This window comes from Rouxiella sp. Mn2063 (genome assembly GCF_049319665.1).
GTDB lineage: Bacteria > Pseudomonadota > Gammaproteobacteria > Enterobacterales > Enterobacteriaceae > JBMOUD01.
In genome coordinates, this window is sequence record NZ_JBMOUD010000002.1 from 230,686 (window position 1) to 287,531 (window position 56,846).

Below are 56,846 nucleotides of genomic sequence, written 5' to 3' on the forward strand. Positions count from 1 at the left end.
ACCAGCGCCTTGCGGCGTTGCTTAAACGTCACGACGTCAAAACCTAGCACCTGCTGATAAAAACGTACGGTAGTATTGATATCGGCGACGGTTAATACCAAATGGTCCAAACGTTCTATTTTCATCTGTTATCCCCTTATACACGTTGATGACGCAGAGTGTGGACGGCGAAGAAAGCAATAGCGAGCAAGAGTAGACAAAACAGCACCACGCCTGACCAACTGTGGCTTTGCCACACGCTGCCGCCTGCTGAACCGAGCAGGCTGGAACCCAGATAATAGGCCAGCAGATAGAGCGCTGATGCATGGCCTTTATTACCAGCGGCCAATCGCCCGACCAGGCCGCTGGCGACGGAATGGGTCATAAAAAATCCAATGGTAATCAATATAATGCCGACAATAATGGCGAGTAATGGTGACAGTAATGTCAGTAATAACCCGACGAGTGATATGCTCAATCCACATAACAACACCCGATTGCGGCCAAAACGATCTGCAAGCCCACCGGCAAGAGAAGATGCAGCGATACCAAAGACATAGGCCATAAAAATCAGCCCAATTTTGGTCTGTGACAGCGCGTACGGCGACTGCATCAGGCGAAATCCGGCATAGTTATAGACGGTGACAAATGCACCAACGGCGACAAAGCCAATCAGAAAGACCCAAGGCAGGCGTTTATCTGCAAGATGTTGTTTCCAGGCACGCAGATGAAAGCGCAGATCAAATTTTTGATGGCTGAGTACGCGACGTGCCGGCGGCAATAGCAGGAAAAACACCAGCGCCGCCACTAAATCAATCACGCCGATGGTGATAAGAGCCGTTTGCCAAGAAAACTGTTCGTAAAGAAAGCTCATGCCGACGCGACCAATCATGCCGCCAAAGGCCGTGCCCCCCACGTAAATCCCCATCGATAGACCGAACCCGCTGGTGTCTATTTCTTCGGCCAAATAGGCCATTGCCACTGCCGGAACCCCGCCGAGTACAAAGCCTTCAGCGGCGCGCAAAACTAACAAACTGTGCCAGTTGGGAGCGTAGGCCACGGCGATATTGAGCGCGGCGGCTAGCAGCATCGAGACAAACATCAGCCCGCGTTTACCGAGGTTTTCTGATAGCGCCCCCGCCAGGAAAATAGATAACGCTAGGAACGCTGTACTTAACGACAACACCAAGGAGCTTTGCGCGGCACCGACCTGAAAATGTTGCGCAAATACCGGTAGCAGCGGTTGCACACAATAGAGCAGGGAGAAAGTAGAAAATCCTGCCATAAATAGTGCGACGCTAATGGCCCAATAAGGACGGGTGCCGGGAAAAATACCCTGTTTTTCAGGGATGGAAAGCGAAGACTCACTGATTTGCATAACCTTGACCTCGGCAAACAAAGTGTTGATTTAACACCGTTGCGGATATTGTCGGTAGACTCAGCTATGCTATCCAATATATATCACAGGCATCTATTATAGGTTTTGCGACTATCATGGAATTACGGCATCTACGTTACTTCCTTACCGTGGCTGAAGAACTCAATTTCTCTCGTGCCGCGCTGCGTTTGAATATCAGCCAGCCACCGCTGAGTCAGCAAATCAAAGCGTTGGAGGCCAGAATTGGCGCACCGCTGTTTCGTCGTTTATCGCACGGGGTGGAATTAACCTCGGCGGGGCTGGCATTTCAACAAGAGGCATATCGCGCAGTAGAAAGCGCAGAGAAAGCCGTATTGGCCGCCCAGCGCGCGGCGCGTGGTGTCACCGGTAATCTGCGTTTGGGATTCACCAGTTCGGCGGCATTTAATCCATTGTTGGCGGCACGTATCCGCGATTTTCAGCGTGAATGGCCCGAAGTTCGTCTGGATCTGGTAGAAAACAACACGTTATATCTGCTGGAAAGTCTGCTGGAGGATCGGCTGGATGTGATTTATATGCGTCCCGGAATTCATCAGCCAGACAATATCGAATTATACCGTTTGCCCGATGAAGCCATGAAAGTCGTGGTTCCAGCCACCCATCCGTTAGCGCAGCAAAAATCTGTCAATCTGCTGCAACTCAAAGATGAGCTATTTATTCTGTTTCCAGCCGCCGTCGGGCTGACACTTTTTGACGAGATAATGATTTGCTGTCGTGCGGCAGGGTTTGAACCGAAACGTACGCAAGTCGCGCCGCAAATGTCCTCGGTGGTCAATTTTGTTGCCGCTGAAATGGGGGTTTCTCTGGTACCTGCCTCGGTTTCACAAATTCAGGTTCATAACGTGCGTTATCTGGATATTGTCGGAATTTCGCCGCTAGCACGTCTGGCGGTTGCCACCCGTCGCCATGAGCCCTCGATTCTGGTGAAACATTTTGTGCAGGGCGTCAGCGGTAAAAAAGGGCGCGCATAGTGCGAATTCTACGAAGATTGTGTGAAGATACTCATGAGTGAAGATAGTGCCAGTAATAAGCATGCACCAGGTTTTTGATTGAACATCACCTCCCAGAGAAAAATAATATGAGCGAAAAAATCAGCCTCCCTACCCATGTTTCAACGCTACAAGAGTGGTTGTTGTATATCGATAGCCTACATTCACAAGTTATTGATATGAGCCTAAACAGAATTAAATCTGTGGCCAGCGATCTGGATATTTTAAAACCCGCGCCTTTTGTCTTTCTCGTTGGCGGCACCAATGGCAAAGGCACCACCTGCCATTCACTGGAAAAAATACTGCAACTTTCTGGGTACAAAGTGGGGGTGTTCAGTTCACCGCACATGATTAATTATACCGAAACCGTGCGTATTCAAGGTCAGGAGCTGGCTGATAGCGACCATATTGCCGCTTTTAGCGCCATTAATGATGCCCGGCAGGACACCACGTTAACGCCATTTGAGTTCAATACACTGGGCGCTTTCTGGTTAATGAAACAGGCGCAGGTTGACGTGGCGATTATTGAAGTGGGCATGGGCGGGCGAGATGACGCGACCAATATTATCGACCCGGATCTGTCGGTCATTACTAACGTGGCCCTCGACCACGAAGACTGGCTAGGCAAAGATATCGAAAGCATCGGTCAGGTTAAAGCCGGTATCTTCCGCGCAGGTAAACCGGCGGTGATTGGGCAGTCTCAGGCACCGGCTGCGCTGTTTGATTATGCCAACAGCATTGGTGCTAAGATTCATCACCGCGATGAGCAGTGGCACTTCACCGTTAACGACGATCGCTGGGCCTTTACGGATGCTACCGGCACGATTGCTGACTTAGCGATGCCGCTGATGCCATTGGAAAACGTTGCTACCGCGCTGGCCGCACTGCGTGTCAGTCAATTAAATGTCGATTTGGCGGCGGTTAAAGAGGTGATTCTGAGCGCTAATTTACCCGGCCGCTTCCAGATTATTGAAAATAAACCAACGGTAATTTTAGACGCGGCACACAATCCTCATGCTGCGGCGTATCTGGCACAAAGACTCAATCACTATGTTAAAACCCGCAACGGCGAGAAAAAGGGCAAGATCCGTTTCGTGATTGGTATGCTGATCAATAAAGATATCAAAAGCACGGTCGGGCATTTAACCCCGTTATCAGACAATTGGTACTGCTGTGCGATTAACGCCGGGCCAAGAAGCTCTAAAGCCGAAGATGTGGCGCAATATCTTGCGCAGGCCAGCACCTATCCAGATATCCTGGCCGGTTGGCAAGCGGCACAGCAGGATGCTGATGAAAACGACATTATTGTGGTCTGTGGGTCATTCTTCGCGGTAGCGCCAGTGTTAAAAGAGATTCGGGCGCAGCAAGCTTAATTTATTTAACGGCTATAACAGGTAAATCATATTTTACCGGTTATAGCCGTTAAACTTGCATTTACCTGTTAGGGGCGGTAAGGTCGTTTTCTGACCACTGTGCCAACTCCCCACCGAACCTGCACTTGTGCTGAAGAGGCAATATGAAAATAACATCTGCCAGGCAGCTAGCTATCTACCTAAAAGATCAGCGTAAATCTCAAAAAATGACCCAGTCTGCCACCGCGAGCCGAGTCGGTATTAGGCAAGATACAGTGTCCAAGTTTGAGCATCACCCTGATACCACGATGGTGGATACGTTATTTAAAATTATCTCGGCACTAAATTTAGAACTGCATGTTGAGCAAAAAGATAAAAATAAAAAACCGAGTGAATGGAAGGAAGAATGGTGATGAAGCGCCTTTCGGTCTATATGAATGGCTATCTTACCGGCACGCTGATTCAAGAGAATAACGGTGCGCATACTTTTATTTATGCGCAATCTTGGTTAGATATTGCCGATGCCCGGCCTATTTCTCTCTCTTTACCTCTTCGTAAAGAGAAGTATGAAGGAGCAGAAGTCTTTAATTTTTTTGACAATTTGCTGCCTGATAATCGCAACATTCGAGAAAGAATTGCCGCTAAATATCACGCAAAATCGATGCAACCTTTTGATTTGTTATCTGAGATTGGTCGAGATTGTGTCGGAGCATTGTTGCTGTTGCCGGAGGGACAAGCGGTACCCAATATCAAAGTGATCAATGGTCGGCCATTAAGTACTCAGCAATTGATTGATGTGTTAAACAGTTATCAAGCCGAGCCGACGAGTGATGAATTATCTGAGCTAGATTTCCGCATTTCCATTGCGGGCGCTCAAGAAAAAACCGCCCTATTAAAATATGACCACCAGTGGCAACTGCCTTTAGGGATTACGCCGACGACGCATATCTTCAAATTGCCAATTGGCACTATTCAAAGTCACAGCCACACTTTAGATCTCACCGACAGTGTTGAAAATGAATGGCTTTGTATGCGTTTGGCTAAGGCTTATGGTCTGGATGTTGCAGATTGCGAAATGCTGCACTTATCTGGGGTAAAAACGCTGGCTGTTGAACGATTCGACCGACGTTTGGCGCTTGATGGTTCGTGGATACTCCGATTACCGCAGGAAGATTTTTGTCAGATACAGGGTATTTCTTCAGCACAGAAATATGAAAGTGACGGCGGTCCGGGTATTGCCAATATTATGAAAATTCTCGTAGGTTCTGATCATGCAGAACAAGACCGGGAACACTTTATGAAAAGTCAGTTATTGTTCTGGCTACTTGCGGCGAGCGACGGGCATGCGAAGAATTTCTCCATTTTTATTCAGCCGAATGGCGGCTATCGACTTACGCCGCTGTATGACATCCTTTCCTGTTATCCAATGATCGGTGGGCGAGGATTGGCAGAAAAAGACATCAAATTAGCGATGAGCCTGGCATCGACCAGGAGCGGTAAAAAATATCTTTGGCAGCGCATCTTCCCACGGCACTTTCTCGCGACAGCCAGACACTGTGGTTTTGATGAACAGAGAATGCAGGAAATCATGACCGACTTTTTTGAAAAGACACCGGCAGTATTGGCGCAGATTAGGGCTGAATTGCCGGAAGACTTTCCGGAAAATATTAGCCAGGCTATTTTAGGCGGCATTGAGAAGTGTGTTACCAGGCTGGGTGCTACTCCGCAATAAAAACGGGTGGCAATCATCAAGATCTACTCTCTGTTTCGTATTGTCATTTCAATTGTTTCTGTCGGCTACTTTAGCTTTCACAACCGTCTTTTCTTCGAGTAAATACTATCGACTGAGTAAGGCAATCACCAAAACACCGCATATTAATGCGAAGAAACAAATGCCGCCGCCGCATGTTCTGGGGGAATGGCGAAGTTTGCTTTCATCCGTTTGACCTCTGCACTCGGGCTGCGGCCAAATAAACGTTTGAACTCACGGCTAAACTGGGAGGCGCTTTCATAACCGACTTGCAGCGAGGCCGTCACCGCCGTTATATCTTTGCGTACCATCAATAATCTGGCCTGATGCAGGCGCAACGATTTCAAATATTGCATTGGCGTGGTATGGGTGATGAGCTTGAAATGACTATGAAACGTGGCAACGCTCATATTGGCGTGTTCTGCCAGTTGGGCGACATCTATATTCTGCTTATAGTTGCTGTGAATATAACGGATCGCTTTATAAATTCGACCAAACTGCCCCTGTAAGATCAGTGCGCTGCGTATTGTTCCCCCTTGCTCGCTGGTTAACACCCGATAGTAAATCTCACGCACCAGCGCTGGGCCCAGGATTGCCGCTTCTTGCGAGTGACTCATTATTTGCAGAAAATGCAGCACAGTCTGGCTCAACGTCTCATCCATGGCCGTTGATAGCATACTTTGTGGTGCAGGTAATACCTGTGGCTGGTGGCTGTCTATTTTTAGGATAAGTTCGGCGGCGACGGCAAAGTCGAGATGCATATAAATTGCTAATAAGGGTTCATCCGTGCTGGCATCCGTTTCCATAGTAAAAGGCACGGGCAACGACACGGCAAGATAATGCTGAGCATCATAAACATAAACGCGATCGCCAAAATATCCTCGTTTGGTTCCCTGACAGACAATAACAATGCCGGGATCATATAAAACCGGCGTGCGCTTTAGCGGTCGGTTTGAACGCAGAAAACGCACATCCGGTAGGGCAGAAAGCGTATAACCTTCTTCCGGTGCCAGTTTTTCTAGCAAATCAATTATCTGTTTTTGTACTGTCTGACTCATGCGTTTTTCCTAGCGGTATGACTGGCAACACAGTATCAATAATCGATGCTAGAAAATACGCCGCCCAGAGTTTTAGGCAATACTCTCCGAGTAACAGGTCTCTTTATGACAGCGTGATACGGCTATTCTGAACGCCGTAAATGTCTGTCGGCATTACCCATTGTCATACTGGAGAAGGCTATGTCTACACTTAAAAACACAGTGTCTGAACTGAAAAATATTCTGATTACTGGTGTCAGCAGCGGTTTTGGTCGCGCATTAGCAATAGAAGCGTTGGCCGACGGCCATTGTGTTATCGGTACCGTACGCAATGCTCAAGCCGCCGCCAACTTCTCTGCCTTGCATACAACGCGAGCCATTGCCCGCATTCTGGATGTGACCCATTTTGCTGGTATTAACGAAACCATTGCTGAAATCGAAGATACCGTCGGTGCCATTGATGTATTGGTCAACAATGCGGGCTATGGACATGAAGGAGTGTTTGAAGAGTCGCCGCTTGAAGAAATGCGCCGTCAGTTTGACGTTAACGTCTTTGGGGCCGTCGCCGTAACTAAAGCGGTGCTACCTTTTATGCGTCGACGTCGCAGCGGCCATATTCTGAATATCACCTCGATGGGCGGATTTATTACCATGCCCGGCATTGCCTATTACTGTGGTAGTAAGTTTGCGCTGGAAGGGATCTCTGAAGTGCTCAGTAAGGAGCTAGCCCCTTTCAATATCTTTGTCACCGCCGTTGAGCCGGGCTCATTTCGCACCGACTGGGCGGGGCGCTCAATGGTTCGCAGCCCACGTACCTTGAGCGAATACGACGCACTGTTTGATCCCATCCGTCAAGCGCGTGAGGCCAAAAGCGGCAAGCAGTTAGGCAGCCCGCAGAAAGCTGCTCGAGTCATGCTAACGCTGATTGCCAGTACAAATCCTCCCGCTCATTTACTGTTGGGCAGCGACGCCTTGCAGCTGGTACGCCAAAAACTGGCGGACTGGAGTGAGGAAATCGATCGCTGGGAAGTATTAACCCGCTCGACGGACGGCGAGTAATTCGTGGGAGCCGGTTCGTACCTATCGGCTCTCACCAGACGTTAAATGAATAAACCCTACCTGTGCCGGTAGGGTTTATTCATAAAAACATAGCTATGCTCTACTGTTTAAGGGACGCATTGGCCACGCTGGTTTCTCTGATAAATCTCCCATCTTCATTTGGAGGTCGCCCAAATAAACGCCGATATTCACGGCTGAACTGAGATGGACTATCGTAACCTACTTCAAAACCAATCTCTGCCACACTTTTTAGAGATGATGCGATCAGTGTTCGAGCCATTTGTAATCGCACTTGTTTTTGAAATTGAATTGGGCTCAGAGATGTCACCGATAAAAAATGTCTATGGAAGGATGTGGCACTCATACTAGCTTCTTGCGCTAAGGTATCAATCCGGATGTTTTCTTTATAGTGGTTACGTATCCATCTGATTGCCCGAAAAATTTGCATCATGCGGCCATTTGATATGCCAAGCTGTTGGAGCATTGCTCCCTGTTCACCATTAATTAAGCGCCAGAGAATTTCACGCTCAATCGACGGGGCCAAAATTGGAATGTCTTTTGGATTATCCAATAATCTTAATAATCGGGTAAGTGGATCAAGCAGATCATCGCTCAGCTCGCTGACTGCAATACTGCCTTGATTGGTCATATTCTCTGGGGGGAATCCACTTTCGAGCAGAAGAGCAGCAACTCTTTCGGGCTTAATTGTCAATCCTAAGCCTAGTAACGGCTCATCTTCACTGGCCTCTATGACATTAGAACTGAGAGGCAGGTCAACGAGATAAATAAGATATTGCCCTGCAGAATAGCGGTATGTTTGTTGGCCAAGAGCAACTTGTTTTACTCCTTGAATCAGAAGAGCAAAGGTAGGTTCTGCTAAATACAATAGGGGTTGGAGTGGTGTAATTCGATAATGTCACATTTGGCAGCAGCTTCTGCGCTTCATGTGACCCTACATAGCGTTGAATGAGCGCCTTTAATTCTCCCCATAAATACGCTTTATTTGTATTCATCAATAACACCTCAATGAAGCTTAATAAGCTGAGAGAAAACTCATAATTGGTAGGATTGTGCATGAGGCGGGTAGTTTCTGTCTATCAACTACACTGAGTTTTATCGTTCAATAATGTTCTTGCAGATAGCCACTCGACAAGGCTCCACGATGTAGCCAGAAAAGAGGGCTAAGTGTGGAGCGTAGAACATTTATCAAATCTGTATTAATTGCATCATCCGTTTTTTACCTTTTAAGGATTGGCTTCAAACCAATTATCCCCCCAACTATTAGGGAAAATAAATATTAAAAAGCAATCTGTTACGTTTGAAAGTTCAGGGTTGTCACTCTCCGGCGATCTATACATCCCTGATGGCATTGGCGATGGAAAGTATCCTGCTATTGTTGTGAGCCACCCTGCCAGCGGTGTAAAAGAACAGACTGCTGGATTGTACGCACGCAATCTCGCAGAGCACGGGTTTATCACTCTTGCTTTTGACGCTACTTATAACGGTGAGAGTGCCGGAGAACCAAGAGGGCTTGAAGATCCTGGTCAACGTATTGAGGATATAAAAGCTGCCGTTTCGTTCATAAGCCTGCATGATAATGTTGATTCCGAAAAAATTGGATTGCTTGGGATTTGTGCTTCTGGTGGATATGCGATCCCCGCAACAGCGTCAGACCACCGAATTAAAGCCGTTGCAACAGTGAGTGGCATTAGCATCGGGGAATTTTTCCGTGTCGGTTATGACGGTAAACAACCGTCGTCAGTTCTTAATATGATGCTCGACAATGCTGGTAAAGCTCGTACGGATGAAGCACGAAACGAAGCAACGAAAACGTTTCCGATTTTCCCTGCCGACGAAGCCGCTGCCCGGGCGTTGGGGCAATATGTTTATGAAGGTTGGGAGTATTATTGTACCCCTCGCGGATACCATCCTCGTTCTGCGAAACAGATGCCGTGGATTAGTGTGGATAAGATGGTGACTTTTGACGGTTTTCGTTTTATCCATCTGATCGCACCACGCCCCGTGCTTACCATTGTCGGTACCAAAGCAGCAACTAAATGGATGGCTGAAGAGGCATTCCCCCGAGCTGGTGAGCCAAAAGAGCTATTTTGGATCGAAGGAGCCAGTCATGTTGACCTGTATGATAAAGAGCAGTTTGTCATACCTGCCGTTGCCAAATTATCAGATTTCTATCGTGACTCTCTGGGTGTTTGAGTCTTTTTAATATTATCTATTACCATCAAGGACGGAGATAGGTTCAGATATACATAACAAGGGCCTTTAAAAGGCCTTTGTTATGTCATGTTGAGGCTGGTTTAACCTAACAGGCATCTGCCCTTAATCATTATCAGGCTTTAGCAATAAACGCCGCGAACTTTTCACGCTCTTCTTCACGCAGCGTAAGCACGTCAAACCCGTCGGCGGTGACCAAAATAGTGTGCTCAAACTGGGCTGATAAACGGCGATCTTTGGTCGTCACTGTCCAACCATCGCTGTGCAATTTAACCTGCGCTTTGCCCTGATTAATCATTGGCTCGATAGTGAAGGTCATGCCTTCTTGCAACACGAAACCGCGACCCGGCTTACCGTAGTGCAACACCTGCGGATCTTCATGCATTGCCTGACCGATGCCATGGCCGCAATATTCTTCCACCACTGAGTAGTTATTCCCTTCAGCGTGTTGCTGGATGGCGTGGCCAATATCTCCAAGCGTTGCGCCGGGTTTTACCAGTGCGATAGCTTTGTATAAAGATTCTTGGGTGATATCAACCAGTCTTTGTGCATGTGATTCGATGTCGCCAACGGCAAAGGTCACGCAACTATCGCCATAATAACCGTCTTTTTTAACGGTCAGGTCGACTTTGACAATATCACCGTTTTTTAAGGGCTTATCAGACGGCCAACCATGACAAACAACATGATTGACGGAGGTATTCGCCGTATGAGGATAGCCATATTGACCTAAGCTGCCGGGAATAGCCTTGAGGGTATGGATAATATAATCGTGGCAGAAACTATCAATCTCTAGTGTGGTAATACCGGGTTGAATGATAGGGCGTACTGCTTGCAACACGTCAGCGGTTAAGCGCCCAGACTCGCGCATTTTTATTATCTCTTCCGTACTTTTGATTTTTACATCGCTGTTACGTTCAGGCATATGAAATCCTATTTCTCTTAAATATAACGCCTTGAATAATTTATTATTCAAGGCAGCTAGGCCGTTATGTTTTTGTTATTAGCGAGACTTTTATCATCTCATGGGCGGTTATTTGTACCATTGTAGCGATATTTTTGTCTGCTGTGGTATATCACCGATGTGCTTGAGATTTGCCACGCAATAAAAAAGGCCAGCAACCGAAGTTGCTGGCCTAATATCTTGATAGCCATTATTTGCAAGAGGCCTTGCCTCTTGCAAGGCACTTAGCGCATGGTCACAAACTCTTCTGCGCCAGTCGGGTGAATCGCGACGGTGTTATCGAAGTCTTTCTTGGTTGCGCCCATTTTGATGGCGACCGCGAAGCCTTGCAGGATTTCATCCATACCGAAGCCGATACCGTGCAGACCGACGATCTTCTCGTCTTTACCTGCACAAACCAGCTTCATACGGCAAGGCTGGCGGTGCTGGGTCACGGCGGTGTACATCGCTGTGAAGGACGATTTGTAGATTTTCACTTCCGCTTCGCCATATTTCTCTTTGGCTTCGGTCTCGGTCAGGCCGATGGTACCAATTGGCGGGTGGCTGAATACAACGGTTGGGATCAGGTTGTAATCCAAATGCTCGTCTGGTTTGTTGTTAAACAAACGTTCAGACAGGCGGCGACCTGCGGCAACGGCAACGGGAGTCAGTTCAACGGCACCGGTATTATCACCTACCGCGTAGATACCTTTCACGCTGGTGTTCTGGTACTTATCAACTTCGATATAGCCTTTAGCATTGGTTTTTACACCGGTCGCTTTCAGGTTGAAGTTGTCAGTTTCTGGCACACGGCCAATTGCCCATACCAGGCTATCAACTTCAAATTCTTTACCGTTTTCCAGTTTCAGCGTCAGGCTGCCGTCGGCATTTTTGACCACTTCTTTTGGAATTGACTCGGTGTGCAACGCTGGGCCTTCGGTGTTCATTACTTCAACCAGCGTTTCAACGATCATTGGGTCGAAAGTACGCAGCGGTGCATGTTTACGCACGAACAGATGTGTTTCAGCACCCAGTCCGTTCATTACACCGGCGATTTCTACTGCGATATAACCTGCGCCCACGACGGCAACGCGTTTTGGCATGTCGGTTAAATCGAAGAAACCGTCTGAATCGATACCGTATTCAGCCCCTGGAATATCAGGATGGCTTGGACGACCGCCGGTGGCGATCAGAATATGGTCAGCAGTGATGGTTTCGCCGTTCACTTCCACGGTATGCGCATCAACAAAACGCGCGAAGCCTTTGATCACATCAACTTTGTTTTTACCTAATACGTTGTCGTAAGAGGTATGAATACGGTCGATATAAGCGGTACGACTGGCAACCAGCGTTTTCCAGTTAAAACCGTTAACGGTGGTGTCGAAACCGTAATCCGGGCCGTAGTTACGGATAGCTTCGGAGATTTGAGCGGCGTGCCACATCACTTTTTTCGGAACACAACCGACGTTAACGCAGGTGCCACCCAGTTCTTTCGCTTCGATGATGGCACATTTCTGTCCATACATTGCCGCTCGGTTGATGGATGCAATACCGCCACTGCCACCGCCAATTGCCAGATAGTCGTAATGTTTGGTCATCTGAGTTTCCATAGGTTGTGAATTTAGAAAAATGAGATCCATTTAACGGATCTTTTAATGCCCAAGAGTTTAACGTCTGCCAGCCTATTGTCGCAAAGTTTGCATCAATGGCTGCGATAGGTTTGAGAATTCAATGCATATCTCAACCTGCAAAATAACGCTTATTACTCAGGTACGACCCATTTCACTAGCTGGTGGCCGTTGCCTTCTGGTGCTAGCGTTTTTAGCAACCAAGGTAGAACATTGTTCATCTGCTGTTCCAGCTTCCACGGCGGGTTGATCACAATCATGCCCGATGCAGTCATGCCTCGCTGATCGCTATCTGGACGAACGCCCAGCTCGATTTGCAGAATACGGCGAATGCCGGTCGCTTCCAAATCACGCAACATACGTTTGATCTGCTGGCGCATGACGACCGGATACCACAGCGCGTAAGTGCCGGTAGCAAAACGCTTGTAACCTTCCTGAATCGCTTTCACCACATCTTGATAATCGGTTTTCAGCTCGTATGGCGGGTCCATCAGGATCAGGCCACGACGTGAAGGGGGCGGCAACTGTGCTTTTAACTGCTGATAGCCATCGGCACGAGATACGCGTGCACGATCGTCTTTCTGGAACTCACTGCGCAGCAGCGGGAAATCGCTCGGGTGCAGTTCGGTCATCTGTAACTTGTCGTCTTCACGCAATAGCTGGCGAGCAATCAGCGGTGAACCTGGGTAATAACGCAGGCTTTCGTTGCGGTTGAAGTGGTTGATCACCGACATATAAGGAGCCAGCTCGGCAGGTAAATCGTCGCGTTGCCACAGACGAGCGATCCCTTCCAGATATTCCCCTGTACGCTCGGCGTGTTCGCCGCTCAGCTGATAGCGTCCTGCTCCGGCATGAGTGTCCAGATACAGGAACGGTTTCTCTTTTTCTTTCAAAGATTCAATGATCAGGCTCTGAACGGTATGTTTCAGCACGTCGGCATGGTTGCCTGCATGGAAGCTGTGGCGGTAACTTAGCATTGGGTTCTCTTGTGTTTGAAAATGTTAAATTTTCAATTTAAAACCATCGTGTTAAATGATTTTTGTGTGATGTATTTTGATATTCAGACACTTTTTTCGATAGGTAGTGAGCTATCAGAACAGAAAAAAGCGCAGGATGATGGCTAGTATAAACTGTTTAAACGATAAAAAGTTACCCGCGTCATTCTTCGATAAGTGGCAGAGTAGTTTTTCTGACGAAATACGTTGGGTGAGGAGCGTGATATGGCAAATCAGCAGATAACATTGAGGGGATGCCTGTGGGGGCGCTGACCGTTAGAGAAGCAAAAACGTCTGATGCCGCTGAGCTCGCACGTTTGCACGTTGCAGTGTGGCGTGAAACCTACCGCCAATTGGCTCCTGTAGGGGCTTTTGCTGCGTTAGATGAAACACGACGTTTGGCTTTCTGGCTGGATAAATTTGCCCACCCATCGGGTAGGCAGGTGATACTCCTGGCTGAACTTGATGGCAACCTGGTTGGTTTTACGTTGGCATCTGAATCAGTCAATCCGCAAATTGGTGCGATGGCTGAAATTAAATTGTTGTATATCGACAGGCGGTTTGCGCGGCAGGGTATTGGGCGTCATCTGTTGGCAGAGGTTGCCTTATGCCTCAAAAATAGCGGCTTTACTGGTGCGGCGCTCGGTGTAGTGGAAGGAAATACCCCAGCGATTCGTTTCTACTCGGCACTGGGGGGACAAGAGTTGGGGCGCTATACCGATTCTGGCCCGTTGTGGCTTTCGCCAAATATTATTTACGCCTGGCATGATATCGAACAATTGCTCCGACTCTAATCAATACTGTGCGCGCTGCCAAAGGCTTATTGGCAGCGCGAGAGAAGGCGTAGCATAACCCGCCGTCAAAGCTGACCGGCGCTACCACAAATATGGATTTTCTCTTCAACGACTTTTTGCATCGCGGCCTTGCCGGGGCCGAGGTATTTACGCGGATCGTTAGCTTTGGGATGAGTGGCGAAATAGCCTTTTATCGCGTCAGCAAAGGCGATTTTCAGATCTGTGGCGACATTAACTTTGCAAACGCCAAGCCCAATCGCTTGTTTAATCATGGCTTCTGGTATGCCAGATGCGCCATGCAGTACTAACGGAATATCAACCTGCTGGCGAATTTTGGCTAAGCGCTCAAAGTCCAGATTTGGCTCGCCCTGATATAAACCGTGCGCAGAACCGATGGCGACCGCCAGCGAGTCGATGCCAGTACGTTGTACAAACTCTTTGGCAGCAAGCGGATCGGTAAAGAAGCTGTCTGCGGCACTGACATCAAGATCGTCTTCTTGCCCACCGAGTCGGCCCAGCTCTGCTTCAACGCTGGCCGAAAATCGTCGGCACAGGCGCACCACCTGGCTCACTTTGTCGATGTTCTGCTCGAAGTTAAAATGCGAGGCATCAATCATCACCGATCGCACGCCAGTACGGACCTTATGTTCGATATCGGTCAGTTCTTCATGGTGATCCAGATGCAGGGCGAAAGGCAGGCGATAACGTCGCGCGGCCTCCTGACAAATCGACACTAAAAAATCGAGCCCTGCGTAGCTGAAGGTACCCGGCGTCCCCGCCATAATCACTGGTGAATTCAATTTCGCGGCAGTTTCCGCAACCACTTGCACAGTTTCAAGGTTATGCACATTAAAGGCGGGCACCGCGTAGCCCTCACGCTGCGCTTTATTTAGCATCTCGCGGTTTGAAATCAGATACATAGCTTAGCGCTCCGTCATGTTGAGTAGAATTTTACCCGCCATCGGTTTCCCGGCCAGCGCGTTAACGCTATCGGCGAAATGCTGCGCATTCCCCATGGTGGCAATCAGCGGTTCTAATTGCAGCTGCTCGCATAAATCAATCGCCTGCTGCCATTCGCTGCCCGGCCAAGGCGCGGAGTAATTCATCCAACTGCCCAGAATTTTCAGCTCTTTGCGCAAAATAAAGCCGAAGGTTTTTGCTGAAAGTTGCAGGTCTTTATGCAGGGTGCCGACCAGTGCAACCTGTGCATGAGGGCCGGCAATATCTAACGCCAGCGCAACGGTTTGCGGCGTACCGGCGGTTTCCAGAATTAACTGATCAAAGCGGCGTGGTGCTAGCTGAGTGGCAATGTCTTCTGCACTCATTTCGCTACTGTTATAAACAAATGAGGCGCCGGTCTGCTGTGCAAGTGCTAAGCGCTGTGGGTTGATATCGATAGCCGTTACCGCCTTGGCTCCCAGGGCTCTCGCGCACTGGATTGCGAGCTGGCCGATGGTCCCTGCACCAATCACAATCACCTCTTTACCCGCACATCCTCCGGCCAGCTTCAAAGCGTGCAGACCGACGGTAATAGGTTCTAGAAATGCCCCTTGTAATAGCGATGAGCCTGCTGGCAGTTTGAACAGATTGCTGCGCGGTACGACAAGGTATTCTGTATTGCCGCCGTCGCTGCGCGAGCCAATAAACTGATAATGCTTACATTGTGAGAAGGCATGGCGCTGGCACTCTTCACAGGCAAAACAGGGCTGTAACGGTACGCAAACTACCGCGTCTCCGGCGGTTAAATCTCGGACATTCTCACCATATTCGACGACTTCTGCGCTGAACTCATGGCCGAGAGTGATCGGATAAAAATGCGCGCCCTGAGCAAAAATGCGCGGGATATCTGAGCCACACAATCCTGAATAAGCAATCCGTACTAATACATCATCCGGGTGCTGCACGGTTGGTACTGGTCTTTCTTCGACCAACACTTTCCCGTCAGCGTGAACCACAACTGATTTCATTTTAAGCTCCATAACGGGGGCTTGTTATCCCCCGTTAGCTAGGTTAGATAGCGCTAGATTCGTTCGATGCGGCGGCGTGTTTTTCTGCCTGGATAAAGCCTTTTGCGCGGCGCCATGTCAGAAAGACACCGACGGCATAAACCACGCCAATGACGGCTAAACCGCTAAGGTTTTGCCAGGTACAAAGTTGAATCAGTAGATATGTGATAGGTGAGCCGCCCTGATCCATGGATGCAACCTGGCTGCCCGCTTTCAGCGCACCGGCATTGGCGGCCAGCTGGGTTTGTAATCCGATGGTCTGGGTCGCAATCCATAGCGTAATAGCCATGATGATGGCGCCAGAGATCAATGTGCGGAAGAGATTCCCTTGGTGTACGGCCACGGCGATGGCGACAAAGAAGCCGATCGTTGCCAGATCGCCAAAAGGCAGTACCTGGTTCCCCGGCACAATAACGGCGATAAGTATGGTTAGTGGGATAAAAATAAGGCTGGCAGAAACCACCGCAGTGTGGCCCAGCAGTAGCGCGGGGTCCAGACCAATCAAGAATTCTTGCCCGCCGAATTTTGCCTGTAAACGCGTTCTTGCATGGCGGGCAATCGGGGTCAATCCATCCATAATTGGTTTAATCACGCGTGGCATCAGTAACATCACCGCCGCTGTTTTCACTGCCAGTTGCAGCATATTTTTGGCGTCATAACCGGCGAGATAGCCGATGATTAAGCCCATAACAAACCCGACGGTCACCGGCTCGCCAAAAGGCCCGAAGCGTTTTTGTACGTCGTCAGCGCTGAAGTGGATGTTACGCAGGCCGGGGATTTTCTCAATGATGGTATCAACCAGCACGGCGATTGGCCCAAGATAGGCCGAGGTGCCGTGTGGAATGGCGATGCCTTCAAGATTGAAAAAGTCGCGGGTATCTTTGGCAAACCAGTCACCCAGCTTGTAAACAAAGGCGGCATGGACCACCACGCCCATAATACCCAGCCAGTAAGAACCAGTGGCGATATGTAACATGGCACCGGTGAACGTCATATGCCAGATGTTCCAAATATCGACATTCACCACGCGAGTCATGCGTGTCACCAACATCAGAATGTTGACCCCAATGGCGACCGGAATGGCCACCAAGGCGATTTGTGAAGCCCATGTCATTGGTGATGAGCCGGGCCAGCCAATATCGACCACCTGTAGACCGATTTTAAAATGTTCCGCCATTGCTTTGGCTGCCGGGCCAATCGACTCTAGCATCAGACCGATAACCAACCCGATCCCAACAAAACCGATGCCAATATGCAGGCCAGCTTTAAAGGAATCGCCAATTTTCATCCCCAGTATTACCGAGAAAATGATAATAACTAAGGGCAGCATGACAGTCGGACCGAGGTCCAGGATATAACGCATGATGTCGGTAAACATGGGATTACTCCTGCAACAACGCGAGTATTTTTTCTTTTAATGTGTCGATACCTACGCCTGAAACGAACGGCATACCGTGTACGACGGGAATATTGCCAAACTGACGATCGACGCGTGCGGTAGTACAAATTAAATCTGCGCCATCCATATAGGTTTCGATTTCGGTTACCCGACACTGAATGAGATCAAGCGTGATGCCATTGTCCGCACAGAGTTCTTTGATCTCTTCTGCGGCGAGAGTGGATGTCGCCACCGCGCCGCCACAGGCGACGATAATTTTTCTTTTCACAATAAGGCTCCTTGGTGTTGGGATGTTGTTGTTGTCATTTTTGTTGTGGGTGATGGCTCATTCGCCGAGGGAAAAACCTGCTGTTTAAAGATGTCTGCCAGCTGGTTTTCCTGTGCGCTAAGTAGCTGCTCAACGAAGGTTGGCTCTTGTAATTGGCCGAATAAATTACGCAGCAGCATCAGTTGTTCTGCAGGGTGAGTAACGATCAAAGCGATAATTAAGGATGCACCGACTTGGTTATCATCATCGGCTTGAGCAAAAGGCACCGGGCTATCGGGACGAATCAGGTAAATTGCCGGTTCAATGGCATGCTCAGCTTCGCAATGTGGGATCGCAATCGCATGATTTTCCAGCATGATCCCGGTTGGAAACTCGGCTTCCCGGTATAGCAAGGCTTGGGGATAGGAGCTTTTGACGACGCCTGCTTGCAACATCGTTTTGCCGATATGGGTTAATGCTTGTTCGGCATCGCGAAAAGCTATCCCCGTTTTGACGAAAATCTGGCAGCTATGCATGGCAGATTACCTCCGCATTGGCGGGGGCAGCAGTGCAACCATAGCGATAGGCACGCAACACATCCTGAATTTTATCGATGATAAGTTCATGTGGCGCTGCGCTGAGATCACCAGACATAACACGTTCGAACTGTATCGGCATAAACTGGCTTAGCAGGCCAAGCGGCAGAGTGATTGTCTGTAAATTATGCAGCATGGCTTCAACCGCATGGTTGATACGTGGATGCGGCCAGTAATAGCGAATACGGTCAGAAAGGCTGAAGTGCAGGTCAATTAATGAGCGGCTAAACGTCGCGTGATAATACTTTTTCCAGTAGTCCGGCTCATCGAGCATGACGCGGTCGATAACAGCCATGACTTGGCTCTGTTCATCTGGAGCGATTAATGCCTGTTCTATATTGGCCAGAGCAAAAATAGCTTCGCGTAGCGCGAATGTCAGCGCTGGACCCACTTTCAAAATAGCGAAATGATCTTCTACCAGCTGACGATAGGATTCACGAGTTTGGTAATCGGTGGAATGTGCTTCATAAACCAATGGTGTTGTTGCAATAAAGGCCGATAGCTCGTGGGCTAATCCGCGCTGATAATGGATCACGCTGCTGTGATCGAACTCCACGCCCGGTTGCACAACAATAGCAATAATACGTGGAATAGCGGCTTGTAGGTCCGCCTCAGTAAAGGCTTGGTGATGTAAGTCGATAGTGGCTTGCGCATCGTTGGCGTGCGTAATATGTACCTGCTCGATAGCGGCAGATTCGCCACCGGGAACTGGAACCTCGGTACCAATGACATAAGTGAGCCGTTGTTTTTGCTGTTCAGTTGCCGTTTGTTCAGCGACAGCGCACAGGCGAGCCGCTCTAGCAGCAACCACTGCCGGATCTAAAGGCACGGGATCGTCAGCGCATGACATCGAGGCATCAAGATGGATTTTGCTAAAACCTGCGGCAACATAGCTGGCAATTAACTCCTCTGCTTTCTCCATGGCACTTTGTGCATTTTCGTTTTGCCAGCAGTTTGGGCCTAAATGATCGCCGCCTAAGATCAAACGTTGCTGCGGGAAGCCAACCTGTTGTGCAATATTCCAAACAAACTCCCGGAAATCAGCAGGCTGCATACCGGTATAGCCGCCGAACTGGTTGACTTGATTCGATGTGGCTTCGATCAGCACCTGGCGATCTGAATCAAGATCCAGACGCAATGCAGCCTCGATCACTAGCGGATGCGCTGAGCAGACAGAACAGATACCGATGGATTGACCACTTTTGTGTAGTTTCAAAATATCTTTCATTTAATCCTCCGTTTATTTCCGAAAAGAATCGTATCATTTCGAAATGCACGCAATACCCTTTTGTATGATCCGTGACTAAGATCGAAGTATTCCGTTATCTTTCGACATGGCATTACTTTTTTTCTTCGAGATACCTTGAAGGGTTATAGTTTTGTTTTGTCTGTTGTTTTGATAACTGGATAAAAAATTAATGCAATATTTTCAATTGATTGCTGTTAATTTCACTAGCCGTTATTTTTTACCTCCCATTTTCGAAGTCTTTTGTTTAAACTGGATGTAATGTTTAGCAGCAGGCATGAAATGATGAATTCTTATGAAAGGCGTCAAAAAATAGTTGAGATGGCGAATGAGCAGGGCAGTGTTTTAGTTTCGGATCTTTCGTCTTTCTTCGAGGTTTCGGAAGTCACTATTCGCGCCGATTTACGTTTGATGGAACAAAAGGGGTTGTTGACGCGATTCCATGGAGGGGCTGGCAAAGGCGTGCCAAAAATTGAGCAGAGCAGTGCTGGTTCGCAGGGAGAGATGATATTAGAAGAGAGATATCGTCAGGCAGAAGACCCGAAAAAGCGTATTGCTATCGCGGCTGCAGCGATGGTGAAACCCGGTGATACGGTGATCCTCGATAGTGGGAGCACCACGATGTTGATTGCTGAAGAGCTCGTGAAAGCTGGCAATATCACCGTGATCACGAATAATTTGCCGGCGGCTTTTGTGTTATCAGAAAACCCCGACGTGACGCTGGTGGTATGCGGCGGAACGCTGCGGCATAAGACGCGTTCGCTGCACGGCAATATTACTGAGTTCGCGCTGCGCGGTATTGTGGCTAATTTGATGTTTGTTGGTGCGGATGGTTTAGATGCCAGCAGCGGCATCACGACATTCAATGAAGGCTACTCGATTAGCGCGATTATGGCGCAAGCGGCACGGCAGGTGGTGGTTGTGACCGATTCGAGCAAGTTTGGGCGTCGTGGCTTTAATCTGGTGTTACCGATGGACAAAATCGACACTATTATTACCGACAGTGGAATTAATGAAGAAGAATCACAGGCTTTGGCGAAGACCGCTGCAAATGTGATGATTGTTTAGTACTAGCCCAGCAATAATGGCAACAAAGAATACCTTTGTTGCCATATATTACTTGCTCATCAACCTATTTATTAACTATCGTGACACGCAAGGTCGAATAATAGGGTTAAACAGTCTATCCCCGTCATATTTGACGTTGCTTCTGTGTTAGCTATGTTCACTTATCGCCTTGAGGCAATTTCAATTATTTTTTGTATAGGTGATTATTACCACTCGAAATTCACTGCCGCATTATATGAGGTGCCTTTAAAATCCTCTGTATTGGTTGCTACACCCACTTTCGCGGCGACTTGCTCAGTTAAACGATAGCCAGAACCAAGAGCTAACGCATTGGTAGATTCATATCCACCTAGCGACATTGAAAGGTTAAATTTACCAACGCTGTATGGTTGGAATAAACCAGATAGCGCTGCTTGTGAAGCAAAACCTCTTTTCATAGTATGGTCGAGTCTATCAACACGGCCATTTAACCAGTTAACATCTCTATTTAATGTATTTAAATTTGCTCCGACTTTGGCATTGGTAGCAGCCTGCTTGGTATTCACATTCCGCTGCTGGTCGTTCAGACCCTCTTGATTAGAATTCCACGTTTTTTGCGTTGAATTTACTTCGACCTGCTGGTTATTCAGAATATCTTGATTATCATTTTTAGCTTTTTGTTTACTATTGATATCGTTTTGTTTTTCAACTGAGGAATCCAGAGTATTACTCAGGTTTGAAACGTTACTTTTTATTATATTAAGATTTGTATTAGTTTTTGGTGCGTCTGCATGATTGGTACTATCTGCAGTGACGTCTGAATTCCATTGATTCCAACTTGGGGCTGATACGGCAGAAGTACTAATGAGGAAGGCAGATATTGCTATGACGGATGTTTTTTTCATTTTCTTTCCATAGAATAATGAGGGTTAATTTCGCATTACAATACCACCGAGAATTTTTATTCATATACCCCTATTAAGGTAATTTTTGTCGTTATATTTACTTTTAAAGAAAACGACATTAATTAGTTTAATTGTACGATTGTTGTGTAGTACTTATTAATATTAATGCTTGATGTCATAATAAAAATAAATAAAAGGACGGTGAATGGAATATAAGAATGTGGATATATTATATGCAGCCCGGTAATCACAATAAAACTTGATGAATATCGGGCTGGTCTTTACAATTTTTCTCTCAGCTTACGGCTTGTTGTTCTTAAACACGTCGAAAGTGAAGTATTTTTTCTCTAGCAGTTGGTAAACGCCACTGGCATGAATACCTGCCAGCGCAGTGTTGATCACTTGCAACTGAGCTTGATCGTCTTTGCGCAGTGCGATCGCCGCACCACCGCCTAGATATTGCGGATCCAAAACCGTTTTGCCGACAAAACCGAAATCAGCGCCTGCTTTGGTTTTCAAGAAACCGATTTCTGCGGTAGCGGCATTAGTAAAAGTGGCGTCAATACGGCCGGAGGCCAGGTCTTGGTTAACCGCATCTTGATTCGGGTAGGATACAACCTGTACACCTTTTCCCTGCCACATACCTTTGGCATAGGCTTCTTGTGTTGTCCCTTGTGCCACACCGATCACTTTGCCTTTCAGCGACTCTACCGTCGCGTCAAGATGGCTGCCTTTTGGCGCGACCAATACGCTTGGAATGTTGTATATCACATTAGAGAAATTCACCTGTGCCTTGCGTTTTTCGGTGATGGCCATTGCTGAAAGCACGGCATCAAATTTTTTGGCGTTCAGCGCTGGGATGATGCTGTCGTAGGCCGTTTCAACCCATTCGCATTTTGCATTGGCCTGTTTACAAATCGCGTTGCCTAAATCGATATCAAAACCCACGAGATTACCTTCGGGTGTTTTCGATTCGAAAGGCGGGAATGAAGGATCGACACCAAAACGGATAACAGTTTCCGCTTGGCTCATTGCGCTGAATGATCCCAGTAAAGCCGCCAGCACCATTAGGTTATATTTTTTCATGGTCTATTCCCCTGCAAATAGATAAAAATTGAGGATGCATATAAATTTACGATTTTTATTAATCAGTTTGTGTGTTGCGTATACAAAACGTGCTGCTTAATGAATATGGCTGTGCGGTCTGGTCAAGTCAAGAATATGGCTACGTTAAGTTGTAACCCATTAAAACCACGCTAATTTATCTCATAACGTGGCAACGTGACCGACAATAATAAGGCTTGGGCTTTCTACCGGCAGTGCCTGTTTTGCCAGAATCTTGCGTATGTTGTATTCGCAGGCGTAAATTAATTTGCTTTGTATTTTTTCGGCGAGGCAAATTCGTTGACCGGAAAAAGCGGGCTGTGTGATGCTTTAGCCCTCGAATATTCTCAATAAAAATGGATCGATTTATGGCTCGCCCACGTGAATTTGACTATGACCAAACAATGGCGACAGCGATCTCGGTGTTCAATCGTCTGGGATACCATGCAGTGACCACCGATGATTTGCGCCTGGCGATGGGCATTGGCCGCCAAAGCTTTTACAGTACTTTTGGTGGTAAGAGACAACTATTTTTAGCCGTATTGCAACGTTATACCGATGAAAGCGTGAGTAAGAAGATCGCTCGTTTGCAAAGCCATCATTCGGCTATTGCAGCCTTTGAGGCTCTATTAAGTACGGTGGCAGAAGAGACGGAAGAGGTACGTTTACAAGGTTGCCTGGGAATTAATACGCGCTGTGTATTTACACCGCAAGATAGCGAGGTAGAGGCTATCTTGCGGTCTGCGGGTACGCGGCTGCACACTGTAATAACACTGCGATTGCAGCAGGCGATAGCAGAAGGTGAGCTCTCGCCAATAGAAGATATTTCGAGCGCTGCCACGTTTATTCAGAATACATTGGTTGGTATCACGATTGCTGCTAAAACGGGAATTGCGCCTGAAGCGCTGCGTAATATGGCGAGCTTCGCGATTGGCGGGTTGCGCCATCAACCCCGTGTTTTACCATAATGCATCGTTTTATCATGCACAGTGTTATAGAAATTAAGCCAGATACCCACCATCAATAGTCATTGCAGAGCCGGTAATAAAGCTGGCTTCTTCCCCTGCAAGGTAGGCAACAAGTCCGGCAACTTCATCGTCTTTGCCCATGCGACCAAGTGGCAGCATGTTTAGAACTGCGTCCCTATGTGGGCTGTCTTTCGGATTCATATCGGTTTCTATCGGGCCGGGTTGCACCGTGTTAATAGTGATCTCTTTAGCTGCCAGATCAACGGCTAAACCTCTTACCATTCCGGCGACCGCTGATTTAGTCATTGCATAAACGCTGGTACCGGGGAATGCCGCCCGGTCTGCGACAATACTGCCGATAATGACGATTTTGCCGCCACGAGGCATAACATTAGCTGCAGCCTGCACGGCGAAGAAAGGGGCGCGCACGTTTACGGCTAACATGCGATCAAAATCTTCTACTGGAAATTTATCGACGGTATTTCGCAGCAAGATACCGGCGTTATTCACCAAAATATCCACGCGCCCGTGCGTAGACGAAACCACTTCAACGGCTGCACGGATGGCATCGACATTGGCGCTATCTGCTTGTATTGGTGTGACGTGAAAACCTTCTTGCGCCAATTGCTCACGTAACGCTTGCGCTTTTTCTGGCGCGCCGTTCCAAGTATAGAACAGGCTCGCGCCCTGACGGGCAAAACGCCTGACGATAGCGGCACCAATCCCCCGAGATCCCCCAAGAACTAATACAACTTTATCGGCAAAATCTGTGCTGTGCATTTTGATACCCCGTATAAAAAATAGATGTTTAACACTGGATGAAAAACGGATGAGCAGGAGCATAGATCGTTATGGACAAATATGTCCATAATTATTTAAGCCATAAAATAGTCTGATGATGGGGCGAAAAAGCAGGGGGCAGAGATCTGGGGTATTAATCTAAGGGCATCCACAGATAGTGGATGCCCTAAATAAATTGATATTTTAAATCAGTAGCCTACGGTAAATCTCTGACGGCTGTGAGCTGGTTTTTCGACTTCATCAACCAGCGCAATCGCATAGTCTTCAAATGAAATACTGCTGCCTTTCTCGTTGGCGAGAAGCTGGTCTTTGCCGAGACGGAATTTACCGGTGCGTTCACCCGGAACAAACAGGGCTGAAGGCGACAGGAACGTCCAATCTAACTGCTTTTCTTGACGTAACAAATCGAGGAATTTGCCGCCGGCCAACGCCTCTGGTTTGGCGAATTCAGGGAAATCTGGGGTCGTGATCAATTGCACACCAGGCGCGACTTCCAGGCTGCCGGCCCCGCCGACTACCAAATAGCGTTTTACGTGGGCAGCTTTGACGGCATCAATCAGAATACGCGGATCGCTGACCGTAAAATGCACCGAACTAATGACAACATCGTGACCTTTTAGCAATGCGGTGAGAGCCGCCTGGTCATTAGCATCGCCTTTCACCGCGGTAACGTGTGGGAGTGCGGCGATTTTTTCTGGATGGCGAGCGATAGCGGTAACGTGATGGCCGCGGTCTGATAGTTCTTTGAGGATACGTGCACCTGCTTTACCCGATGCACCGATGAGAGCGATAGACATAGTAAGATCCTTGGTTGAGGTAATATACATATAATCGTTTCAGAATTAACTGAACCGTACCTTGGGTGTAGAGCCGACTTACTCCCAGTAACCATAGCATCATCGATAAAAAGAAAGGTAATTTCGTTGGAATAAGAGAGTGCAAAAAGGAATATCTTTATCTGCTATTCAGCCCTGATAGCCTTTTGTTAACCTGTTTGGGGTATGTTTTGGGCCGCAGATTGTCGCCCGCAGCCCGATAGGTTGTTGCTCAAGTCGCTTTACTAGCTATGCGCTACTTCCACGCTAACCATGCACTAATCCAAACTTATAAGATACCAACAGGATATTTTGATCCTGACTGTGATTACCGGTCACGTTGGTGCGATAGGTGACGTTTTTCCACGCCACGGTGACGCCTTTTATCACACTGTCTGGCACGTTATAACTGAGTCCAAAGGTGCGGACCCACTCATTTTGTCCCGCCGCTTTACTGCTAGTGCGCGCATCGTGGCCGGAGACATAGGTGCTATTAAAGGCTACTCCTTGCAGGCCTATACGGCTCAAGTTATAGCTGTATTTCAGCACCCACTCTTTCTCATCCTGAGTTTTGAATTTCGACAGTGGTACTTCGCCGATAAGCCCTGAGTTGCCACCAGTCGTCCCCGTGACTACGCCGCCAACGCTTTGTCCCGGGTCAAGATACGGGAAGCCACTGCTGCCAGTTAATGCCTGATAACCTAGTCCGAAGGTATTGCCGAGCAGGGAATAGGAGACTAATCCGCCAATGGCATTATTATTAATCGGCCCACTAAACTGTGCGCCTACACCTTGGCTGTTGAAGTAGCGGATATCCGTAGATAGCTTGCCAATACTTAAGGGCGTTGCCGTAGTGATACCAACAAAGTTCTGCTGATACACATCATTGAGCCTGGCGTAATAGTAAGTCAGCCCTAAAGGTTTAATCGGATTCCAGGTTCCGCCAGCGTAGGTGAAACCAGAGCTGAACGCTTTGGCATTCCCCGTCGCTTTTAGCTTCTGTTCACCGTCCTGGTTACGCCCTTGTACGCGATCGATAAAACCGGCGTTAAGTATCACATCGGCAATATCTTGCGAACTAAAGGTGATGCCGCGATAAATTGAAGGCAGCAGGCGGCCATCATTAGATTGGATCACCGGCAGGTTGAGTTGTTGATAACCCGCACGCAATACCGACTGACTGACGCGTGCCTTCAACGCAAAACTGGCGCTGCCAAAGGTGTCTGGTGAGTTACCGGTGCTATCGGTCGGGAACAAACCGATAGCACCGTTTCTACCTTGCGGCCCATAAAGTTTCGCGCCGAGCATACCAATAGCGTCGGCACCAAACCCGATTGGGCCATCGGTATAACCCGAAATGCCTTCCAGAATAAAACCTTGTCCCCACTGTTCCGTGTTGGACTGGATCTTCGGCGCAGAGCGGTTGTGATTATTAAAATAGAGATTTCTTGCTTCAAAGTTTAGCTGGGCGCCGTCGGTTAACGACGCCTGAGCCTGGGTCGCAAGTATTGGCGCCGAAAGCGCCAATGAGAGTGCACAAATGCGCCTGACCTTCATCTTCATTATTTTGCTGTCGCCGGCTGATAAGAAAGGATGATTTGGTCATCAGGAATATGTGTGAAGCGTTTGATGATCTCGTGATAATCCTGCTCAGGATTGATATTGCTGAGCTGGGTTGGGTAAAAATCTTTCGCCAATACTTCTACGCCAATAATATTGTAAGGGTGGTTATAGAAGTGGTGATAAACCCCGGCAACGTGGCCTGCTTCAACCGCTGGAATTTGTTTCACACCCTGACGATTTAACAGCGCTGCAAATTTGCTTTTCACATCAGCGTATTGCGTGTTGTAGCCAAACGGCAGCACCGCATTACCTTTACCATCACGTTTTGAACCCGTCATCACGTAGAAATCAGGCTTCATGCTGATAATTTTTTCTACCGATACATAGCCCGTCGCACCTGGCAGCAATGATGAACCGATATTGGTGGCACCGGTTGCTTCAACTAAGCCGCCCCAGCCATTGTGAGCATGGGTAAAGCAGCACGCATCATCTAAGCCGCCGACCCCGGCGATAGGTTCAATAAAGACCGTTGGTTTTGGCGTAATAGCCGCAGTTTTTTGTTGGATCTCTGCAAGGTGCTGGCTGTAGAAATCGGTGTACTCTTTGGCGTGCTCTTCTCGATTAAGTACTTTACCCAGCAGCGTTACGCTTGGCACGGTGTCTTTCATCGGGTGCAGTTCGTAATCAACGAAGACCAGCGGAATATGCAGCTTTTGCAGCGTAGCGACCACACCCGTTTCAATCAGTGCCGGTTTGGCGCGTAATTGCGCGATCATTAGATCAGGGTTTTGCGCCAGAATCGTTTCGAGGTTCACATTACCTTTATCGGAGAAGCCCATATCGAGGATTTTCTCTGATTCCGGCCAGGTTTTACGCAACACATCCCAAGTGCCGGTATCTTGTCTTTTCGGCAGGTTATTCCAGGCAATCACGCGTTTAAAAGGGTCATCCCGGTCGAGCAGGGCCAGCGTTAAGATATCGCGGCCATCTTGTAAAATGATGCGATGCGGCTCTTTCTCTATTGTCACCGTACGATTATCCAGGTCAGTGACCGTGAGTGGATAGGTGCTGGCGCTAGCCAAGGCGGGAATAAGTAAAAACGTGCCAATAACAGCCTTAAATAAACGGCGCATAATATTGTTCCTGTTATGTAGGGGAGTAAGTGTCATTTTGGTTTTATAAAAACAAGTTAACGGTACTTCTGGTGATATTCATTACGAATGGCTTTCATCTTCTCTGCGCTGGCTTGTGCTTGCGATAAATCACCTTTATTAGCCAGGGCGAGAGCTTGATCGACATTGGCCACTAGCAGCGTTAAGCCGTGGCGAAAATCGACCATAGAAGGTGAATCAGCTTGTTGGCCTGCCAGACGCGTTGGTGTGCCTTGTTCGGCATCGAGTGCGGCAACGCGTATATTTTGTAGGGCTGTTTTAAATTCATCGAGCGATTGAGTTTGTTGCACGGTCGCGTAGTTCTCGGCAATGGTGCCCATATCAGAGCCAATATCGCCATTAGCTAACGCTGGTGCAGCCACGCTTCCTAGTAAAATCATCAAGATAAGTGTAGAGAGTCTCATGGGAAAATGTCCGACCTTATTATAAACAAAGGTTTAATAGTAATGATTATACAAATGAGAACTATTACATTAACACCCTTGTGTAAATAAAGTGTAAACACATAAGACTTATCTTATTCGAATTGTTAGTACCCGTTTCGCCATAGCTTGATGGCTCTGGATTGATCAACGATGTGTGCCAACCATTGATTTTCCCTGAGTCTGGCCTCATGTTAATGCCAGTGATGTTGCAACATTAACTCGAATTCACGGTGTGATACCCGGCGCATAACGCGAAGCGCCGCCGGTATCAGGCCAGGCCTTTATAAGGATATGTTATGACCCAAGCAGCCCAAAACGACGCATCAAATAACCCGTTGTTGGCGCCATTCGCTCTGCCGCCATTCTCTTCCATTCGTCCTGAACATATCGTTCCAGCCGTGCAATCTGTCATTGATGAATGTCGCGCTGTGGTCGAACAATTGGTGGCGCAATCTGGCCCTTTCACTTGGGATAATCTGTGCCAACCATTGGCTGAAAGTGATGACCGTCTGAATCGGATTTTCTCGCCAATTGGCCATTTGAACTCGGTAAAAAACAGCCCTGAACTGCGCGAAGCTTATGAGCAATGCTTGCCACTGCTGTCCGAGTTTGGTACCTGGATGGGTCAACATGCCGGGTTGTATCAGGCTTATCGTTCCCTAAAAGACGGTGCGAACTTTGCCACGCTTACATTGGCCCAGCAAAAATCGATTGATAATGCGCTGCGTGACTTTGAGCTGTCAGGTATTGGTTTATCGCCAGAGAAACAAAAACGCTACGGTGAAATCTCTGCTCGCCTGTCTGAATTAGGGTCGACCTACAGCAACAACGTGCTTGATGCCACGATGGGCTGGAGCAAACTGATTACTGATGTGAATGAACTGAGCGGCTTGCCGGAAAGCGCATTGGCATCGGCAAAAGCGCAGGCAGAAGCCAAAGAGCAAGAAGGCTGGTTGCTGACTTTAGATATGCCGAGTTATCTGCCGGTGCTGACCTACGGTGATAACCGTGCGCTGCGTGAAGAGATGTATCGCGCCTTTACCACTCGTGCGTCCGATCAAGGCCCGAATGCTGGCAAATGGGATAACAGCGAAATTATGGCCGAAGAGCTGGCGTTGCGTCACGAACTCGCGCAATTGCTGGGCTTTAACTCCTACGCCGATAAGTCGCTGGCGACCAAGATGGCAGAGAACACTAGCCAGGTAATCGGCTTCCTGGACGGGCTGGCGAAACGTGCTCGCCCACAGGGCCAAGAAGAATTGGCGCAATTGCGTGCCTTTGCCAAAGCACAATTTGGCGTAGACGAGATGGATGCGTGGGATCTGGCCTACTATGGCGAGAAACAAAAACAGCATCTGTTCTCGATTAATGACGAGCAACTGCGCCCGTACTTCCCTGAACAACGCGCGCTGGACGGTCTGTTTGAAGTGGTGAAACGTATTTACGGCATCACCGCTAAAGAGCGCCAAGGTGTAGATATCTGGCATAAAGACGTACGTTTCTTCGATTTATTCGATGAAACCGGCGACCTGCGCGGTAGCTTCTATCTCGATCTTTATGCCCGCGAACACAAACGCGGTGGCGCGTGGATGAATGACTGCGTTGGCAGCCTGCGTCTCGCCAATGGCGAGTTGCAAAAGCCGGTGGCTTATCTGACCTGTAACTTCAACGGCCCAGTCGGTGATAAACCTGCGCTGTTTACCCATAACGAAGTCACCACGCTGTTCCATGAGTTCGGCCATGGTTTGCATCATATGCTGACCAAAATCGATGTCTCAGGCGTGGCCGGTATTAGCGGTGTGCCTTGGGATGCCGTCGAGTTGCCAAGCCAGTTTATGGAAAACTGGTGCTGGGAGCCGGAAGCGCTGGCGTTTATCTCCGGTCACTACCAGACCAACGAAGCGCTGCCGCAAGAGATGCTCGATAAGATGTTGGCGGCGAAGAACTATCAGGCGGCGCTGTTTATCTTGCGCCAGTTGGAGTTCGGTTTGTTCGATTTCCGCATGCACGCAGAATACGATCCGGCGAAGGGCGCACAAATTCTGCAAACCTTGGCTGAGATTAAAAAACAGGTTGCCGTGGTGCCTTCACCAAGCTGGGGTCGTTTCCCACATGCATTCAGCCATATCTTTGCCGGTGGCTATGCGGCGGGTTACTACAGCTATCTGTGGGCGGAAGTGTTGTCTGCTGATGCCTTCTCGCGCTTTGAAGAAGAGGGGATCTTTAACCGTGAAACCGGTCAGTCATTCCTCGATAACATCTTGTCGCGCGGCGGTTCTGAAGAGCCGATTGAGCTGTTTAAACGCTTCCGTGGCCGTGAACCACAACTCGATGCTATGCTGCGCCATTACGGTATCAAAGGATAACCTCCGCTCGTGACTGTGTGTTTACTTTGTGAAGAAGGCGCCGAACCCGGCGCCTTATCTATTCTGGCGGAACGCTGGAATCTGCTTTCTGACCCCGATGCCACGATGGCGTTGGTGCTCACCCCTGAACGCCTGGAACTGCGTAAGCGCGACGAGCCAAAGCTCGGTGCGATATTCGTTGATTTCGTGGGGGGAACCATGGGCCATCGCCGCCGTTTCGGCGGGGGGCGCGGTGAAGCCGTCGCCAAAGCGGTCGGCATAAAAGGCAGCTATTTGCCCGATGTGGTCGATGCTACGGCAGGATTAGGCCGTGATGCTTTTGTGCTGGCGGCATTGGGATGCCATGTCCGCATGCTCGAGCGCAACCCGGTAGTGGCCGCTTTGCTTGATGACGGATTACAGCGTGGTTATCAGGATGCCGAAATTGGCGGCTGGCTGCGTGAACGCTTAACTTTATTACACGCTTCTAGCCTGACGGCCTTGGCTGAACTCTCGCCGAAACCACAGGTGGTTTATCTTGATCCAATGTACCCGCATAAACAGAAAAGTGCCTTGGTCAAAAAAGAGATGCGCGTTTTCCAGGGATTGGTAGGGGCAGATGACGATGCCGATGGTTTGCTCGAACCGGCCCGACGCTTAGCCACTAAGCGTATTGTCGTTAAGCGACCTGACTATGCGCCGCCAATGGCCGATGTCCCCGCGCAGGCCGCAGTAACCACCAAAAGCCACCGGTTTGATATTTATACGCCGCTGTAAAACCGTTGGCCTAAAAAATAAAATGCCCGCCAAAGCTTAGCTCTGGCGGGCATTTTATTGATGAGTTAATAAATGATGAAGAGTGTTTTATTAGCAATATATGGATGGAATGCTAATAATAAAAAATTCTAATAAAAGTTTTATTTAATTGAAGATTGTATTACTAATAGGGGTGTAAATTATTAATGATGATTTAACAGTACATATATAAGCGTACAATAGAGGGAACTATCTATGGCTCAAGATATATTTTTGAAGCTAAATGGCATTGACGGAGAATCGCAGGATTCTATACATAAAGACGAAATTGACGTTCTACGTTGGGAATGGTTAGTGAGTCAGTCGTCAAATATGCATACAGGTAGCGGTAGCGGTGGCGGTGCGGAGAAATGTACTGTCGAAGATCTTCACTTTGAACACTATATTGATAGAGCCACACCAAATCTTCTGCAATATTGCCTTACTGGAAAACATATCCCTGAAGCTATATTGACTATTTGTAAGGCAGGCGGCTCACCTTTAGAATATTTACGTATAACATTACAAAATATCATCATCACCAACGTTAAATCTATCGGTTATTATCGTATGCATTCTCCTAGGGAAAGGATTTCATTATCTTTCTCTCGAGTGAAAATGGATTATGTTGTGCAAAATGCACAGGGCCATATGGCAAGTGTAGTTTCTACTGGTTACGATATTAAGGCTAACGCAACAATTTAATTGCTATCAAGGATGAATGGTTATGTTTTACGTAGATGGTCATGGTTATATTGATGATAAACGAATTGTCCTCAAAATATTCAATACTATAGAGCGTGGGAAATTAGATAAAGTTAATGGTATTGTTGTACATCAGACAGGAAGCTCAACGTCTAAGAGTACATTTAACAGTTATAAAAATAAAAGCGCCAACGGTGCTCACTTTCTAATAGATAAAGATGGCACAATTTATCAAACAGCCTCTCTATATCGAGTCACTTGGCATGTAGGGAAAAGTCAATCTCGTTGCTTTATAGCCAGAAAATGTGAGCCGACTGAATTTAAGAGTATTTTTCACTTAGAACAAACAAGCTCCGGAAAAGGTAGGGTATCAAAAATGGAGCAGAGAAAATCTTTTCCCGATCGTTATCCGATCAATATTGATTCTATTGGTATAGAAATCGTTGGAGCAGCGCCTAGAGTCGAAGGAAAACCGATAATTTATGAACCGGTAAATGATAAACAGAACGCATCATTGAAATGGTTAGTAAAAGAATTAGCTAAAACACTCGCTGTTCCTTTGACAGAAGTATATCGTCATCCAGAAATAGGTAGAAAAAACGAAACGGAAGCGAGTACAGCACAATGGTAAGACTAAAAGAAATATTACTCGTTATTTTATCTGTTATTTCAATCCATGCTGAAGCTAGGGTGGTCAGAGATGTTGAGATTAAAAAAACAGGAATAACCTACGAAAAGAAACACACTGAAGAGTGTGAGGCATTTAGACCCATTAAAGAACAGGTAATACATTTTTTCAATTCGGCTAAAGAGCTGAAAGAAGCCGGTTCTTTACTGCACGAATATTACTCTCCCTGTATCGCTACTGGCTCAGTAACATTCAAAAATGGTTTAAGTGGGACGTGGGTTTTGCAATCCAGCGGTTTTGCATCATTTTTCGTCGGTGGCAAAGAAAAAGCAATTTTCTTTTATAGGGGCAATAAGTGGGAAGATCCTTTCGGTTGTGTGTATGGATCAGATGACGATCTTTCATGTTAAATTTCAGGCATTGCTCGTTAGAAATAAAATGCCCGCCAAAGCTTAGCTCTGGCGGGCATTTTATTTTGTTTGGCTATAGCGAGTTAGGCAATCTCGTCATCGCGCAGCGGCACAATCATCATGTCGATATGTACGGTATTAATCAGCTGACGGGCTGAAGACATTAGCTTGCTCCAGAAATCTTGATGGTGGCCACAGACCACTAAATCAACATCGTATTTCTTGATAGCATCAACCAGCACTTGTGCCAGATCGCCGCTACCGCTTAGCGTTTCGGCTATTGGATAACCGGCGTTGTGTGATAATTCATTCAGCGCATTATGGGTTTCTTCTGAGATGCGTTTTTGCATATCACCAAGATTGACGTCAATCAGTCCGGTGTACAGGTCAGAGTAATTGACGTCCACGTGGATCAGCGAAACTTTGGCGTTGTAAGGGCGGGCGATGGACACCGCCTTGTCTACGAGTACTTTGCTTTCAGGAGACAGGTCAACGGCAATCAGTATATGTTTATAAGACATAATAAAACTCCTTACATAAGCCTGCGGATAATCGCTTGAAATCTATTTCGTAGCTTGGGTTAAGATGATTCTAACACCATGAAACCTTAGCTGAATATAACCAAGATCACAGCTTATGGTGAAGATAATCTTGCCTTTTTACCGGCATAAAATGCTTACGCCGTGCAGAATAGATAAAGATTTCAATCCAATTGCCGAAGATATATTTATTCCGTCCGCATCCCCGCTGCATACATCATCAGTTTAAATAATGAGGCGACACATCCCAACGCCAGTACGCTCAGCAGCCAAATCCCAACCATCCATAATAAGCCTTTCCAGGGCGAGAGCTTTTGAGAGCTCTGCATCGCGTTTCCCGTGACATTGGTGAGTCTTTTGTTGAATATCTTCATCAGTGATAGCCTTCCTCAGGATTGATTTTTCCGCGGAACACGTAGTAACTCCAGAAGGTGTAAGTCAAAATAATCGGGATGATAAACAGTGCGCCGACCAGCATAAAGCCTTGGCTTTGCGGTGGAGCAGCTGCCGCCCAAATATCAATGCCAGGCGGAATAATATTTGGCCAAATACTGATACCCAATCCCGAGAATCCCATAAACACCAACAGCAGCGTCAAAATAAACGGCGAATGATGGGCGTTTTTGCGGATACCGTTGAAAATAGCGCAGGTACAAATCAATACCAGCAACGGAACGGGCAGGAGATAAAGGATATTGGGCATTGAGAACCAACGCTGGGCGATAGCCGGGTGCTGGATTGGTGTCCAGATACTGATGGCGATGAAAATGACCAGCAATAGCAGCAACAGTGGCAAGGCCAAATTATGCATGCGCTGCTGCAAGCTGTGCTCAGTTTTCATAATCAGCCAGGTACAGCCTAACAGTGCGTAGGCAATCACTAAGCCTAAACCACAAAATAGGGTGAAAGGTGTTAACCAGTCAAAAGCCCCGCCGGTAAACTCACGTCCGGTGACCTTAAAGCCGTTGATCACCGCACCTACCGCGATCCCTTGTGTGAAGGTGGCAAGATAGGAGCCGCCGATAAATGCTTTATCCCAAAAAGGTCGGTGATGCAGCGTGGCTTTAGAGCGAAACTCAAAGGCAACGCCGCGGAAAATCAACCCGACCAGCATGAGAGTGAGGGGAATCGACAACGCGTCAATAATCACCGCATAAGCCAACGGAAATGCGCCAAAAAGCGCGGCGCCGCCGAGTACCAGCCAGGTTTCATTACCATCCCAAACGGGGGCGACAGTATTGACCATCATGTCGCGATGCTGTGGGTCTTTGGTGAAGGGGAAAATAATCCCAATTCCCAGATCAAAACCGTCCATAACGATATACATCAGCGTGGCGAAGACGATGATGGTGAACCAAATTAAAGGCAAATCGATACCCACGTTATTTTCCTTCTTTCACATCGCTGAATTTATCTTGTACCGCAGACAAAGGTCTTGCCGGACGCCCCTGTAAATCCTCGTTTTCGCTCGTTGGATTATGATCGTCATGAGGCTGCGGGCCTTTGCGAATCAGGTTCATCATGTACAGATAACCCACGCCGAAAACGGATAAATAGACCACGATAAAAGCCAACAGGCTGATGCTCATATGCATCGCGCCGTGTGCGGATACCGCATCTTTAGTGCGCAACAGCCCATAAACTACCCACGGCTGGCGGCCAATTTCGGTAGTAAACCAACCGGCTAACAGCGCAATCAAACCTGAAGGCCCCATCAACAGCGTGAAGCGTAGGAAGGCGCGTGATTGGTACAGGCGTTTTTTATAACGTAGCCATAAACTGGTGATGCCCAACAAGATCATCAACATACCCAGTCCGGCCATGACGCGGAATGACCAAAAGATCACGGTGGAATCCGGGCGGTCTTCTTTTGGGAAGCTGCTTAGCGCCGGGACTTGCTCGTGCAAACTGTGGGTGAGGATCACGCTGCCCAGATAAGGGATTTCCAGCGCATATTTGGTTGTTTCCTGTTCCATATCTGGAAGCCCAAACAGGATTAGCGGCGTGGCCTCTCCCGGCGGGTTGCTCCAATGTCCTTCAATAGCGGCGATTTTTGCCGGTTGATAACGCAGCGTGTTTAAACCGTGTGCATCACCGATCATCGCTTGAATTGGCGAGACAATCAGCGCCATCCACATTGCCATCGACAGCATTTTGCGAATGGCCGGCGTATCATTGCCACGCAGCAGGTGCCATGCCGCCGATGCACCGACAAAAAAGGCGCTCGATAAGAAGGCCGCGGTGGTCATATGCAATAAGCGATACGGGAACGATGGGTTGAAAACAACTTTTAGCCAATCGACCGGTACGACCTGATTATTTATCACTTCATAGCCTTGCGGCGTTTGCATCCAACTGTTGGATGCCAGTATCCAGAAGGTCGAAATAATGGTGCCTAACGCCACCATACAGGTGGCAAAGAAATGCAGCTGCCTGCCGACTTTATTCCAGCCAAATAGCATTACACCGAGAAAACCGGCTTCCAGGAAGAAGGCGGTGAGTACTTCATAGGTAAGCAGCGGGCCGGTAATACTGCCGGCAAAGGCGGAGAATCCGCTCCAGTTAGTCCCAAACTGATAGGCCATCACCAGCCCTGAAACCACGCCCATACCAAAGTTAACGGCAAAAACCTTCGACCAAAAATGATACAGTTCGCGGTAAGGCTCATGCTTGGTTTTCAGCCATAAGCCTTCCAGCACCGCTAAAAAGCTGGCCAGCCCAATGGTGATCGCTGGAAAAATAATGTGAAAAGAGACAGTAAACGCGAACTGTATTCTTGCTAGGTGAAACGCATCTAATCCGAACATTGCAAACCTCTAACTAATACATTTCCCCGCGCCGTATCTATCTAGTGAGATAGGCTCGGCGCCACGGCTTTAGAAAGATGTGGGTGAATATATAAATATTGTTATTAATAGATAGATAGGAAATACGATCCTATTCCAAAAGGGGGCGGGGAAATATAAACAGTCGGCGAGATTTAAATTATAACAGTTGTTTTTTTAGCGGATTTTACTTAATAAACAATAAGAAAGGTTCTGCTTAATTCAGTCGCAAAACAATAATTGGTTATTATTACCACGCCCTCACGTGCTCGTGTGAATTAAATGTTAAATAATTGTGCTGATATGACGGCTATATTAACCTGGCTGGATATTTTTCTTAGTCATCTGAATCAGTTTTTTTAATACGGCACTGCGTTCCCATTTGCGATACAGCATCCAAATTTCAGACGAAATAACCGGGGTGGCGATATCGCGGTAAACAATATTTGGCAGATGAATAGTATGAGTCAGTACTGCGGGGATCACCGCGACACCTTCATTAATCGATACGCGGGCGAGCATCTCCATCAAACCGCCGGGCCGACTCGCATTGGTGAGCTTGAATCCACCACGGCGAGCGACTTCTTCGCCACCAAAAGGCTGCTCGGGTAGGATAATCCTTTCGTTAGCCAGCTGTTCTGGTGCGATATCGCCACGGGTTGCCGCTAATGGATGGGCAGACGATAGCGCCAAACAAAATTTATCGCGCTGCACCACCAGATGATTTATTTCTGTGGGCAATACCACCGGGCCGCGTACAAACCCGATATCAATCGCCCCTTCTAATAGTTGTACGGGCTGTATATCCATCAATATTTCCCGCGTGCTGATCGTGACATCAGGGTAATCATGGCGAAAGGGAGTAAAGACTTCTGTTAGCGTGCCAGACCACAATGTGGCGGTAATATAGCCAACCCGGATATAGCCTATCTCACCTCGTGCCGCGCTTTTACCACGTTCCAATGCCAGCGCCGCCTGCTGCACAGTTGCTTCGGCTTCCAGGCGGAAAATCTCCCCGGCTTGGGTCAATTTCACCCGCCGTTTTGTGCGGAAAAACAGCGCGGTACCAATCTCGTTCTCTAACTGTTTTATCTGCACTGACAGCGTTGGTGTAGCGATACCGAGTGCTTCAGCCGCGGCGCTAAAGTGCAGCGTGCGGGCAACAGCGAGAAAATATTGTAGGTGGCGAAGTTCCATCGGCGGCTCGACTATTAGTTTTTACCTAATTATAACCACTCTGCTGATGATTGAATATGCACCACTGCGGAGCGAGACTACTCATCGGTTTTGTTTAAAGGAGATGAACATGAAATATCAAACGATCGCGGCATTGTATCTGGGATTAAGCGTATCGAGTGTGATGGCGGCAGATTTACCTTCTCGCCACTATCTCAACCTCGTAACGGCAAAGAAAGTCATGCAGGCGGCGGAGCAGAAAGCTCAGAAAGAGGGATGGCCAGCGGTAATCGCTATTGTTGATGACGCCGGTAATCCACTGTTGCAGGAAAGAATGGACAATGCAGACGTTCCTGCAGGCGTCATTCTTGCCCCTGGAAAAGCCAGAACGGCGGCATTATTCCATCGGCCAAGCAGCGATTTAGAAAAAGCGCTGAATGGTCCGCGTCCCGCGGTAAGCAGCGCCAAAGATTTTATTATGATGAGCGGCGGTTTACCGCTGAGCTGGCAGGGGCAGATTGTTGGAGCGATTGGTGTTTCATCGGCGACACCAGAACATGACGTTGAAATTGCTCAAGCGGGTGTTGCAGCATTAACGCCATAGAAACGAAGCGATATTGATGAAATTCGTTTAATGATTATTGTTGGCTATTTACCAACATAGTAAATGATTAATTATTTTTTCTCCGAGTCAGCGGAGAAAGCTAAAATATTTTTTTTATAAAAATATCCTCTCGTATTTATTTTATTACATTCATCACCAGGGATGATATGGCGATATCGCCAGCTATTGGCTACGGGAATAAATAATCAGAGATACCCGTCATACTTGACGTCGCTTCTGTATTGGCGGTGCTCCCTGCCGCCCTGAAGTAACTGCAATTATTTGGGTATATATTGATTATGCCGATAATTTTTTTTGTTTTTAATACTGTTAAAATATTACCGGAGATTAATATGACCGCCGCGACAATACTCCCGGCAGCCAGGCGAAATAATGCAATATTATTTGTCGCCTCAATGGGCTGTGCGATGACTGTGCTTGATACCAATATTGTCGGTGTTGTTTTACCGACAATTGCACGCGGTCTTGGAGCGACCTTTGCCGACATCGAATGGGTGATTAGCGCCTATGTATTGTGCTTCTCATCATTCTTATTACCTGCCGGGTCGCTGGCTGACCGTTTTGGTCGTAAGCGTATTTTTCTTTATGGTATCGCCTTATTTTCGCTCGCCTCGCTGGCGTGCGGCTGGGCGGCAACGGCCAGTATGTTGTATGCCGCTCGCGCTTTACAAGGTGTTGGCGCTGCTTTCCTGTTGGCCCCGGCTTTGGCAATCATTGGGCATACTTTTCATGGTAAACAGGAACGCGACCGCGCCTGGGCAGTATGGGGCGGTGTGATGGGGCTGACAATGGTGCTATCACCTTTGGCTGGCGGCGTTATTAGTACTTTCTTTGGTTGGCGCTGGGCCTTCTTTATCAACGTGCCGATTTGTGGGCTGTTGGCCTTAGCCGTTTCTAACGTCATTGATGAATCTAAAAACCCGCAGGCAGGGCCGGTCGATATTCATGGTATCGCGCTGTTTGTCGCCGGGATGTTTTCATTGACCTGGGCGTTGATCCTTGGGCCTGACCGCGGCTGGGAGAGCCGGGACGTTATCTTGCGTATTGCCTGCGGCGTCTGGTTTTTCTTCTGTCTGGTTATTGTCGAAAGAAGAAAAAGCCATCCGATGCTGGACCTGCGACTGTTCTCTTCATGGCCTTTTGTCGGCGCGGTAATGGCGATGTTTGCGTATGCCGCCTCGGCGCAGGTGATGACCTCATTATTGCCTCTGTTACTGCAAAACATCGAGGGGAAAACGGCGTTAGCGGCGGGTATTGGCATGTTGCCTTTTGCTATCGCCATGCTGATTTTCCCGCAGCTGACACGCTTTGTTTCTCATGTTATGTCGGCAAAACAGTTGTTAGTGCTCGGCCTGTTGATTGTTGGATTCGGCAATATGGTGATTGCCTGGGCGCTCACTCACCAACATCCGTTATTTATCACTATTGGCATGGCGCTGCTCGGCAGCGGTGGCGGGATACTTAATGGTGAAACGCAAAAAGCCATTATGGGCACCATTGCGCCCGATCGCGCTGGGATGGGCTCTGGGATTAGCACCACCGCGCGTTTTTCTGGAATTTTGCTCGGGTTTGCCAGCCTTGGCGCCATCTTATCCAGTGGCGTACGCAGCGCGCTGCATACGCAAATGGCCTCTGCCCATGTCGCAATGCAGCCCGGATTTATCGACCACATTGTCTCTGGTGATATCAATCGCGCGATGGCGATGTATCCCGACACGTTAGCAGCAACGCTGCGCACCATTGCTCATCAAGCCTATAGCAGCGGTTTTTCACAGATGCTGCTGACCGCATCCCTATTTGCCATCCTGGCTGCGGTCTTCGTTCTCATGACGTTACGTGGTGATCGCGCTAAAGGAGGAAAAAATGACCAAGCTAAAACCTCGGCATAACCGTTTTGCGATATTTAGCGATGTGCATGCCAACCTGCCGGCGTTACAGGCGGTGCTGGCAGATATTCAAAAGCAAGGTATTGAGGATTGCTACTGTCTTGGCGACCTGGTTGATTTTGCGCCTTGGCCTAATGAGGTCATTGAGCTGTTAAAGGCTCGTAATATCCCCGTTATTTATGGCAATCACGATGAGCGTGTGGCCTTCGATAAAGCAATTAGCCCGATGCCTTGGCATAGCGAAGAGGAGCAAACCGCGCGTATTACGGGTATTACTATCAGTAAGGCGACGGTCAGTGCTGAGAATATGGCGTGGCTGCGTGCGTTACCAATGTCGTTATCACTGAATGTCGGGAGCGAGAATAATCCGTTCCATCTATTGCTGGTGCATGCCAGCCCCCGGTCAGTATCAGAATATATTTACGCTGATTATGATGCGATGTTATTAGCGCAGATGAGCGCCCAATATCAATTTGATGCGATGATAACCGGCCATACCCATTGCGCTTATATTCGAAAACTGTCCGGTGGTTATCATGATGATTTTACCGTCGCTAACTGCGGTGCGGTCGGTAGAATCAAATCGGGCCAACCACAAGCAACCTGGCTGCGTGGTGAGGTTAGCGACGGCCAACTAAAGATGAGTATTAGAGCGGTTAATTACAATGTGGCAGCCGTCGCGCAGGCGATTGTCGACAGCAACATCCCCGATTTTTACGCGCATGAACTTTATCATCACGGATTATCGAGCTTACAGGCGTTGAGTGGAAAGTGATGTTTGTAGGGAACATCGGCTCTATTTAGCGGTGTGAGAATAAATAATCGTGTTCTTCCTCACTTTTCCGCCGCTATTTCCTACACTAAATATTGAGTAGCGTGCGTCACCATGCGCTGCGTATGCAGGGTATAAATAAAAAAGATGGGGCGACTCCCAGCAGAACGTGATTCATCTGTGGGAGGATAAACTCGCCAGTGAGGAGGAATCATGATCAGTCCTATGGCGTTATTCTGGGCATTATTTGTGGTGTTTGTGGTCAATATGCTGCGCTACTACTCTTCCTTACGTGCACTGCTGGTGGTGCTACGTGGCTGTGATCCTTTGCTTTATCAATATGTCGATGGCGGCGGTTTTTTTACCACCCACGGTCAGCCAAGCAAGCAAATACGATTGGTGCGTTACATTTATGCCCAGCGTTATCTCGACCACCACGACCCTGAGTTTATTCGCCGCTGCGAAAGAGTGCGCGGCCAATTTATGCTCACGACCGGCTTATGTGGCCTCATTTTGGTCAGTATGTTGGCGATGTTGATTTGGTATTGAATCGTAAGACTGGTGTACGTTTACTGAGTGTAATCCGCAGCGATGAAAAAAAAACGGCAATAAAAAAGGCGGCACATGAGTTTCATGTCCCGCCTTTTTATATGGCATCTGCGCGAGGCGCAGGCCGCAAAACTAAACCGGTTTCAAATTAAATCAGTTTCAGCGCAACCCAGTACAGCGCACCAGAAAGAATAATGGATACTGGCAACGTGAGCAGCCAAGCCATCATAATATTCTTCACCGTTTTACCCTGCACACCGCCACCGTCTACTAACATCGTGCCTGCAACCGCAGAAGAGAGCACATGCGTGGTGGAGACTGGCATGCCGGTGTAGCTGGCAACGCCAATGGAGACGGCTGCGGTCATCTGCGCCGACAATCCTTGTGCGTAGGTCATGCCTTTCTTACCGATTTTTTCACCGATAGTCGTGGCAACGCGTTTCCAGCCGATCATCGTACCTAAAGCCAACGCCAGAGCGACGGCGACGATAATCCAGATTGGTGCGTATTCAACGGTTTGCAACAAATCCCCGCGTAAGTCTTTCAGGAAACGCTTATCTTGCGATGTGGTTTCACTCAATGCAGCGGTTTTGTCAGCAGTTTCGGTGACACACATTAGCAGGCGGCGCATATGGCTGCGTTCTTCCGGTGCTAAGTCATTGTAGCTTTGCAAATTGGTCAACAGCGCTTGTGCGCGGCCAAGTGCTTCCATCATCCGTTTCGGGTCACAATGGAACTCGGTTGGGGTTGATGTTGCATTGGCATCCGGTGCTGGCACCAGCGGTGTCAACGCCACGACATGCGAGAGCGCATCGCCATGTTGCTGATAATACTGTTGCAAATGCGTGACTGCGTCGCGGGTACGGCTAATATCGTAACCGGTGGCATTCATATTCAGCACAAAGCCTGCTGGTGCTACGCCAATCAGTACCAGCATGATCAAGCCAATGCCTTTCTGACCGTCGTTCGCACCGTGTGAGAAGCTCACGCCGATAGCAGAAAGAATCAGAGCAATACGTGTCCAGAATGGGGGTTTCTTTTTACCATCACTCTTTTCACGTTCAGCCGGTGTGAAGTGGATCCGTTGACGTTTTTTAGTGCCACTCCAGTAACGGCGCAGCAAAAAGATCATCGTCCCGGCGATTGCCAATCCCACCAGTGGGGAGACAATTAACGACAGGAAGATATTGATCATCTTCGGAATATTCAGCGCATCGACCACTGAAGTGTGCGTGACTAACGCATTGGTTAACCCAACACCGATAATCGCGCCAATCAGCGTGTGTGAGCTGGAAGCCGGTAAACCAAAATACCAGGTTCCCAGGTTCCAGATGATCGCTGCCAGCAGCATGGAAAAGACCATAGCCAAGCCGTGAGCAGAGCCCACATTAAGCAACAGATCGGTTGGAAGAAGGTGAACGATGGCATACGCGACACTTAAGCCGCCGAGCATGACACCCAGGAAGTTAAATACGCCCGACATTACGACCGCGAGTTGCGAGCGCATTGCGCGAGTATAAATAACGGTAGCTACTGCGTTAGCCGTATCATGGAAGCCATTGATAGCTTCGTAGAACAGCACAAACAGTAACGCGAGAATCAACAACAGGCCGGTATGGAAATCCAACCCGGCGAATAAATGCAGCATAATTGTTACGCCAGTTTGTGGTCATGAACGCTGCGCATTATCAGCGAGAACATGGCGCGGGGAAAAGCAAAATATGACATTTTTTTGGCAAAGAATGGCTAGATAGCGAGATTTTGGACACTAATAATTTGAAAACTTATTGATTTAATGTGCTTTTTTATTTGAAATATATAGTTACATTTATGGCGAAGTTGTTTGCTTACTGGTTTATAAGAGGGCGACAGCATACAATCAGCGCGCTTTTTCTGGCGTTAATCGCCCAAAAGACAAAATCGCCTACAGACTTCAGCTAGAAGAATGACGGGGAAGTATCGCTTTAATCAGAGAGGTTGCTGTGGAACAGTTTGATGTTGTTGTCGTTGGCGCAGGTGCCGCTGGAATGTTTTGTGCTGCACAGGCCGGTCAGGGCGGTTGCCGAGTTCTGCTGCTCGACAATGGTAAAAAACTGGGCCGCAAAATTCTGATGTCCGGCGGCGGACGCTGTAACTTCACCAACTTAACGGCTGAACCGGCGGCTTATCTGTCGGCCAATCCGCATTTCTGCAAATCAGCGTTGGCGCGTTATACCCAGTGGAATTTTATCGATCTGGTCAATCGCTACAAGATTGCCTGGCATGAAAAAACGCTCGGTCAGTTATTTTGCGATGATTCCGCGCAGCAAATTGTGTCTATGCTGGAGCAAGAATGCCAGCTGGGCAACGTCACTATTCGCCTGCGTAGTGAGATAAGCAGCGTCGAAAAGACCGATCAAGGCTTTACTATTCAACTAAATGGAATGAGTGTGAGTGCTCGCTCACTTGTTGTTGCCAGCGGTGGACTATCGATGCCGGGATTAGGCGCTTCGCCTTGGGGATATCGCTTGGCGGAACAGTTTGGCCTGAAAGTCTTGCCAACTCGCGCCGGTCTTGTGCCTTTCACCCTGCATAAGCCGCTGTTAGAGCATTTACAGACCCTTTCTGGTGTGTCTGTTCCTGCGGTACTCACCGCCGAAGACGGCACGGTATTCCGCGAAAGCATCCTCTTTACCCATCGCGGCTTATCTGGTCCCGCAGTATTACAACTTTCTAGTTACTGGCAACCTGGCGAGTTTGTGAGCGTTAACTTACTTCCTGACACAGATTTGGCGGGCTTCCTAAATCAACAACGCGCTGACCATCCGAATCAAAGCCTGAAAAATACGTTAGCGATGTTACTGCCGAAACGCTTGGTCGAATGCCTGCAAACCTTAGAACAGTTGCCAGACGTCACGCTTAAACAACTTAACCCACCGCAGCAGGCGGCCTTGGTCGAACAACTGCAAGCGTGGCAAGTCCAGCCAAACGGCACCGAAGGCTATCGCACTGCTGAAGTTACCCTAGGCGGCGTCGACACCCGCGAGCTCTCCTCCAAAACTATGGGCGCAACCAAAGTACCGGGTCTGTATTTTATTGGCGAAGTGGTCGACGTGACCGGCTGGCTCGGAGGTTACAACTTCCAATGGGCATGGAGCTCGGCATGGGCTTGCGCACAGGCGTTGGTGAAGGGGTAGGTTTGCATGCTGTTTGGGGATGAGGAGAACATATCAAAAGCAGGCAATGACAGGCTCTGATATAGAGTAGGCAATAAACCCTCTTTTTATTGCCTACTCTATTTTTATACACAATCACAGTTCATGTTAATTCAAAAATGACGAGATAAAACTAAATAACCATTAAAACGCATTGGGCATTCATCTTTATTCATAAGGAAACAATAATGTCTCATCGCAGGCCTCTTGGTCCGCATATTTTCCGCCTTTCCTCATCAGTAGGATCCTGCGGAATCAACAATCCTGATGAAGTTAAAGCCGTTCAAAACTTGATCACTAATGCAGGATACTTGCAGGCAACAGGGCGAACGTTGGTGGTGAATGGGCATTGTGATATTGCCACGACGGAGGCAATCCGCTGGTATCAGCGTCTTTTAAATATGTCACCGAATGGTCTGATTCAACCTACAGACACGTGGTTTATGCTGGCTCTTAATGACGCTGCTGCTTCCCATTTCCATCCTAAAAATAGCGGCGGGCCTCTCATTGTTCATCAGGGACAGCTCACATTCGATGCTGAGGGAGTGGACTATATTACTGCTGTAGAGCCATTTCGCCAGCGTCGTTACCCCAATTTTTCACGAATATTACAATGGCCTCCCACAAGTTCGTCCGGGGTGACACTTGGTCGAGGTTACGATATGGGAAACCGTAGCACCGGAGAAATTTTTGCCACGCTCAGACAAGCAGGTATTGAGGAATACAAAGCGGTAATATGTTCAAAAGCGGCTCACCTTAAAGGACACCAGGCGGAGCAGTTTGTAAAAGTCTATGGCCCCTTAGTTGGCGAAATTAGCCATCAGCAACAAATCCGACTTTTTGAACTTGCTTACCAAATAAAGCTTAATGAGGCGCGGAATTTGTATGTACGTGTTACCTCCCATATTCAAGGGGCACCTGCCTGGGAGTCGTTAGAACAGAAAATTCGGGATGTGATAATCGATATTTTCTATCAAGGTGTGCACAATGCCAAAGCGCTTTTCCAGGCTGCTATTAATGGACGAGTTGCTTTGATCGCTCATATCAGAAGCTCCTCTGTCTATATGTCATTTGAAAGCCATAGACACAGAATAAGGTATCTCCAGTGAAAAAAATTCTCATCATCTTTGGTTCTCTGCTTACCCCTCTGGCTGCTCATGCTGAGCTTTCAGCTGGACCGGAGCGTGACGCTTGTTTCAAGCAAAATAAGGATATTCCGTCAGCATATAATTGCCTCGCGGCTAAAAAAGACGCCAGCAGTAAAAAATTAGATGCGCTCATAGATGAGACGGTTAAGCGGATAAAAGCGAACAATGTTGGGCCATTTAATGGCAAAGAAGAGAATTCGGAAACCGCCGGAGATGTATATAGCCAGCGCTTCCTGAATGCGCAAAAAAGCTGGAAAGGCTATCGAGATGAACTCTGTCTGTCGGTTGCTACTGAGCTAGATGAGGACGCCGATGATTATCAGTCGTACATAGACCAGTGCAAGATAAACCTGAACAAAAATCACACTAATGAAATCGCCCAAATGGGATTACCACCCGTCAACTAAGGTGTGGGATGTTCCCGAATCATGATTTTGCCGATTGATATTGTACGGGGTGCGCAGTTGGTTCAGCACCCCGTATAGAGAAGCAGAATAATAGGCCGCACTCCTTCTGGGGTGCGCAATTGCGTTGTATGATTTCTCCCTCGCCGCGCCACTTCCCCATTTCCACGCCCATTTGGATGTCAGCACTCGGGCATCATCAGCGTTACGATTATCATGGTCCGAACGATTTGCCAGACTATCGCTGGCCGGGTGGCAAGCGACTGGCGGTCTATGTGGCAATGAACCTGGAGCACTTTTCTTTTGGCTGCCAGGAAGGGGCCCAATTGGCGCCCGTGGCTAATAAACTCGATGTGCTTAATTATTCCTGGCGCGATTATGGCAATCGCGTCGGCGGTTGGCATTTGGCCGATCTCTTCCAACGGCTGGGGCTACCGGCCAGCGTTATCTGCAATACCTCAATTCTGGATTACTGTCCAAATGTTGCTTTGCTCACTGGGTTTTCCCTGGACTGGCTATCATCCACACGGCAATACCAACAATCATTGCGCCGATAATAAACCCTTTAGTTATGGTTTCACCCAAGGCGATATATCCCCAGAGTACGCTAAAGGGCGGGATAAGAAAGGTGACCGTCAGTGAGCGTAAAGGGCCAATATCAGCAATCAACCTAAAATAAAGAATATACGCCAGTGCGGTACAGATAACGCCGAGGGCAATGACACTCACCCACACATCAATCTGAACGCTATCGGTCACCGTCTCTGTACTCATTGACCAGACAAAGAAAGGCAGAAGAAATAGCGTGGCGCCTATCTGGCTGCCAAAGGCGACCATTTTGGGATCAAGGCCACCGCGGTCAGATATCCATAGACGAGTGAGATAGCCTGCTACGCCGTAACATCCTGTTGCTATCAGGCAAGCCATGATGCCGTACATCATACCGCTGGCAGAATTTATCTCTCCGATAGTGGTGATGACAACGATCCCCACTAATCCCAATATCACCCCCCCCCCATTTTCTGGCGGTTAATTTCTCACTAAAAAAAGCAAATCCTATGAGCGCGCCCATTAACGGTGTCGTGGCATTGAGTATGGCTGAATATCCTGCGGGTAACCATTTGGCGGCTAAGCAGTACATCAGAAATGGCAATCCTGAATTGATTACCCCTAGAATTAATGATGACTTAAATTTATTCTCGAAACGAAATGAAGACCTAATAATGCAAAGAATAACACCAAGGCCGATGAACCCAAAAAAGACTCTAAAAAATGCAGTGTTAACGGCACCCAATTGAGGCGCTGCAATTCTCATGAAAATAAAACTCGCCCCCCAGATAGCGGCAAGAAGAAATAACCTTAAGTAATCTGAAGTGCGCATGTTTAGGCCTCTTTATACCCGTCATACTTGAAGCTGCTTCTGCGTTGGCTACATTACTCGGCCCATCCATGGGCCTCACCCCGTTGGGGCCGCTGCAAGCAGCGTTCAAATCTGCTCCTGGCAGATTTGTCACTTACCCGAATCACTTACCAGTGTAAGCTCATCGGGATGCGTTCCCTTGCCGCCTTGATGCAACTCCAATTATTTTGGGTATATATATTTTTTAAGGGATGACTATTATCACGTGTTGCGAATGCCTGACGCTAAATTAGGATATCTACAATTGGCTAAAACATTACTCGGTTTCTTGCTTTTTTATTCAATTATGTCATTCACTCCTCATTTGAGGCCGTCGAATGCTGAGTGCTGATGCCACTGGTCCACTTTTTATAAAGCAGGAGAACTCGCTGTGGGGCCGATATACCTGTTTGCAGCCAAGGTGTCCTTCCTGTGGTGTTGTTAACCGTCAGTCAAATAACATTGTCAGTCCAGCCTGCTATTACACTGCCAACGTTGCCTGTGATGGTGTCGTTTTAATGTAATCAATAAATGCGCGTAAGCTACAAGACATATAACGGTTACGCGGGTAATAGAGTTGCAGGCTTGGGCGCTCTGGCAGCCAGGCTTCCAGCACAGAGATAAGTTTGCCACTCTCGATATATGACCTGGCCTGTTCGTAGTTGAGGTAACCTATTCCTGCATCATGCAACACGGCTTCTAAGGCTGAATCCATATCATCCGTAATGATGTTCCCCGAAGGAGCAATCGACAGCTTCCCTTCTGGACCTTCAAATTCCCAAAGATAAGGTCGGCCACTTTTGAACCGCAACACGATGCTTTGGTGAGCACTCAATTCACTCGGATGATGCGGCGGCGCATAGCGCGTGAAGTAATCAGGTGTCGCCACTACGGCAATTTTTATCTTCGGGCCAATCGGTACGGCGATCATGTCATTTTCAAGGGCGGTGCTCAGACGTATCCCCGCATCAAACTCCTGCTGCACGATGTCGATCATCTGATCATCGGTGGTGATTTCGACTTTAATATCAGGATATTGACGGGTAAACCCTGCGACAATCGGTACTAATACTAAGCGTGAAAATAGAGGTGCCGTATTGATTTTCAGTGTCCCCATCGGCGTATTACGGAAGTCATTGACCTCATCAAGCATGGTGTCTATTTCATCAAACGCAGGGCGTAAACGTGTATACAGATTAAGCCCGGCTTCCGTCAGTGAGACACTGCGTGTGGTGCGATTAAACACCTGAATTTTCAACCGTAGCTCTAACTGCTTGATGGCATGGCTAATGGCTGAAGCCGATAGCCCCAACTCATCTCCCGCGGCGCGAAAGCTTTTGTGACGTGCTACGGCAATGAAAGCGGCAAAATCGGTATATTTCAATCGCATTAGTGAAAATCCTTCAGTAACCCATCTCGATAACTACGTTTAACAAAACTATCTCCTGTTTGTACAGTAATAGCTATGTCATAGCAAACAGAGATAACTAAATGAAAACAGAGAAATTATATATTGTTTGGGCCCACCCGCGCGCAGATTCACTGACCGCAAATGTGGTGAAGGAAATACATGACCAGGCCGTCAGCCAAGGCATTAATGTCGCCAGTCTCGACCTGTATCGCAGCAATTTTGAGTCGGTGCTTAGCATCGATGATGAGCCAGATTGGCATAATGCTGCAAAACAATACTCACCCGATATTCACCGCTTGTTTGCCGAACTCGATGCTCACGATACCGTGGTGATGGTCTTCCCGGTGTGGTGGTTCAGCTTCCCGGCAATCATGAAAGGCTATTTGGACCGTGTCTGGACTAATGGCCTGGCTTATGGTGAAGGGAGCACGCTGAAGGGGAAAAAATTCCGCTATGTGGCCTTGGCCGGCGGGACAGAGTCAGGATTTAGAAAGTACGGCTGGGAAAAAAATATGACCGATTACGCCATCGGTATGATGAGCTATCTGGGTGTCGATGATACCAAAATTGATTTCCTTTATAACACCATCGGTTTAGAGGAGGAAATTAGCGAAGGCCATTATCAACAACTGTTCGCTCAGGCGCGCGGCATCATCAGTGAATTGGCGAACTAATGCTTTTTCAGGCGCGGTGGGTGACGCTGCGCCTTCCTGTGAGATAAAAATGAAAAGAGAAGAGGACATGGTATTCCCTATTACAGCGCAATCCTTCTCTGCCGCCCCATTCTTACGCCCATTTTCAGTGCGGCCGGTCATGACGATACGTCATTGATGGGCTTATGAAGTATCCCGATACCCTATTTTACAGTGAGTATCCCTGTTTTACCGTTACCAAACCCTATTTTACAACTGGCATAAGAGTTGCTTCGCTCCTGATATATAGCCCGTTCCGGAGTGATAATAATGTCTAACACCAATAATGAGTATGAGCACCAGCCGGTGCCCGCATCTGCAAGAAAAAGCCTCTTCTCCGTCGCCGTCGTGTGGTCGGGTTTTCCGATGGTGATGGTCGGTGCCTTTGTTGGTGCACAAATTGTGACCAGTTTGGGTTTTTTGAAAGGCATGCTGGCGATTGTGTTAGGCAATATTGTGCTGGCGACCTATGTTGCCTGCCTGAGCGCGCTGGCGGCGAAAGATGGTAAAACCTTTGCTTTCAGCTGCCAGAGTATCTTCGGCAATGTCGGTGCCAAGGTGATTGCGGTGTTTCTGGCGGGCTTGGTTGTTGGCTGGTTTGCGGTGCAGACCGGCTTAGCCGGACATGGCCTGAATACTTTACTCGGTTTGCCGCTTGCTTGGTCTGTGGCGGTGATTGGTGCGGTGTTTACCACGCTCTCCATGGCCGGAATGAAGATGCTCAAGCCGATCAGCATCATCTCGATTACGTTATTTATTATCACTGGCATCATCAGCCTGGTGCTGAATTTCCAGCATCATCAATGGGGTGAAATTCTCAATTATCAGCCCGCAGGTGGCCACAGTCTGGCGTTGGGGATTGGTGTCACTATGGCGATTTCCGTGTTTGTCGATTCCGGCACGCTGACCGCTGACTTTACCCGTTGGTCGAAGACGCCAACGCAGGCGGTAATCGCCTCATTGTGTGCTTTCCCTTGCGCCAATATTTTACCGATGTTGTTAGGTGGGCTAGTTGCCGCCAGCGGCGAGGCAGTTGATGGTGATTTTGCCCATTTATTGCTGAATTTAGGGCCGGTGTTCGGCGTATTCGCCGCGATATTCTTTGTCATCAACTGCGCTTCTGTCGCGATGCACGGTTTATATAACGCCGCGGCGGGCTGGAGCGCCGTATTGCCGCTGACGTTTCGTCAATTAGTGGTCATTTTGGGGATTATCGGCACCTTGCTGGCGCTGGCCGGGATCACCAATTGGCTGGTGAGCTGGTTGAGCCTGCTAGGAATAGTGGTGCCGGGGATCGGCGGGGCGATTATTGGCTGGATGGTTGCCGGTCAGCAACGCTTTACGCCTTATCGACTGCTGGCAGGATGGGGTTTCTCGATTATCTGTAGCAGCATTGCTTCACTGCACGCCCCGGAATATTCTGTGGCGGTGGTCTCTATTATTTCTGCATTTATCTTCTGTGTGGTTAGCCTGTCTGTGGCACCCAAAACAATTTATCGCGCCAAAGGGGCAGCTAATGACAGCATCTAACTGGATGTCAGCACTCGGACATCATCAGCGTTACGATTATCATGGTCCGCAGGACTTGCCAGATTACCGCTGGCCGGGTGGCAAGCGACTGGCGGTCTATGTGGCAATGAACCTGGAGCACTTTTCTTTTGGCTGCTCGGAAGGGGCCAAACTGGCACCTGTGGCCAATAAACTTGATGTGCTCAATTACTCATGGCGCGATTATGGCAATCGCGTCGGCGGTTGGCATTTGGCAGATCTCTTCCAACGGCTGGGGCTACCGGCCAGCGTGATCTGCAATACCTCGATTCTGGATTACTGCCCGCAGCTGCTTGACCATTGGATGAGCGGCGATGGCAGTGAATTGATTGCCCACGGCCATACTAACTCAGAGCGTCAGGGCGAGCTTGATGTGCAGGCAGAAAACGAGATGATCGCCATGTGTCAGCAGCGATTAAGCGCCTATGCGGGTAAACCAATCGATGGCTGGCTGTCGCCGTGGATCTCCGAGAGTACAGAGACACCGGATTTACTCAAACAGAATGGCTTTAGTTATAACCTCAACTGGGCACATGACGATCGCCCAATGTCATTCGCTACCCGCCACGGTGATTTGCTTTCCGTGCCTTATCCGCAGGAAATTAATGATATTCCGACCATTATTCCCAACGGCGCATCGGCAGAACTGTTCAGTCAGATGATACTGGATCAATTGGCGGAACTGCTTGAAAGAAGTGAGGAACAAACGTTGGTAATGGGCATTGCGCTGCATCCTTATATCGTCGGCCAGCCCTTCCGTTTCCATCATCTGAAAAAAGCGCTAGCGACATTAGCCGAACAACAAGACCGTTTCTGGCTCACTACGCCGGGCGCCATTGCCCGTCATCACCAACAGCAGACAGGGATGACGGCGCAATGTTAATGAGGCATTTAAAAATCTACTGAGGAAAAAGAAGTCTTGGTCAGTTGCTCAGAGAGTTGCCATAAACGCATTGCTATCTTAGCGTCCTGCGCAATAGCAAAGATCAGGCAGGCGAGTGTCGACTGCCCTGTTGAGCACACGGCTTTAATCAAGAGAGTTAGCCGTTGGTTGAAGAGGGCTTATCACCAAGCCATTGCATAAAATCGGCAACGTGCGATGCCCATAGGTCAGGGCGGGTCATCGTGAAATGTCCTGGAGAAGTGGACGTTCCTGCCTGCACCACATAACGTCCTTGCTTGAGGGTTGGCACCGTTCTTTCGAGTACGCCTAATCGGTCTGGGTTGAACTCATCATCCGAGAAGTTCAGGGCGAAGAGTTTGGTCTTGATTTTGGACAGCTGCGGCTCTGGATCATAGCTAAATGATGACTTGAGTGAATACAGCACATCGTTAGCATCAACGTGGTCAGCGGCAACCTGATTGAACGCGAGGAATTTATCGGCAGCCGCGCTATCAGGGATCGTATTTTGCAGATCTTCTGCACTATCAATCATCATTCGTAGCACGTTGTAGCCGAGAACCCAGCCGTGCGGTGTTTGCGTGTAATCGCCATTTTTCCATTGTGGATCGCTGCGGATGGAATCAATAACCATCCGTCGCCATAACAAATTGCGCCCGGATACTTTCGTCGGTAATGAAACCACCGGCATGACGCCATCCATCATAGTTGGATAGGCTTCGGCCCATTGCCACGCGTTCATCCCTCCCATAGACATTCCGAGAATGGCATGGAGATGTTTAATTCCTAAGGTTTCTGTTACCAATTTATGTTGAATATCAACCATATCGCCATAGTCGTAATTGGGGAATTTGGCTTTTAGTCCATCGCTTGGTTGGCTTGATTGTCCGTGGCCAACGCTATCGGGAAATATTAGGTAATAGCGGGTTGAATCAAGGGGACGACCAGGGCCAAACAGAGCCTTGGTAAAGGTTGGACTGAGTAAAGCTCGGCTATCGGCCCCGGTCCAATGGAGCACCAATACCGCATTATCAATATCGCCTTGTGCGTTGCGATGCGGTGTTCCTAACGTCGCATAATGGATCTTCAAGCGGTTGAGTGTCTCACCATCTCGGAATTTATAATTATTGAACCAGACATCAGCCTGAACCGCGGCTGGGTTAATTTGTCGATCCCAAGGGGCGGACGGTTGAGCCTGAGCCGTTGGGTTGGACGACGTCGCCTGGGCCAAGGCTGCATCTGAGAATAGAGAACCTGAAAGTAGAAGGCCGATCACTACGCTGATTGTTGTGCGAACACGCTTATGCTTCATGACAATTTCCTAGAATAATTAGGGAGACGAGATGCATTGCATCTCGTTTACGGCGACGACCTTCCGAAGACGTGCCGGGAGAAAGACAGATTTTCTACTCATCATCCACGCTTGAGACTTGCCTGATCGGCAAGTGACTCTTATAATAAGAGTGACATAAAAAATGATCAAGAGGTGTTCATCACATCGTCGTTTCTCGTCAAGCTGGTGACTTCGGCGATACACTGCCGTGCAAAGAATGATGGTGAAAACTAAGGAAAAACATGCGTTCTAAAGGCTTTGAAGGTATGACCTGCTCGGTGGCGAGCGTCATGGGCGCGTTGGGCGATAGATGGGGCGCGCTCATTATGCGCGACCTGTTTCTTGGGCTGACGCGTTATGACGATTTGCGCCGTTCTAGCGGGGTGACGAATGCCACGCTCTCCGACCGACTCAAGATGCTTGAGGAGCAAGGGTTACTTGCGCGGCAACAGTATCAATCTCGCCCCGATCGTTACGAGTATGTGCTGACCGAAAGGGGGCGAGATACCGGATTAGTGCTGCTGGCGATGTTGCAAGTCGGTAATAAATGGAATCTTGCTGGGCTTGAAGGGCCGCCGCTGCATAGTGTTGATGGACACTCAGGACATCGGGTGAAAGTGGCATTAGTCGATGTAGAAACGGGGCAAGAGATCAACCCGAAAGACGTGATGGTTGAGCTTGGCGCAGGGGCTGATGAATTAACCCGATGGCGCTCTGCTGGACGAGTGAGAAAAACGGCATAGCAGGCTAGAAAACTGATGCTCGGCTCTGTCGCTTATCTCGATAAATAATCAGGAGACAATGATGAGAATACTGGTTGTAGGTGCGGGTGCGATTGGTGGCTATTATGGCGCAAGATTGATTCAGGCCGGTGCTGAGGTCACTTTTTTGGTGAGAGCTAAACGCGCTGAATGGCTCGCCTTGAACGGGTTGAGCGTTAGCAGCGGATTAGGCGATTTCAGCGGGCCGGTAAAGACCGTATTACGTGACGCACTCAAGCCGGAATATGACCTGATTCTCTTGAGCTGCAAGACCTATGATCTGCCCTCGGCGATGGATGACATTGCTGCTGCCGTTGGCCCCTCTACGGGGATCATCCCTTTTCTTAATGGCCTGTCTGCCTATGACCAACTTGACGCACGCTTTGGCCGCGATCGGGTGCTGGGGGGCATCGCATATATTGCCACCATGCTGAGTGAGACAGGGGAAATCCGCCATTTTGGCCGTGATGATATGCTGGTGATTGGCACCAGATCGGCGGCAACGGCGCCTCTGGCAGCAGATTTTCATACGCTTTTAACGACAACACCTGGCGCACGTTTACTTTCTCCTAACGTCACGCAGGCGTTGTGGAATAAATGGGTCATGTTGGCAACAGGTGCGCTGATGAATTGCCTGATGCGCGGCACTATCGGCGATATTCTTGCGACGCAGGAAGGTGAGAATTTGATCAAACAGGCCCTGGCAGAGAGTCTTGCCGTGGCGGCCGCCGAGGGCAATCCACTGTCGTCTGAAGATGTTGCCAAGATTGAAGGGCGTTTACTCGATCCCCAATCGACATGGGCAGCATCAATGATGCGCGATATTGCACAAAATGCACCGCGTTTAGAAGCTGACGCTATCATTGGCGACATGATCATACGCGCTAAACATCATGGCATTGGCGTTCCACTTTATCGAGCCGCGTATTGCCATCTGCAAGTCTATGCGCACCAACGCAGCGCAGTCTCTGGCGTTGAAGCGTGATCGCCTGATCTGCGGCTGTAACGGATAAATATGTGGTCACGCTCATTCCGCTGACCACATTCATTAGCTCCGGCTAGCATTATTACTTTTCAATTCCGCCCATATCCGCAATTCTAGCTCTCTCTCGGCAACTATAATCATTATCCCATCCTCAGACAGGGCCGCCATCATGTTAAAAACGGACAATTCGACCATTCAGCAGATTTTTGAAAAACAGCAGCAGTTCTTCAAAAGTGAAGCCACTAAAGACCTTGCCTTTCGCAAAGACAATCTACAGAAGTTGAAGCAGTCGATCCTCGACCATCGGGATATCCTCTATACCGCGTTGGATAGCGATTTGGGCAAATCCAAAGAGCTGGTGGATCGCACAGAAATCGGGCGAGTTATCTCGGAAATCGACTTTACGCTGGAACACCTGGATGAGTGGGTGATTCCTGAAAAGGTGCCGACGCACCATGAAGCGACATTTACCGAGGCGTTTATTGAGCATGAAGCCTTCGGTGTTAGCTACATCATTGGCCCGTTCAACTACCCGATAAACTTAGTCTTTTCCCCACTGATTGGTGCCATTGCCGGCGGGAACACCGCCATTATTAAACCCTCAGAATCGGTGCCTGAAACCGCGCTGGCTATCGAGAAAATCATTCGTGCCGTGTTTGACGATAACTACATTGCGGTAATTCAGGGCGGGCGTGAAGAAAACGAATACCTGCTCAGTTTACCGTTTGATTTTATCTTCTTCACCGGCAGCCCGGCGGTGGGGAAAATTGTGATGGCGGCGGCGGCTAAACATTTGACGCCGGTGATCCTTGAGCTGGGCGGCAAGTCGCCATTTATTGTTTTGCCCGATGCTAATTTGGACAGAGCCGTTGAGATGCTGACCTTTGGTCGCTTCTCTAACAGCGGACAAACGTGCATCGCACCGGATTACGTTTTGGTTCACGAAAACGTGAAAGAGGCGCTGCTCAGCAAACTGGTTGAGCGTATTAAAACCGCCATTCCGCATGTGGATTCGATTGGCAAACTGGTGTCTGGCAAACAGGTAGAAAGACTGACCACCATGCTAGCGCAAACGCAGGGTAACGTTGTTTACGGCGGCGAAGCCAACGTGGCGACGCGCCATATGCAAGCGACCGTGGTGGATAACGTCGATTGGCAGGATTCACTGATGCGTGAAGAGTTATTTGGCCCGGTGTTGCCGGTGATCGGCTTCACTGATATCGAGTCGGTGATTGCAGGCATTAATCAGCATCACCCTAAGCCGCTGGCAGCTTATGTCTTCACTAGCGATATTGAGCAAGGCCGCAAAATCACCACTCGTATTCCATCCGGTGACGCCATCGTCA

At 48.4% G+C, this 56,846-nt stretch carries 56 protein-coding genes and 1 pseudogene (2 of these 57 only partly in view); 28 read left to right on the forward strand and 29 right to left on the reverse strand.

Annotated features, from left to right (window positions below):
- Positions 1–125: the start of a VOC family protein gene (locus ACL9RG_RS04415; protein ID WP_422791376.1), read on the reverse strand. It extends 262 nt beyond the left edge of the window; 125 of the gene's 387 nt are visible here — the first part of the coding sequence; it begins with the start codon at positions 123–125; the stop codon falls past the left edge of the window.
- Positions 126–136: 11 nt separating this feature from the next.
- Positions 137–1,357 (reverse strand): MFS transporter, encoded by a 1,221-nt coding sequence (locus ACL9RG_RS04420; RefSeq protein WP_422791377.1) that lies wholly within the window; start codon positions 1,355–1,357, stop codon positions 137–139.
- A 116-nt stretch (positions 1,358–1,473) separates the two neighbouring features.
- On the opposite strand from ACL9RG_RS04420, the gene ACL9RG_RS04425 reads away from it, so the two are divergent.
- The 4 genes from ACL9RG_RS04425 (at position 1,474) to ACL9RG_RS04440 (ending at position 5,469) form a co-directional block, all read left to right on the forward strand.
- Positions 1,474–2,367, forward strand: coding sequence for a LysR family transcriptional regulator (locus tag ACL9RG_RS04425; RefSeq protein ID WP_422791378.1), 894 nt, complete (start codon positions 1,474–1,476; stop codon positions 2,365–2,367).
- 107 nt (positions 2,368–2,474) lie between these two features.
- Positions 2,475–3,758 carry a bifunctional tetrahydrofolate synthase/dihydrofolate synthase gene (folC, locus tag ACL9RG_RS04430; RefSeq protein ID WP_422791379.1) on the forward strand — a complete coding sequence of 428 codons (1,284 nt, stop codon included), beginning with the start codon at positions 2,475–2,477 and terminating at the stop codon, positions 3,756–3,758.
- A gap of 143 nt (positions 3,759–3,901) precedes the next feature.
- On the forward strand, positions 3,902–4,150 hold the full coding sequence (locus tag ACL9RG_RS04435; protein WP_422791380.1) for a helix-turn-helix domain-containing protein: 249 nt from the start codon (positions 3,902–3,904) through the stop codon (positions 4,148–4,150).
- Positions 4,150–5,469: a type II toxin-antitoxin system HipA family toxin gene (locus ACL9RG_RS04440; protein ID WP_422791381.1), complete on the forward strand. Its 1,320-nt coding sequence runs from the start codon at positions 4,150–4,152 to the stop codon at positions 5,467–5,469. The genes ACL9RG_RS04435 and ACL9RG_RS04440 overlap by 1 nt, the downstream gene beginning before the upstream one ends.
- Before the next feature lie 143 nt (positions 5,470–5,612).
- Here the strand turns inward: ACL9RG_RS04440 and ACL9RG_RS04445 are convergent, their stop codons facing one another.
- Positions 5,613–6,545 carry an AraC family transcriptional regulator gene (locus tag ACL9RG_RS04445; RefSeq protein ID WP_422791382.1) on the reverse strand — a complete coding sequence of 311 codons (933 nt, stop codon included), beginning with the start codon at positions 6,543–6,545 and terminating at the stop codon, positions 5,613–5,615.
- A gap of 180 nt (positions 6,546–6,725) precedes the next feature.
- Between ACL9RG_RS04445 and ACL9RG_RS04450 the strand changes: the two genes are divergently transcribed.
- Complete coding sequence (locus ACL9RG_RS04450) at positions 6,726–7,583, forward strand: oxidoreductase (RefSeq protein ID WP_422791383.1); 858 nt, start codon at positions 6,726–6,728, stop codon at positions 7,581–7,583.
- A gap of 100 nt (positions 7,584–7,683) precedes the next feature.
- Here the strand turns inward: ACL9RG_RS04450 and ACL9RG_RS04455 are convergent, their stop codons facing one another.
- Complete coding sequence (locus ACL9RG_RS04455; protein WP_422791589.1) at positions 7,684–8,490, reverse strand: AraC family transcriptional regulator N-terminal domain-containing protein; 807 nt, start codon at positions 8,488–8,490, stop codon at positions 7,684–7,686.
- 344 nt (positions 8,491–8,834) lie between these two features.
- Between ACL9RG_RS04455 and ACL9RG_RS04460 the strand changes: the two genes are divergently transcribed.
- On the forward strand, positions 8,835–9,797 hold the full coding sequence (locus tag ACL9RG_RS04460; protein WP_422791384.1) for an alpha/beta hydrolase: 963 nt from the start codon (positions 8,835–8,837) through the stop codon (positions 9,795–9,797).
- A gap of 133 nt (positions 9,798–9,930) precedes the next feature.
- Here the strand turns inward: ACL9RG_RS04460 and map are convergent, their stop codons facing one another.
- The 3 genes from map to ACL9RG_RS04475 all read right to left on the reverse strand — a co-directional run bounded on the left by map (position 9,931) and on the right by ACL9RG_RS04475 (position 13,363).
- The gene (gene map / locus ACL9RG_RS04465) at positions 9,931–10,740 is read right to left on the reverse strand and encodes a type I methionyl aminopeptidase (protein WP_422791385.1); all 810 of its coding nucleotides are present in this window, start codon (positions 10,738–10,740) and stop codon (positions 9,931–9,933) included.
- A gap of 263 nt (positions 10,741–11,003) precedes the next feature.
- Positions 11,004–12,356 (reverse strand): glutathione-disulfide reductase, encoded by a 1,353-nt coding sequence (gorA, locus tag ACL9RG_RS04470; protein ID WP_422791386.1) that lies wholly within the window; start codon positions 12,354–12,356, stop codon positions 11,004–11,006.
- A 164-nt stretch (positions 12,357–12,520) separates the two neighbouring features.
- Entirely contained in the window at positions 12,521–13,363 is an 843-nt protein-coding gene (locus ACL9RG_RS04475; RefSeq protein ID WP_422791387.1) for a 23S rRNA (adenine(2030)-N(6))-methyltransferase RlmJ, read from the reverse strand.
- Between the two features lie 272 nt (positions 13,364–13,635).
- Here ACL9RG_RS04475 and ACL9RG_RS04480 point away from each other — a divergent pair, with 272 nt between their 5' ends.
- A complete protein-coding gene (locus tag ACL9RG_RS04480) occupies positions 13,636–14,175 on the forward strand; it encodes a GNAT family N-acetyltransferase (RefSeq protein ID WP_422791388.1) in 540 nt (179 codons plus the stop codon).
- A gap of 65 nt (positions 14,176–14,240) precedes the next feature.
- On the opposite strand, the gene ACL9RG_RS04485 is transcribed toward ACL9RG_RS04480, so the two are convergent.
- Genes ACL9RG_RS04485 through gatZ form a run of 6 tightly spaced genes read right to left on the reverse strand, consistent with a single transcriptional unit; the run spans position 14,241 to position 19,651 of the window.
- Positions 14,241–15,095, reverse strand: coding sequence for a tagatose bisphosphate family class II aldolase (locus ACL9RG_RS04485; protein WP_422791389.1), 855 nt, complete (start codon positions 15,093–15,095; stop codon positions 14,241–14,243).
- Between the two features lie 3 nt (positions 15,096–15,098).
- Positions 15,099–16,142, reverse strand: coding sequence for a galactitol-1-phosphate 5-dehydrogenase (gatD, locus tag ACL9RG_RS04490; RefSeq protein WP_422791390.1), 1,044 nt, complete (start codon positions 16,140–16,142; stop codon positions 15,099–15,101).
- A gap of 43 nt (positions 16,143–16,185) precedes the next feature.
- Positions 16,186–17,559 (reverse strand): galactitol-specific PTS transporter subunit IIC, encoded by a 1,374-nt coding sequence (locus tag ACL9RG_RS04495; RefSeq protein ID WP_422791391.1) that lies wholly within the window; start codon positions 17,557–17,559, stop codon positions 16,186–16,188.
- Positions 17,560–17,563: 4 nt separating this feature from the next.
- Positions 17,564–17,848: a PTS galactitol transporter subunit IIB gene (gatB, locus tag ACL9RG_RS04500; RefSeq protein ID WP_422791392.1), complete on the reverse strand. Its 285-nt coding sequence runs from the start codon at positions 17,846–17,848 to the stop codon at positions 17,564–17,566.
- Positions 17,845–18,363 (reverse strand): PTS galactitol transporter subunit IIA, encoded by a 519-nt coding sequence (gene gatA, locus ACL9RG_RS04505; RefSeq protein ID WP_422791393.1) that lies wholly within the window; start codon positions 18,361–18,363, stop codon positions 17,845–17,847. The genes gatB and gatA overlap by 4 nt, the downstream gene beginning before the upstream one ends.
- Complete coding sequence (gene gatZ, locus ACL9RG_RS04510) at positions 18,356–19,651, reverse strand: tagatose-bisphosphate aldolase subunit GatZ (protein ID WP_422791394.1); 1,296 nt, start codon at positions 19,649–19,651, stop codon at positions 18,356–18,358. The genes gatA and gatZ overlap by 8 nt, the downstream gene beginning before the upstream one ends.
- Before the next feature lie 303 nt (positions 19,652–19,954).
- Here gatZ and ACL9RG_RS04515 point away from each other — a divergent pair, with 303 nt between their 5' ends.
- Positions 19,955–20,737, forward strand: coding sequence for a DeoR/GlpR family DNA-binding transcription regulator (locus ACL9RG_RS04515; protein ID WP_422791590.1), 783 nt, complete (start codon positions 19,955–19,957; stop codon positions 20,735–20,737).
- 206 nt (positions 20,738–20,943) lie between these two features.
- Here the strand turns inward: ACL9RG_RS04515 and ACL9RG_RS04520 are convergent, their stop codons facing one another.
- Positions 20,944–21,621 (reverse strand): YadA C-terminal domain-containing protein, encoded by a 678-nt coding sequence (locus ACL9RG_RS04520; protein WP_422791395.1) that lies wholly within the window; start codon positions 21,619–21,621, stop codon positions 20,944–20,946.
- Between the two features lie 300 nt (positions 21,622–21,921).
- A complete protein-coding gene (locus ACL9RG_RS04525; RefSeq protein WP_422791396.1) occupies positions 21,922–22,707 on the reverse strand; it encodes an ABC transporter substrate-binding protein in 786 nt (261 codons plus the stop codon).
- A gap of 386 nt (positions 22,708–23,093) precedes the next feature.
- On the opposite strand from ACL9RG_RS04525, the gene ACL9RG_RS04530 reads away from it, so the two are divergent.
- On the forward strand, positions 23,094–23,693 hold the full coding sequence (locus ACL9RG_RS04530; protein ID WP_422791397.1) for a TetR/AcrR family transcriptional regulator: 600 nt from the start codon (positions 23,094–23,096) through the stop codon (positions 23,691–23,693).
- A gap of 33 nt (positions 23,694–23,726) precedes the next feature.
- On the opposite strand, the gene ACL9RG_RS04535 is transcribed toward ACL9RG_RS04530, so the two are convergent.
- The 5 genes from ACL9RG_RS04535 to cybC all read right to left on the reverse strand — a co-directional run bounded on the left by ACL9RG_RS04535 (position 23,727) and on the right by cybC (position 28,448).
- Positions 23,727–24,473, reverse strand: a complete 747-nt coding sequence (locus tag ACL9RG_RS04535; RefSeq protein WP_422791398.1) for an SDR family oxidoreductase — start codon at positions 24,471–24,473, stop codon at positions 23,727–23,729.
- Between the two features lie 209 nt (positions 24,474–24,682).
- Positions 24,683–25,291 (reverse strand): NAD(P)-dependent oxidoreductase, encoded by a 609-nt coding sequence (locus tag ACL9RG_RS04540; protein ID WP_422791399.1) that lies wholly within the window; start codon positions 25,289–25,291, stop codon positions 24,683–24,685.
- A 285-nt stretch (positions 25,292–25,576) separates the two neighbouring features.
- Entirely contained in the window at positions 25,577–26,866 is a 1,290-nt protein-coding gene (locus ACL9RG_RS04545) for an OprD family outer membrane porin (protein WP_422791401.1), read from the reverse strand.
- 5 nt (positions 26,867–26,871) lie between these two features.
- Positions 26,872–28,005, reverse strand: a complete 1,134-nt coding sequence (locus tag ACL9RG_RS04550; RefSeq protein ID WP_422791402.1) for an ABC transporter substrate-binding protein — start codon at positions 28,003–28,005, stop codon at positions 26,872–26,874.
- Positions 28,006–28,061: 56 nt separating this feature from the next.
- Positions 28,062–28,448, reverse strand: a complete 387-nt coding sequence (gene cybC, locus ACL9RG_RS04555) for a cytochrome b562 (protein WP_422791403.1) — start codon at positions 28,446–28,448, stop codon at positions 28,062–28,064.
- A 317-nt stretch (positions 28,449–28,765) separates the two neighbouring features.
- On the opposite strand from cybC, the gene prlC reads away from it, so the two are divergent.
- From prlC to ACL9RG_RS04580, 5 genes are all read left to right on the forward strand, one after another.
- On the forward strand, positions 28,766–30,835 hold the full coding sequence (gene prlC / locus ACL9RG_RS04560) for an oligopeptidase A (RefSeq protein WP_422791404.1): 2,070 nt from the start codon (positions 28,766–28,768) through the stop codon (positions 30,833–30,835).
- A gap of 9 nt (positions 30,836–30,844) precedes the next feature.
- Positions 30,845–31,591: a 16S rRNA (guanine(1516)-N(2))-methyltransferase RsmJ gene (gene rsmJ / locus ACL9RG_RS04565; protein WP_422791405.1), complete on the forward strand. Its 747-nt coding sequence runs from the start codon at positions 30,845–30,847 to the stop codon at positions 31,589–31,591.
- Between the two features lie 234 nt (positions 31,592–31,825).
- Positions 31,826–32,314, forward strand: coding sequence for an Hcp family type VI secretion system effector (locus ACL9RG_RS04570; RefSeq protein WP_422791406.1), 489 nt, complete (start codon positions 31,826–31,828; stop codon positions 32,312–32,314).
- Positions 32,315–32,336: 22 nt separating this feature from the next.
- The gene (locus ACL9RG_RS04575) at positions 32,337–32,945 is read left to right on the forward strand and encodes a peptidoglycan recognition protein family protein (RefSeq protein WP_422791407.1); all 609 of its coding nucleotides are present in this window, start codon (positions 32,337–32,339) and stop codon (positions 32,943–32,945) included.
- Positions 32,939–33,352: a hypothetical protein gene (locus tag ACL9RG_RS04580; protein ID WP_422791408.1), complete on the forward strand. Its 414-nt coding sequence runs from the start codon at positions 32,939–32,941 to the stop codon at positions 33,350–33,352. The genes ACL9RG_RS04575 and ACL9RG_RS04580 overlap by 7 nt, the downstream gene beginning before the upstream one ends.
- A gap of 83 nt (positions 33,353–33,435) precedes the next feature.
- Here ACL9RG_RS04580 and uspA read toward each other — a convergent pair whose 3' ends face one another.
- From uspA to ACL9RG_RS04605, 5 genes are all read right to left on the reverse strand, one after another.
- Complete coding sequence (gene uspA / locus ACL9RG_RS04585) at positions 33,436–33,873, reverse strand: universal stress protein UspA (RefSeq protein WP_422791409.1); 438 nt, start codon at positions 33,871–33,873, stop codon at positions 33,436–33,438.
- 206 nt (positions 33,874–34,079) lie between these two features.
- Complete coding sequence (locus tag ACL9RG_RS04590; protein WP_422791410.1) at positions 34,080–34,220, reverse strand: DUF2474 domain-containing protein; 141 nt, start codon at positions 34,218–34,220, stop codon at positions 34,080–34,082.
- A gap of 44 nt (positions 34,221–34,264) precedes the next feature.
- Positions 34,265–35,272, reverse strand: coding sequence for a cytochrome d ubiquinol oxidase subunit II (cydB, locus tag ACL9RG_RS04595; RefSeq protein ID WP_422791411.1), 1,008 nt, complete (start codon positions 35,270–35,272; stop codon positions 34,265–34,267).
- Position 35,273: 1 nt separating this feature from the next.
- Positions 35,274–36,698, reverse strand: coding sequence for a cytochrome ubiquinol oxidase subunit I (locus ACL9RG_RS04600; protein WP_422791412.1), 1,425 nt, complete (start codon positions 36,696–36,698; stop codon positions 35,274–35,276).
- A gap of 333 nt (positions 36,699–37,031) precedes the next feature.
- Positions 37,032–37,913, reverse strand: coding sequence for a LysR family transcriptional regulator (locus tag ACL9RG_RS04605; protein ID WP_422791413.1), 882 nt, complete (start codon positions 37,911–37,913; stop codon positions 37,032–37,034).
- A gap of 109 nt (positions 37,914–38,022) precedes the next feature.
- Between ACL9RG_RS04605 and ACL9RG_RS04610 the strand changes: the two genes are divergently transcribed.
- From ACL9RG_RS04610 to uspB, 4 genes are all read left to right on the forward strand, one after another.
- On the forward strand, positions 38,023–38,496 hold the full coding sequence (locus tag ACL9RG_RS04610) for a GlcG/HbpS family heme-binding protein (protein WP_422791414.1): 474 nt from the start codon (positions 38,023–38,025) through the stop codon (positions 38,494–38,496).
- A gap of 353 nt (positions 38,497–38,849) precedes the next feature.
- A complete protein-coding gene (locus ACL9RG_RS04615; protein WP_422791415.1) occupies positions 38,850–40,406 on the forward strand; it encodes an MFS transporter in 1,557 nt (518 codons plus the stop codon).
- Positions 40,381–41,178, forward strand: coding sequence for a metallophosphoesterase family protein (locus tag ACL9RG_RS04620; RefSeq protein ID WP_422791416.1), 798 nt, complete (start codon positions 40,381–40,383; stop codon positions 41,176–41,178). Before ACL9RG_RS04615 ends, ACL9RG_RS04620 begins: the two co-directional genes overlap by 26 nt.
- A 210-nt stretch (positions 41,179–41,388) precedes the next feature.
- Positions 41,389–41,724 (forward strand): universal stress protein UspB, encoded by a 336-nt coding sequence (uspB, locus tag ACL9RG_RS04625; RefSeq protein WP_422791417.1) that lies wholly within the window; start codon positions 41,389–41,391, stop codon positions 41,722–41,724.
- A gap of 148 nt (positions 41,725–41,872) precedes the next feature.
- On the opposite strand, the gene pitA is transcribed toward uspB, so the two are convergent.
- Positions 41,873–43,372 (reverse strand): inorganic phosphate transporter PitA, encoded by a 1,500-nt coding sequence (gene pitA, locus ACL9RG_RS04630; protein ID WP_422791418.1) that lies wholly within the window; start codon positions 43,370–43,372, stop codon positions 41,873–41,875.
- Between the two features lie 334 nt (positions 43,373–43,706).
- Between pitA and ACL9RG_RS04635 the strand changes: the two genes are divergently transcribed.
- The 4 genes from ACL9RG_RS04635 (at position 43,707) to ACL9RG_RS04650 (ending at position 47,027) form a co-directional block, all read left to right on the forward strand.
- Positions 43,707–44,900 (forward strand): NAD(P)/FAD-dependent oxidoreductase, encoded by a 1,194-nt coding sequence (locus tag ACL9RG_RS04635; protein ID WP_422791419.1) that lies wholly within the window; start codon positions 43,707–43,709, stop codon positions 44,898–44,900.
- Positions 44,901–45,106: 206 nt separating this feature from the next.
- Positions 45,107–46,027 (forward strand): peptidoglycan-binding protein, encoded by a 921-nt coding sequence (locus ACL9RG_RS04640; protein WP_422791420.1) that lies wholly within the window; start codon positions 45,107–45,109, stop codon positions 46,025–46,027.
- Positions 46,024–46,473, forward strand: a complete 450-nt coding sequence (locus ACL9RG_RS04645) for a lysozyme inhibitor LprI family protein (protein WP_422791421.1) — start codon at positions 46,024–46,026, stop codon at positions 46,471–46,473. Before ACL9RG_RS04640 ends, ACL9RG_RS04645 begins: the two co-directional genes overlap by 4 nt.
- A 176-nt stretch (positions 46,474–46,649) precedes the next feature.
- A complete protein-coding gene (locus ACL9RG_RS04650; RefSeq protein ID WP_422791422.1) occupies positions 46,650–47,027 on the forward strand; it encodes a hypothetical protein in 378 nt (125 codons plus the stop codon).
- On the opposite strand, the pseudogene ACL9RG_RS04655 reads toward ACL9RG_RS04650, so the two are convergent.
- Positions 46,963–47,851 (reverse strand): annotated as a pseudogene (locus ACL9RG_RS04655) (DMT family transporter). The gene ACL9RG_RS04650 and the pseudogene ACL9RG_RS04655 sit on opposite strands and share 65 nt — an antisense overlap.
- Positions 47,852–48,350: 499 nt before the next feature.
- Positions 48,351–49,259, reverse strand: a complete 909-nt coding sequence (locus ACL9RG_RS04660; protein WP_422791423.1) for a LysR family transcriptional regulator — start codon at positions 49,257–49,259, stop codon at positions 48,351–48,353.
- Positions 49,260–49,360: 101 nt separating this feature from the next.
- On the opposite strand from ACL9RG_RS04660, the gene ACL9RG_RS04665 reads away from it, so the two are divergent.
- From ACL9RG_RS04665 to ACL9RG_RS04675, 3 genes are all read left to right on the forward strand, one after another.
- Positions 49,361–49,954: an NAD(P)H oxidoreductase gene (locus tag ACL9RG_RS04665; RefSeq protein ID WP_422791424.1), complete on the forward strand. Its 594-nt coding sequence runs from the start codon at positions 49,361–49,363 to the stop codon at positions 49,952–49,954.
- A 288-nt stretch (positions 49,955–50,242) separates the two neighbouring features.
- The gene (locus tag ACL9RG_RS04670; protein WP_422791425.1) at positions 50,243–51,502 is read left to right on the forward strand and encodes a purine-cytosine permease family protein; all 1,260 of its coding nucleotides are present in this window, start codon (positions 50,243–50,245) and stop codon (positions 51,500–51,502) included.
- Positions 51,489–52,403: a polysaccharide deacetylase family protein gene (locus ACL9RG_RS04675; protein ID WP_422791426.1), complete on the forward strand. Its 915-nt coding sequence runs from the start codon at positions 51,489–51,491 to the stop codon at positions 52,401–52,403. The genes ACL9RG_RS04670 and ACL9RG_RS04675 overlap by 14 nt, the downstream gene beginning before the upstream one ends.
- 157 nt (positions 52,404–52,560) lie before the next feature.
- Here the strand turns inward: ACL9RG_RS04675 and ACL9RG_RS04680 are convergent, their stop codons facing one another.
- Positions 52,561–53,733 carry an alpha/beta fold hydrolase gene (locus tag ACL9RG_RS04680; protein ID WP_422791427.1) on the reverse strand — a complete coding sequence of 391 codons (1,173 nt, stop codon included), beginning with the start codon at positions 53,731–53,733 and terminating at the stop codon, positions 52,561–52,563.
- Between the two features lie 263 nt (positions 53,734–53,996).
- Between ACL9RG_RS04680 and ACL9RG_RS04685 the strand changes: the two genes are divergently transcribed.
- From ACL9RG_RS04685 to mdlD, 3 genes are all read left to right on the forward strand, one after another.
- Entirely contained in the window at positions 53,997–54,497 is a 501-nt protein-coding gene (locus ACL9RG_RS04685) for a winged helix-turn-helix transcriptional regulator (RefSeq protein WP_422791428.1), read from the forward strand.
- 58 nt (positions 54,498–54,555) lie between these two features.
- Positions 54,556–55,500 (forward strand): 2-dehydropantoate 2-reductase, encoded by a 945-nt coding sequence (locus tag ACL9RG_RS04690; RefSeq protein ID WP_422791429.1) that lies wholly within the window; start codon positions 54,556–54,558, stop codon positions 55,498–55,500.
- A gap of 169 nt (positions 55,501–55,669) precedes the next feature.
- Positions 55,670–56,846, forward strand: the 5' portion of a protein-coding gene (gene mdlD, locus ACL9RG_RS04695; RefSeq protein ID WP_422791430.1) for an NAD(P)-dependent benzaldehyde dehydrogenase MdlD. 134 nt of this gene lie beyond the right edge of the window; only the first 1,177 of its 1,311 coding nucleotides appear in the window; its start codon is at positions 55,670–55,672; its stop codon lies off the right edge, out of view.

What these genes read in the sequence shown, in the direction of transcription:
- ACL9RG_RS04420 (WP_422791377.1), bottom strand. Translation starts at nt 1,357, where the DNA reads ATGCAAATCAGTGAGTCTTCGCTTTCCATCCCTGAAAAACAGGGTATT.
- ACL9RG_RS04425 (WP_422791378.1), top strand. Translation starts at nt 1,474, where the DNA reads ATGGAATTACGGCATCTACGTTACTTCCTTACCGTGGCTGAAGAACTC.
- folC (WP_422791379.1), top strand. Translation starts at nt 2,475, where the DNA reads ATGAGCGAAAAAATCAGCCTCCCTACCCATGTTTCAACGCTACAAGAG.
- ACL9RG_RS04435 (WP_422791380.1), top strand. Translation starts at nt 3,902, where the DNA reads ATGAAAATAACATCTGCCAGGCAGCTAGCTATCTACCTAAAAGATCAG.
- ACL9RG_RS04440 (WP_422791381.1), top strand. Translation starts at nt 4,150, where the DNA reads ATGAAGCGCCTTTCGGTCTATATGAATGGCTATCTTACCGGCACGCTG.
- ACL9RG_RS04445 (WP_422791382.1), bottom strand. Translation starts at nt 6,545, where the DNA reads ATGAGTCAGACAGTACAAAAACAGATAATTGATTTGCTAGAAAAACTG.
- ACL9RG_RS04450 (WP_422791383.1), top strand. Translation starts at nt 6,726, where the DNA reads ATGTCTACACTTAAAAACACAGTGTCTGAACTGAAAAATATTCTGATT.
- map (WP_422791385.1), bottom strand. Translation starts at nt 10,740, where the DNA reads ATGCCTGAACGTAACAGCGATGTAAAAATCAAAAGTACGGAAGAGATA.
- gorA (WP_422791386.1), bottom strand. Translation starts at nt 12,356, where the DNA reads ATGACCAAACATTACGACTATCTGGCAATTGGCGGTGGCAGTGGCGGT.
- ACL9RG_RS04475 (WP_422791387.1), bottom strand. Translation starts at nt 13,363, where the DNA reads ATGCTAAGTTACCGCCACAGCTTCCATGCAGGCAACCATGCCGACGTG.
- ACL9RG_RS04480 (WP_422791388.1), top strand. Translation starts at nt 13,636, where the DNA reads ATGCCTGTGGGGGCGCTGACCGTTAGAGAAGCAAAAACGTCTGATGCC.
- ACL9RG_RS04485 (WP_422791389.1), bottom strand. Translation starts at nt 15,095, where the DNA reads ATGTATCTGATTTCAAACCGCGAGATGCTAAATAAAGCGCAGCGTGAG.
- gatD (WP_422791390.1), bottom strand. Translation starts at nt 16,142, where the DNA reads ATGAAATCAGTTGTGGTTCACGCTGACGGGAAAGTGTTGGTCGAAGAA.
- ACL9RG_RS04495 (WP_422791391.1), bottom strand. Translation starts at nt 17,559, where the DNA reads ATGTTTACCGACATCATGCGTTATATCCTGGACCTCGGTCCGACTGTC.
- gatA (WP_422791393.1), bottom strand. Translation starts at nt 18,363, where the DNA reads ATGCATAGCTGCCAGATTTTCGTCAAAACGGGGATAGCTTTTCGCGAT.
- gatZ (WP_422791394.1), bottom strand. Translation starts at nt 19,651, where the DNA reads ATGAAAGATATTTTGAAACTACACAAAAGTGGTCAATCCATCGGTATC.
- ACL9RG_RS04515 (WP_422791590.1), top strand. Translation starts at nt 19,955, where the DNA reads ATGAATTCTTATGAAAGGCGTCAAAAAATAGTTGAGATGGCGAATGAG.
- ACL9RG_RS04520 (WP_422791395.1), bottom strand. Translation starts at nt 21,621, where the DNA reads ATGAAAAAAACATCCGTCATAGCAATATCTGCCTTCCTCATTAGTACT.
- ACL9RG_RS04525 (WP_422791396.1), bottom strand. Translation starts at nt 22,707, where the DNA reads ATGAAAAAATATAACCTAATGGTGCTGGCGGCTTTACTGGGATCATTC.
- ACL9RG_RS04530 (WP_422791397.1), top strand. Translation starts at nt 23,094, where the DNA reads ATGGCTCGCCCACGTGAATTTGACTATGACCAAACAATGGCGACAGCG.
- ACL9RG_RS04535 (WP_422791398.1), bottom strand. Translation starts at nt 24,473, where the DNA reads ATGCACAGCACAGATTTTGCCGATAAAGTTGTATTAGTTCTTGGGGGA.
- ACL9RG_RS04540 (WP_422791399.1), bottom strand. Translation starts at nt 25,291, where the DNA reads ATGTCTATCGCTCTCATCGGTGCATCGGGTAAAGCAGGTGCACGTATC.
- ACL9RG_RS04545 (WP_422791401.1), bottom strand. Translation starts at nt 26,866, where the DNA reads ATGAAGGTCAGGCGCATTTGTGCACTCTCATTGGCGCTTTCGGCGCCA.
- ACL9RG_RS04550 (WP_422791402.1), bottom strand. Translation starts at nt 28,005, where the DNA reads ATGCGCCGTTTATTTAAGGCTGTTATTGGCACGTTTTTACTTATTCCC.
- cybC (WP_422791403.1), bottom strand. Translation starts at nt 28,448, where the DNA reads ATGAGACTCTCTACACTTATCTTGATGATTTTACTAGGAAGCGTGGCT.
- prlC (WP_422791404.1), top strand. Translation starts at nt 28,766, where the DNA reads ATGACCCAAGCAGCCCAAAACGACGCATCAAATAACCCGTTGTTGGCG.
- ACL9RG_RS04570 (WP_422791406.1), top strand. Translation starts at nt 31,826, where the DNA reads ATGGCTCAAGATATATTTTTGAAGCTAAATGGCATTGACGGAGAATCG.
- ACL9RG_RS04575 (WP_422791407.1), top strand. Translation starts at nt 32,337, where the DNA reads ATGTTTTACGTAGATGGTCATGGTTATATTGATGATAAACGAATTGTC.
- ACL9RG_RS04580 (WP_422791408.1), top strand. Translation starts at nt 32,939, where the DNA reads ATGGTAAGACTAAAAGAAATATTACTCGTTATTTTATCTGTTATTTCA.
- uspA (WP_422791409.1), bottom strand. Translation starts at nt 33,873, where the DNA reads ATGTCTTATAAACATATACTGATTGCCGTTGACCTGTCTCCTGAAAGC.
- ACL9RG_RS04590 (WP_422791410.1), bottom strand. Translation starts at nt 34,220, where the DNA reads ATGCAGAGCTCTCAAAAGCTCTCGCCCTGGAAAGGCTTATTATGGATG.
- ACL9RG_RS04600 (WP_422791412.1), bottom strand. Translation starts at nt 36,698, where the DNA reads ATGTTCGGATTAGATGCGTTTCACCTAGCAAGAATACAGTTCGCGTTT.
- ACL9RG_RS04605 (WP_422791413.1), bottom strand. Translation starts at nt 37,913, where the DNA reads ATGGAACTTCGCCACCTACAATATTTTCTCGCTGTTGCCCGCACGCTG.
- ACL9RG_RS04610 (WP_422791414.1), top strand. Translation starts at nt 38,023, where the DNA reads ATGAAATATCAAACGATCGCGGCATTGTATCTGGGATTAAGCGTATCG.
- ACL9RG_RS04615 (WP_422791415.1), top strand. Translation starts at nt 38,850, where the DNA reads ATGACCGCCGCGACAATACTCCCGGCAGCCAGGCGAAATAATGCAATA.
- ACL9RG_RS04620 (WP_422791416.1), top strand. Translation starts at nt 40,381, where the DNA reads ATGACCAAGCTAAAACCTCGGCATAACCGTTTTGCGATATTTAGCGAT.
- uspB (WP_422791417.1), top strand. Translation starts at nt 41,389, where the DNA reads ATGATCAGTCCTATGGCGTTATTCTGGGCATTATTTGTGGTGTTTGTG.
- pitA (WP_422791418.1), bottom strand. Translation starts at nt 43,372, where the DNA reads ATGCTGCATTTATTCGCCGGGTTGGATTTCCATACCGGCCTGTTGTTG.
- ACL9RG_RS04640 (WP_422791420.1), top strand. Translation starts at nt 45,107, where the DNA reads ATGTCTCATCGCAGGCCTCTTGGTCCGCATATTTTCCGCCTTTCCTCA.
- ACL9RG_RS04650 (WP_422791422.1), top strand. Translation starts at nt 46,650, where the DNA reads ATGTCAGCACTCGGGCATCATCAGCGTTACGATTATCATGGTCCGAAC.
- ACL9RG_RS04660 (WP_422791423.1), bottom strand. Translation starts at nt 49,259, where the DNA reads ATGCGATTGAAATATACCGATTTTGCCGCTTTCATTGCCGTAGCACGT.
- ACL9RG_RS04665 (WP_422791424.1), top strand. Translation starts at nt 49,361, where the DNA reads ATGAAAACAGAGAAATTATATATTGTTTGGGCCCACCCGCGCGCAGAT.
- ACL9RG_RS04670 (WP_422791425.1), top strand. Translation starts at nt 50,243, where the DNA reads ATGTCTAACACCAATAATGAGTATGAGCACCAGCCGGTGCCCGCATCT.
- ACL9RG_RS04675 (WP_422791426.1), top strand. Translation starts at nt 51,489, where the DNA reads ATGACAGCATCTAACTGGATGTCAGCACTCGGACATCATCAGCGTTAC.
- ACL9RG_RS04680 (WP_422791427.1), bottom strand. Translation starts at nt 53,733, where the DNA reads ATGAAGCATAAGCGTGTTCGCACAACAATCAGCGTAGTGATCGGCCTT.
- ACL9RG_RS04685 (WP_422791428.1), top strand. Translation starts at nt 53,997, where the DNA reads ATGCGTTCTAAAGGCTTTGAAGGTATGACCTGCTCGGTGGCGAGCGTC.
- ACL9RG_RS04690 (WP_422791429.1), top strand. Translation starts at nt 54,556, where the DNA reads ATGATGAGAATACTGGTTGTAGGTGCGGGTGCGATTGGTGGCTATTAT.